The organism is Diaphorobacter sp. B2A2W2 (genome assembly GCF_056730635.1).
Window position 1 is genome coordinate 169,141 of record NZ_JBWZOR010000005.1, and the last position, 55,164, is coordinate 224,304.

The following is a 55,164-nucleotide window of genomic DNA, read 5'->3' on the forward strand; positions in this document are numbered from 1 at the left end:
GGCATGTCGATGCCATAGACATTGGGGTGGCGCACCGGCGGCGCGGCAGAAGCCAGGTAGACCTTCACCGCGCCGGCGTCGCGCGCCATCTGCACGATCTCCTTCGAGGTGGTGCCGCGCACGATGGAGTCGTCTACCAGCAGCACCTTGCGGCCCTTGAACTCGCTGCCGATAGCATTGAGCTTCTGGCGCACCGACTTCTTGCGCACGCCCTGCCCCGGCATGATGAAGGTGCGTCCCACGTAGCGGTTCTTGACGAAGCCCTCGCGGTACGGAATGCCCAGCAGCTGCGCGAGCTGCATGGCGCTGGGGCGGCTGGATTCGGGGATGGGGATGATGGCGTCGATCTCGCTGGGAGGCACGGTGGAGATCACGCGCTTGGCCAGCGTCTCGCCCATGTTCAGTCGCGCCTGGTAGACCGAGATGCCGTCCATCACCGAGTCGGGACGCGCCAAATACACGTACTCGAACACGCAGGGGTTGAGGTGCGGGTTCTCGGCACACTGCTGGGTTTCCACGCGGCCGTCGGCGTGCACGAACACGGCCTCGCCGGGCGCGACGTCACGGTCCAGCACCTGGGTCGTGCCCTCCAGCGCCACGGATTCGCTCGCCAGCATCACGGTGCCGTCCGCGCCGCGGCCCATGCACAGCGGGCGGATGCCGAACGGGTCGCGGAACGCCAGCAGGCCATAGCCGGCGATCAGCGCGATCACGGCGTAGGAGCCCTTGACGCGCTTGTGCACCGCGCGCACGGCCTTGAATACGTCCTCGGACTGCAGCGGCGCGCCGCTGGTGGCGCGCGCCAGCTCATGCGCCAGCACATTGAGCAGCACTTCGGAGTCGCTCTCGGTGTTGGTGTGGCGGTGGTCGGTGTCGGCCAGTTCGCCGCGCAGCTGCTTGGCGTTGGTGAGGTTGCCGTTGTGCACCATCACGATGCCGAACGGCGCGTTCACGTAGAACGGCTGGGCCTCCTCCTCGCTGGAGGCATTGCCCGCCGTGGGATAGCGCACCTGCCCCAGGCCGATGGTGCCGGGCAGTGCGCGCATGTTGCGCGTGCGAAACACGTCGCGCACCATGCCCTTGGCCTTGTGCATGAAGAATTTGCGCCCTTCCTGCGTGACGATGCCCGCGGCGTCCTGTCCCCGGTGCTGCAGCAGCAGCAAGGCGTCATAGATCAGCTGATTCACGGGGGCCGTGCTGACCACGCCGACAATTCCACACATAGTTTCGTTCCAGTTTTGGCGGCGGGGTTTCCCGCCGATCACACACATCACTCACCGCGGCCGCGCCGCCAGGCCCGCTAGGAAGGCAGATGGCGGCCCAGTTCATCCGGCAGCGCGGGCCTCAACCCCTTGAGCGCTCCCTGCAACAGGGGGGCGGCCTGCGATTCCTTCCACCACGGCGCATCCTGCATCGGCGTCCAGCCGGCCACCAGCACCACGGCCAGCAGCAGCACCAGGCCGCGCAGCACGCCAAACAGTGCCCCTAGCGCCCGGTCCGCGGGCCGCAGGCCCACCGCCTCGACCAGTTTCTTGAGCAGCCACGCCACCAGCCCACACGCAAACACCGCACCGACGAACACCACCGCGAAGCCCGCCACATGGCGCCAGGTGGCATCCGCCTGTCCCATGGGCAGCAGCGCGCCCATATCGTCCGCAAACCATTGCGCGGCAAAGAACGCCACCACCCAGCCGGCCAGCGACAGCAACTCGAACACCAGTCCGCGCCATGCACCGATCAGCAGCGACGCGCACAGCACCACCAGGAAGATCCAGTCCAGCGCCGCCATGCGCAACCTTTGAAACGCCGTCCCGGGCCGCCAGCCGGCCTACAGCGCCAACACCGACGCGGACAGCCCCGCGCCCTTGACGCGGCTGGCCGCCTTGTCGGCCTCTGCCCGGCTGGTGAACGGCCCCACTCGCACGCGAGTGCGCTTGCCATCCTTCGTGTCCACCACCTGGGTATAGGTCTTGAGGCCGGAGCGCTCCAACCGATCGCGCACCTCGCGCGCCTTGTCGGCGTCCGCGAAGGCGCCTACCTGCACGATGAAGCGGCCCTGCTCCTCGCGCGCAGCGGCGGGCGCGGCGCTGGGTTGCGGGTTGCGGCCTTCGAGCAGTGCGCGGGCGCGCGCAGCATCGTCCTGGCGCGCAGGCTTGGGATCGGGCCGGGGTTCTGGTTTGGATTCCGGTTTGGCCTCTGCCTTGGGCGCGGGCTTGGGTTCCGGTTTGGGCTCGGGCTTGGATTCCGCCGGGGTTTCCGCCTTAGCCGGCACTTTGGGTTCCACACGCGCAGCGGGCTGCGAGGCCGCTGGCGCACTGCGTGGGCGGGACGCCACCACTTCCTCGCCCGCATCCAGGCCGGAAGTCGCCGGCTCCGCGGCGCGGGGGGTGTTGGCCTCTTGCTGCGGCACCACCAGCGGAGCCACCTTGTGGCGATCGGGAATGTCCATCGCCACATTCACCGGGACCGGCCGCGGCTGGGTGTCGAACAGCAGGGGGAAGCCCACCACGCCCACCAGCACCAGCACTGCCGCGCCCAGCAGGCGGTGGCGCGCGCGTCGGCGCATTTCCTCGATGCTCTCGGCCTGCGGAGTGCGTGAGCGCTTGGCGGGTTTGTTGGTGTCGCCCGACGGCTCCTGCCGGCCAGGCCAACGAAACTTGAAAAATGCCATGGAGTGCGGACTCGTTATGCGCCCAGATGCTTGGCCTGCAGGCGCGGCACCCCATGCTGGAGCACGCCACCCACCGTGTAGAACGAGCCAAAGACCACAATTCTATCAGCGGGGTCCGCGGCCTCCACGGCCGCGCGCAGCGCCTCCTCGGGGTTGGCGTGCAGGCTGGTGGCGACCTCACGGCGCCCTCCGGCCACCATCTGCAGCGCATTCCATTTCTGCTGCAGGCTGGCGGCCGTCTCGGCGCGCGGCGTGGGCAGGTCGGTGAAATACCAGCGGTCGATCACCGGCCCCACCTTGGCCAGCATGGGCGCCAGATCCTTGTCGGCCATGGCGCCAAACACCGCGTGCGTGGTCGGGAAGTAGCCCATGGCGTCCAGATTGGCCGTGAGCGCCGCCACCGAGTGCGGGTTGTGCGCCACGTCCAGCACCAGCGTGGGCTGGCCCGGCACGATCTGGAAACGCCCCGGCAGTTCCACCAGCGCCAGGCCGGCGCGCACCGCCTGCGCGGTGATGGGCAGGCGTTCGCGCACTGCCTCCAGCGCAGCGAGTGCGCCCGAGGCATTGACCAGTTGGTTGGCGCCCCGCAGCGCCGGATACGCCAGGCCCGCGTAGCGGCGCCCGCGCCCGGCCCACGCCCACTGCTGCTTGTCGCCCGAGAAGTTGAAGTCCTGCCCGAAGCGCCACAGGTCGGCGCCGATCTCGCGCGCATGGTCGATCACGCTCTGCGGCGGCATGGGGTCGCTCACCACCACGGGGCGGCCGGTGCGCATGATGCCGGCCTTCTCGCGGCCGATGGTTTCGCGGTCAGACCCGAGGAACTCCACATGGTCGATGTCCACGCTGGTGATCACCGCGCAGTCGGCGTCGATGATGTTGGTGGCATCCAGCCGCCCGCCCAACCCCACCTCCAGGATGGCCACGTCCAGCAGCGACAGGCTCATGTGCCGCAGGATGGCGAGCGTGGTGAATTCGAAGTAGGTCAGCGTGACCTCGTTGCCGTTCTGCGTGCGCGCCCGCTCCACCGCCTCGAAGCTGGCCACCAACGACGCGGCATCGACGATCTCGCCACGGATGCGGCAACGCTCTTCAAAATGCACCAGATGGGGCGATGTATAGACCCCCGTACGGTAGCCAGCCTGCAGGGCCACGGCCTCCAGCATGGCGCAGGTCGAGCCCTTGCCGTTGGTGCCCGCCACGGTGATCACGGGGCAGTTGAAGCGCAGCCCCAGGCGGCGCGCCACCTCGCCCACGCGCTCCAGGCCCATGTCGATGTTCTTGGGGTGCAGCTGCTCGCAGTGGCGAAGCCAGCCTTCCAGTGTCTGCGGAGGAATGTGCATAGCCCATGAATTGTCGCCGAGCCGGGCTTGCGCGATGATCCCGGGCCATGAGTACCCCCACGATCATCGTCTACGGCATTCCCAACTGCGACACCGTCAAGAAGGCCCGCGCCTGGCTGCAGGAGCAAGGCTTGGCCTACCAGTTCCACGACTTCAAGAAGCAAGGCGTGCCCGCCGAGCGCCTGCCCGCGTGGATGGCCGCCGTGGGCTGGGAGAAGCTGCTCAACCGCCAGGGCACGACCTGGCGCAAGCTGGACGCGGCCGTGCAGGCCGGCGTGACGGACACCCGCAGCGCGGCCGCGCTGATGTGCGAGCAGCCCTCGGTCATCAAGCGGCCCGTGGTCGAGTGGCAGGGCGGCCCCGCGGGTGACGTGACGGTGGGCTTCAGCCCCGAGGCATGGAACGCACGCGCGGCCAGCCACTCCAAGGCATGAGGCAACACATCTTTACGCAGATTTACGGGTCGGCGCGGGTGTGTTGACGCGCCGGGCTGAAACTTCCTGCAGGTTCGGCGCGTTGTAGGCCGACCGAAAGGAGCTTTTTGCCCATGAACAAGATTTTTGTCCTCGCGGCCCTGGCCACGGCCGCGCTGGCCGCCCAGGCGCAGGAACAGGGCCGCGTGCTGTCGGCCACGCCCATCACCGAGCAGATCGCGATTCCGCAGCAGGTCTGCGGCAACGAGACCATCTACAGCGGCGCCCGCCCCACCTCCGGCGCGGGCGCGGTGCTGGGCGCGATTGCAGGCGGCGCCGCGGGCAACGCCATCGGCGGCGGCAGCGGCCGCGCCGCGGCCACGGCCCTGGGCGTGATTGGTGGCGCGGTGCTGGGCAACCAGATCGAGGGCGGCCGCCCCGGCTACCAGAACGTGCAGCGCTGCACGACCGAAACCTACTACGACAACCAGATCGTCGGCTACGACGTGGTCTACGAATACGCCGGCCGGCACTACAACACGCGCACGCAGACGGACCCAGGCGCGTGGATTCCACTCACCGTGCAGCCAGCGGTGCCGGGAGTGTCGCGCGCTCCCGCCGGATACCCGCCCACCTACGCCCCCACCTACTCTCCTACCTATTCCGGCGGCTATGCGCAGCCGGGCGTGGTGGTGTCCACCCAGCCGGGCCCGCCGGCCTACATCGTGGAGCCGCCCGTCACCGTGATCGAATACCGCGACAACTATGGCCATCCCTACCGCCCGCCCCGCTACCACGACCGTTACTGGCGCTGAGCAGAGCGCCACGGCCTGGCGGCCAGCACGCAGACGGCACATGCCAAAGGGCTCTTCGGAGCCCTTTTTCGTTGCTGCGGGGCAAACGCCGCCCCGCGCCCGCACGGGGCGCGCCGGCACGCGCAGGCTCTAGAATTGATGGTTTGTCCCATCCTCTGCGTCCCCCATCCATGACCACCGAAAAAATCGACGGTGTTTCCGTCACCACCCAGGCCAATGTGTACTTTGACGGCAAGTGCGTGAGCCACAACCTCACGTACCCCGATGGCACGAAGAAGTCGGTGGGTGTGGTGCTGCCGGCCACGTTGACCTTCGGCACGGGCGCACCCGAGATCATGGAATGCGTGGGCGGATCCTGCGAATACCAGCTGGACGGCACCGACGCCTGGGTCAAGGTGGGCGCGGGCGAGAAGTTCAGCGTGCCGGGCAATTCCAAATTCAACATCCGCGTGACCGAGGCCTTCCACTACATCTGTCACTACGGCTGAGCATGTTTTAGGCCTCTAGCGCTTACCAGGCAAGCGCTGGCAGCTATCAATTTTCAAGAGAATCCCATGGCAACCATCCTGCAACACCTCCCCGTCGGCCAGAAGGTCGGCATCGCCTTCTCGGGCGGCCTCGACACCAGCGCCGCGCTGCGCTGGATGAAGAACAAGGGCGCCCTGCCCTACGCCTACACCGCCAACCTAGGCCAGCCTGACGAAGCCGACTACGATGAGATTCCCCGCAAGGCCATGGAATACGGCGCCGAGAAGGCCCGCCTGATCGACTGCCGCACGCAACTGGCGCACGAGGGCATTGCCGCCATCCAGGCCGGAGCGTTCCACATCAGCACCGGTGGCATCACCTACTTCAACACCACGCCGCTGGGCCGCGCCGTGACGGGCACCATGCTGGTGGCCGCGATGAAGGAGGACGACGTCCACATCTGGGGCGACGGCTCCACCTTCAAGGGCAACGACATCGAGCGCTTCTACCGCTACGGCCTGCTCACCAACCCCGCGCTGAAGATCTACAAGCCCTGGCTGGACCAGAAGTTCATTGACGAGCTGGGCGGGCGCGCCGAGATGTCGGCCTTCATGACCAAGGAAGGCTTCGGCTACAAGATGAGCGCCGAAAAGGCGTACAGCACCGACAGCAACATGCTGGGCGCCACGCACGAGGCGAAGGACCTGGAGTTCCTCAGCAGCGGCATCCGCATCGTCAACCCCATCATGGGCGTGGCGTTCTGGAAGCCCGAAGTCGACGTGCCGGCCGAAGAAGTGTCGGTCACCTTCGACGAGGGGCAACCCGTGGCCGTGAACGGCAAGGAGATCGCCGACCCTGTGGATCTGTTCCTGGAATTGAACCGCATCGGCGGCCGCCACGGCTTAGGGATGAGCGACCAGATCGAGAACCGCATCATCGAAGCCAAGAGCCGCGGCATCTACGAAGCCCCCGGCATGGCGCTGCTGCACATCGCCTACGAGCGCCTGGTCACCGGCATCCACAACGAAGACACCATCGAGCAGTACCGCCTGAACGGCCTGAAGCTCGGCCGCCTGCTGTACCAGGGCCGCTGGTTCGACCCCCAGGCCATCATGCTGCGCGAGACCGCCCAGCGCTGGGTGGCGCGCGCCGTGACCGGCACCGTGACGCTCGAGCTGCGTCGCGGCAACGACTACTCCATCCTGAACACCGAGTCGCCCAACCTGACCTACGCGCCCGAGCGCCTGTCGATGGAAAAGGTGGAAGACGCGCCGTTCAGCCCGCTGGACCGCATCGGCCAGTTGACCATGCGCAACCTGGACATCTCCGACACGCGCGGCAAGCTGGGCGTGTATGCGCGCGCCGGCCTGCTGTCGCTGGGCGGCAATGCCGCGCTGGCGCAGCTGGAAGACGGCGGCGCGAAGAAAAAATAAGTATCAAACAGGCATCTAGCGCTTGGTGGACGGGCGCTAGCAGCTATAAAAACAGAAGCAACCACCCGGCAGGCATGCCGGGTGTTTTTTTATGCGCCGTTCAAAGAGCGCTGCGCGGTCCACTGCTCCCACCCCTGTGCGCGCAGTTCGCAAGCGGGGCAGCCGCCGCAGCCGTGGCCCCAGGCGTGCAGGTCGCCGCGCTGGCCCAGGTAGCAGGTGTGTGACTCACACCGGATCAGTTCGACCAGGGCGTCGCCGCCCAGCCGCTGCGCCAGGGCCCAGGTGTCGGCCTTGCTGCGCCACATCAGCGGAGTTTCCAGCGTCAGCGGGCGGTCCACGCCCAGACTCAGCGCCACCTGCAGCGCCTTCAGCGTGCTGTCGCGGCAGTCGGGGTAGCCGGAATAGTCGGTCTCGGACATGCCGCCCACCAGCACATCCAGCCCGCGCCGATAGGCCAGCGCCGCCGCCAGGGTGAAGAACAGCAGGTTGCGCCCCGGCACAAAGGTGTTGGGCAAACCGTCCGCCTGCATGGCGATGGCCACGTCTTCGGTCATGGCGCTGCCGCCCAGCTGCGCGAGCACGTCCACCGTCAGCATGTGGTCCGGCCCCAACTGTCCCGGCCACGGCAGGGCGCGCACACCGTCGATCAGCCGCTGCCGGCAGTCCAGCTCGACGCGGTGGCGCTGCCCGTAGTCAAAGCCCAGGGTTTCCACATGCCCATAGCGCGCCAGCGCCCAGGCCAGGCAGGTCGCGGAGTCCTGCCCGCCCGACAGCAGCACCAGCGCGCGCCGCTGCGGCAGGCGGCTCATGGCGCGGTCGCGAGCGGGGCCGCGCCCTCGCGCATGCTGCGCACGATGGCGGCCAGCGCCACGCCGTAGGCCGGCACGAAGAACAGCAGGCTCACGGCCAGCTTGATGACATAGTCCACCACGGCGATTTCGCCCCAGTGGGCGGCCATGAACGCGTCAGGGCTGCGCCAGAAGGCGATGGAGAAGAACGCCGCCGTATCCAGCGCCTGGCCGAACACCGACGCCGCCGCAGGCGCCAGCCACCACGAGCGGCTGCTCTGGCGGATACGGTCGAATACCTGGATGTCCAGCAGTTGCCCCAGCACGTAGGCGGCAAAGCTGGCAAAGGCGATGCGGAACACGAAGGTGTTGAAGTCACCCAGCGCCGCCCAGCCGTTGAAGCGGCCTTCGTGGAACAGCACGCCCACCACATACGACGCCACCAGCGCCGGCAGCATGGCGCGGGTGATGACGCGGCGCGCCTCGGCCTTGCCGATGAGCCGCACCGTCAGGTCGGTGGCCAGAAAGATGAACGGGAAGCTGAACGCCCCCCAGGTGCTGTGAAAGCCCAGCAAATTGATGGGCAGTTGCACCAGGTAGTTGCTGGCGATGACGATGGCGATATGGAACGCCACCAAGAGGGAGAGGTACAACGGCACGCGCGATGGTGCCTTCAGCGAGGTCATGGCAGTCCTTTTTGGATGGGACCTCTGCAATACCTGTAGGGATCAGCACGCTGCGAATCGGGATGGGACGCGAAGCGCAAACCACAGCGGTGGCAGGGCCACCCCGAGGATTTGCATCGACGCAGGCCGTCAAGCCCACAGATGCGTGCGGCACTACAGGTGTTGCGGAGGTTCCTGGATGGGGGCGAGGGAACCCATGGTGGCAACAGAGCCGGGGCGGGATTGTAGGCACATTTGCGCATCCCACCCGCGCACAGGGTTGCGCCGCGTATTTTTTTCAAGGCACCCGTCACACAATGCATGCGCCGCACGTCTTAGGGGCATGAACGCGACAACCTCACTCGCCATGGACCAGCACCTCGCCGCCTTTCAGCAGCACCGTCCACGCCTGGCGGGCGTGGCCTATCGCATGCTGGGCAGCCGCACCGATGCCGAGGACGTGCTGCAGGACGCCTGGCTGCGTTGGCAGGCGACGGCCCTGGAGCGCGTGCAGACGGCCGAGGCCTGGCTGATCACCACCGTCACCCGGCTGTGCGTGGACCGGCTGCGCGCCGCGCGCATCGAACGCACGGCCTATGACGGCCCCTGGCTGCCGGAACCGTGGATCGCCGGCGACAGCGCCCCGGCCGCCGATGCACGCGCCGAACTGGCCAACGACCTGTCCGTGGCGCTGCTCGTGGTGCTGGAGCGCCTCACGCCCGACGAGCGCGCCGCCTTCCTGCTGCACGACGTGTTCGACAGCGACTACCCCGAGGTGGCGAGCGTGCTGGGCAAGAGCGAGGCCGCCTGCCGCCAGCTGGTGCACCGTGCGCGCACCCAGGTGCGCCAGCGCAGGGCGCGCTTCACGGCCACACCCGAGGCGTCGCGTGCGCTGGTGGAACGCTTCGTGCAGGCCATGCGCACGCAGGACCATGCGGCGCTGCTGGCACTGTTCGCCGAGGATGCGCAGTGGACCGCCGACGGCGGCGGCAAGGTGCGCGCGGCCGCCAAGCTGCTGCACGGACCGCGTGCGATCGCACGCCTGGCCGCGTCGGTGTGGCGCCTCTATCTGAGCCACCAGACCATGGAGGTGGTGGACGTCAACGGCGGCCCCGGGCTGCTGCTGCGCGACGCGGGCGGCGTGCGCGCCGTCATGGCCTTCGAGACCGACGGCGTACACATCCACGCGGTGTATTCCGTCCTCAACCCCGACAAGCTGCGCGGCCTGTAGGCCTGCGCGCTTCGCCCGGCACCGTCTGCGCGGCGGCGCCGCGTTCACCCCTTTTTTCTCACCCCCCTGCAAGGAGCCTTCCATGTCCTCAGCCCCCCGCATCAACCTCCCTCGCCACGCCGCAAGCTATGCCGCCATGTACGGCCTGCAAAAACACGTCGATGCGGGGCAACTGCCCGTCCAGTTGCACGAGCTGGTGAAGATGCGCGCCTCGCAAATCAATGGCTGCGCGTTCTGCATCGACATGCACGCCCGCGAGGCGCGCGAGCATGGCGAAAGCGACCGGCGGCTGCACCTGCTCAGCGCCTGGCGCGAGAGCGGCGTGTTCGATGCGCGCGAATGTGCCGCACTGGCCTGGACCGAGGCCCTCACGCGCCTGGAGCAGTCGCAGGCGTCCGACGCCGTGTACGACGAGGTGCGCGCGCAGTTCAGCGAAGCGGAGATCGTGGAGCTGTCGATGGCCATCGTCACGATCAATGGCTGGAACCGGCTCAATGTAGCGTTCCGCACCCCGCCCGGGCGCTACACGCCGGCGTGAACTGGCGCCGCAGACGGCAACCTTGACCCAGGTCATGCACGCGCGACGGATGCGGCCGCCCTGCCCGCCAGGCATGGGGGCAGCGGCGCACAATGACCGCAAGCCCTGGCCAGGCTGGGGCACTGCAAGGAAAGGAAGCTGCCATGACGTCATCCCCGGCCTCCGCGCTGCCCTCGTCGCCCGCACCCGCGGGCGGCTCCACGCTCACCCAACGTGCCGGCCTGTGGGTGGCCATCGCCGTGCTGCTGCTCATTGCCTTCATGCCTGCGCTGCCGGGCCTGCCGCAGGCCGGGCAGATGATGCTGGCCATCCTCGCGTTCGCGGTGATCCTGTGGATGACGGAAGCTCTCGACTATGCGGTGAGCGCCGTCGTCATCGGCGCGCTGATGATCGTCCTGCTGGCCATCAGCCCCGTGCCAGGCAAGGAGGAGGCGGGGGCCATGATGGGCACACGTGCCGCGCTGCCCTACGCGCTAGGCGGCTTCAGCAACAGCGCCGTGGTGCTGGTGGCGGCGGCGTGCTTCATCGCCGCGGCCATGACGGCGACGCAGCTGGACAAACGCATCGCGCTGCAGGTGCTGTCGTACGTACCCGCGCGCGCCAACCACGTGGCGATGGGCGCGATCCTAGTGGGCTTTCTGCTGTCGTTCATCGTGCCCAGCGCCACGGCGCGCGTGGCCTGCCTGATGCCGATCATGCTGGGCTTCCTGTCGGCCTTCGGGGCGCAGCGGCGCAGCAAGTTCGCGGCGCTGGTGGTGATCACCGCCGCGCAGACCGCCAGCGTGTGGAACATCGGCATCAAGACCGCCGCCGCGCAGAACATGGTGGCCATCGGCTTCATCGAGAAGCAGTTTGGCCAGACGATTACCTGGGGCCAGTGGTTCGTGGCCGGGGCGCCGTACTCCGTCGTGCTGACCATCGCGCTGTACTTCGTCATGACGCGCATGCTCAGGCCCGAGATGGACCACATCGCCGGCGGGCGCGAGGCCATCCATCGCCAACTGGCCGAGCTGGGCCCCATGACCGCCAACCAGTGGAAGCTGCTGGGCATCACGCTGGTGCTGCTGGGCTTCTGGGCGACCGAGGGTGTGCTGCACGACGTGGACACCACCACTTCCACCATCGTGGCCATCGCACTGATGCTGCTGCCGCGCCTGGGCGTGATGGGCTGGAAGGAGTCGCAAAGGGGCTTCCCCTGGGGCACGGTGCTGCTGTTCGCCGTGGGCATCGCCATGGGTGCAGCCCTGCTCAAGACCGAGGCCGCGCCCTGGCTGGCACGCCTGATCGTGGACAGCCTCGGCCTGGCCAACGCCACGGCATTCGCCATCTTCATGCTGCTGGCGCTGTTCCTGATCGTGATCCACCTGGGCTTTGCCAGCGCCACGGGCCTGGCCTCGACCATGATTCCGATCATCATCAGCGTGATGCAGGCGGTGCAGACGCCGGGCATCAACCCCATCGGCATGACCATGCTGCTGCAGTTCGTGGTCAGCATCGGCTTCATCCTGCCGGTGAACTCGCCCCAGGGCATGCTGGCCTACGGCACCGACACCTTCGACATCAAGGACTATGTGCGCACGGGCCTGGTGCTCACCGCCGTGGCCATCGCGCTGCTGGTGGTGTTTGCGCTGACCTACTGGCCCTGGATGGGCTACATGACCCTGCCGGCGCACTGAGGCCCCTTCGCCGGCCGGTGGGCCATGCGAATCCAGGCATTTTTGGCCTGTAGCCCTTTACTGATAAGCGGTAGCAGCTATCAAAAGGTTAGCAGCTACCGGCTGCTAGACCACCACCGGCTCCGGCTCCAGCCGGATGCCGAAGCGCTCGTACACGCTGGTCTGGATGGCGCGCGCCAGCGTCATCACCTCGCCGCCGGTCACGCTGTCGTCGGGCGTGCCGCGGTTGACCAGCACCAGCGCCTGCTTGTCGTACACGCCGGCCTTGCCCACCATCTTGCCCTTCCAACCGCAGGCGTCGATGAGCCAGCCCGCCGCCAGCTTGATGGTGCCGTCGGGCATGGGGTAGTGCACGATCTTCGGGTCGCGCGCGATGATGTCCTGGCACTGCTCGGGCGTGACCGTGGGGTTCTTGAAGAAGCTGCCGGCGTTGCCGATCACGGCCGGGTCGGGCAGCTTGGCACGGCGGATCTCGCACACCCAGTCAAAGATCTGCTGCGCCGTGGGCCGCTCCACGCCCGCCTCCTGGCGCTTGCGCTCCAGGTCCAGGTAGCCCAGCTCAGGCGCCCAATCCTTGCGCAGCAGAAAGCGCACATGCGTGATGACCGCGCGCCCGGCCAGCCCCATGCCGCGGTGCAGCCCCCCACCCTCGTGGGGCGCCTGGGGCGCGGCATGCTTGAACACCGAGTCGCGGTAGCCGAAGGCGCACTGGGCTGCGTCCAGCGTGAAGGGGCGGCCCGTGGCCAGGTCGATGGCCACCAGGGAATGAAAGCGGTCCTGCAGTTCCACGCCGTAGGCGCCGATGTTCTGCACGGGCGCTGCGCCCACGGTGCCGGGAATCAGCGCCAGGTTCTCCAGGCCGGGGTAGCCCTGGGCCAGCGTCCAGGCCACGGCCTCGTGCCAGACCTCGCCCGCGCCGGCCTCCACGATCCAGGCCTTGTCGGTCTCTTCCAGCAGGCGCAGGCCCTTGATCTCCATCTTCAGCACGAGGGGCTTGACGTCGCCGGTCAGCACGATGTTGCTGCCGCCCCCCAGCACGAACACCGGCTGGCGCTCCAAGCGGTGGTCGCCCAGCAGGTCATGCACGTCCTTGGCCGAGCGCACGCGCACCAGGGTGTGCGCACGTGCGGCGATGCCGAAGGTGTTGTAAGTCTGCAGGGGAACATTTTTCTCGACTAACATCGACCGGATTGTCGCACCCGCCCTCAGGCGGGCGCGGGTTTGTACCGAGTTAGCCGCGAGTGATGCCATGCCTTCTTTTGATACCGTCTGTGAAGCCAACTTCGTCGAAGTGAAAAACGCCGTGGAGAACACCGCCAAGGAGATCGGCACGCGCTTCGACTTCAAGGGCACCTCTGCCGCCGTCGAGCTGAAAGACAAGGAAATCACGCTGTTCGGCGACGCCGACTTCCAGCTGCAGCAGGTCGAGGACATCCTGCGCAACAAGCTCACCAAGCGCAACGTGGACGTGCGCTTCCTGGACGTGCAAAAGCCCCAGAAGATCGGCGGCGACAAGCTCAAGCAGGTGGTGAAGGTCAAGAACGGCATTGACAGCGAGCAGGCCAAGAAGATCCAGCGCCTGATCAAGGACAGCAAGCTCAAGCTGCAGGCGGCCATCCAGGAGGACAAGGTGCGCGTCACCGGCGCCAAGCGCGACGACCTGCAGGCCGCCATGGCGCTGATCCGCAAGGACATCGCCGACCTGCCGCTGACGTTCGACAACTTCCGCGACTGATGACCGCCCGCCGCCCATGCACCGCCTGACCCTGCGCCTGGCCGCCGCCCTGCTGGCAGCCACCGGCCTGCCCGCCGCCTACGCGCAAAGCGTGGCGCTGGCCGGCATCCTGGGCGGCAAGGCCCTGCTGGTGGTGGACGGCAGCGCGCCGCGCAGCGTGGCACCGGGCGGCTCCCACATGGGCGTGCACGTGGTGTCGGTGGGCCGCGACGGCGTGGTGCTGGAGGTCGCAGGCGCGCAGCGCGCGATCCAGCTGGGCGAGTCGCCCGTGAGCATTGGCGGCAGCGCGGCCGGCCAGCGTATCGTGCTCAAGGCCGACGCGCGTGGGCATTTCATCAACAGCGGCTTCATCAACGGTCGCGTGATGCAGTACATGGTGGACACGGGCGCCACCACCGTGGCCATCGGCCGGCCCGAAGCGCAGCGCATGGGCCTGAAGTTCGAACAGGGCCAGCCCGTGATGATGAACACCGCCAACGGCACGGCGCAGGGCTGGCGCATGCGGCTGGAGTCCGTGCGGGTGGGCGATGTGGAACTGCGCAGCGTGGACGCCATCGTCACCGCGGAGGCCATGCCCTATGTGCTGCTGGGCAACAGCTTCCTGCGCGAATTCCACATGAACCGCAGCGGCGACGAGATGGTGCTGCAACGCCGCCGCTGACGCGCGTCGCCCTCAGGCCCCCATGTCCGCACAGCCCCAACCCAGTGGCACCGATCCGTCGGGCAGCGACTACGAAGACCTGCTGGGCCAGTGGTCCGACCTGGAGTCCGCCCTGTCGGCGCTGCTCGCGCGGCCACGGCAGGCGCGCGACTTCGTGGCCAAGGTGCGCCAGTGCGACCGCTGGCTTCAGGACCTGGTGGCGCACGACATCGACGCCGCGCTGTACCTCATGTTCCAGCTCGCCGCCACCTCCACCGTGGGCTACAGCGCATCGCATGCGCTGGTGTGCGGCACGCTGTGCCACATCCTGGCGCAGGAGTTGCAGTTGCCGCCGCAGGAGCGCGACAGCCTGGTGCGCGCGGCGTTCACCATGAACATCGGCATGACGGCGCTGCAGGATGCGCTGGCCGTGCAGCGCGAGCCGCTCACGGCCGAGCAGCAGCAGGTCGTGGCCAGCCACCCTCGGCTTGGACTGGACATGCTGCAAGATCTGCAGGTCACCAACGATCTGTGGCTGGAGATCGTGGCGACGCACCATGCGCCCTCGTCCGACGCGGCCGTCCCTCTGGCGAGCCTGCCCGTACGGGAGCGGCTCACGCGCATCCTGAGCACCATCGACCGCTACGCGGCGTTGATCAGCCCGCGCAAGTCCCGCGCCGGCCGCAGCGCCACCGATTCGGTGCGCGCCATCGTGGGCCAGGACAGCGACGCGCGCGACGAAGCCAGCCTCATGCTGGTGCGCACCGTGGGCCTGTGCCCGCCGGGCACGTTCGTGCGCCTGGACAATGGCGAGACGGCTGTCGTGCTGCGCCGCAGCGAACGGGCGAACTTCCCGCTGGTGGCCAGCGTGCTGGATGCCAAGGGCGAGCCGCTGGCCTCGCCCGCGCTCTACCACACGGTGCGCGGACAGCCGCGCATCCAGTCGGCGCTGGCGCGGTCGGCGGTGACGGTGGAACTGCACAACCGCACCATGGTGCGCCTGGGGCTTTATGCGGCCCAGCGCACACAGACCCTGTCCCGCTGAAAAGCCGGGCCTGCAGCATCAGGAAACACACGGCACTGCGTGCCGCCTGCCGGTTACGGCCAGGCGCGTATCCGGCTTTTAGGCTTTCTTCTTGGAGCCCAGGCGCGATTCCTTGCCCTGCAGCAGGCGCTGGATGTTTTCCTTGTGGCGCCAGGCCAGCAGGCCCGACATCACGGCGATGGCCATGCCCACGCGCGCATCGGTGTACCAGGCCACGCCACCGCCCAGCACGTAGAAGAACGGCGCGAACACCGCGGCCACCAGCGAGGCCAGCGACGAGTAGCGGAAGAAGAACGCAATGATCACCCAGGTGAGCAGCGTGGCCAGGCCCAGCCAGCCGCTGATGCCTATGAGCACTCCCAGCGCCGTGGCCACGCCCTTGCCGCCTTCAAAGCGGAAGAACACCGGCCACAGGTGGCCGAGGAACGCCGCCAGGCCGACCAGCGCCATGGTGCCCTCCTCCAGACCGTAGGGCGCGCCGAACCAGCGCACCAGCACCACGGGCAGCCAGCCCTTGAGCGCATCGAACAGCAGCGTGACGGCAGCCGCCGCCTTGGAGCCCGAGCGCAGCACGTTGGTGGCGCCGGGGTTCTTGCTGCCGTAGGTGCGCGGGTCGGACAGCCCCATCACGCGGCTGACGATGACGGCAAACGACAGGGAGCCCAGCAGGTAGGCGGCCACGGCAGCGGCAAGGGGCAGAAGGACAGTGCTCACGACAAGGGGCGCTCAGGGAAGGTGAATGACAAAAGCAAAACCGCCCTATTCTGCCAGCGCGCACTGCACCGGCCGCGCACCCAGCAGCTGCACGCAGACCTGCGGGTCCAACTGCACCAGAAAGCCGCGGCGCCCGCCGTTGATGGCGATGCGCGGCAACTGCAGGATGCTCTCCTCGATGAACACCGGCATCTGCTTGCGCGTGCCGAACGGCGAAGTGCCGCCCACCAGGTAGCCGCTGTGGCGGTTGGCCACCTCGGGCTTGCAGGGCTCCACGCTCTTGGCGCCGATCTGGCGCGCAAGGTTCTTGGTGGACACCTTGCAGTCGCCGTGCATGAGCACGATCAACGGCTTGGCGTCCTGGTCCTGCATCACCAGCGTCTTGACCACCACGTGTTCGTCCAATCCCAGCTGGCGCGCCGACTCCTCGGTGCCGCCATGCTCCACGTAGTCGTACGGGTGCTCCGTGAAGGCGACCTTGTGCGCGCGCAGCAGTTGCGTGGCAGGGGTTTCGCTCACGTGGGCGGTCTTGTCCTTCTTGGCCATAAACTCAAAAACAATAGCTGCCCGCGCTTACCAGTCAAGCGTTACAGGCCGATTCGATCTAAAACTCATTGCGCCGGATCGCGCATCTCCCAGCGCACCGCATCGATGGCGGCCAGCAGTTCGGGCGACAGGCGCGTGTCCCACGCATCCAGGTCTTCGTCCAGTTGCGCAAGGGATGTCACGCCGATGATGGTGCTGCTCACGCGCCATTGGTGGTAGCAGAAGGCCAGCGCCATCTGCGTGGGCGACAGGCCGTGGTCACGCGCCAGTTGGTTGTAGCGGCGCGCCGCAGCCAGCGCCTCGGGACGGCCCCAGCGCTGCTTGCGCACCGACTCATAGCGCGCGATGCGCGCCTGTTGCGGCGCACCCGCGTCGGTGGGCGCGTACTGGTCGAACTTGCCGGTGAGCAGGCCGAACGCCAGCGGCGAATACGCAAGCAGCGACACGCCCAGACGGTGGCACGTCTCGTCCATGGCGTTTTCCCAGCTGCGGTTGAGCAGGCAGTACGGGTTCTGGACCGACGCCACGCGCGGCAGCCCGTGCTGCTCCGCCAGGCGCACGAACTCGTGCACGCCGTAGGGCGTCTCATTGGACAGGCCGACATAGCGCACCTTGCCCGCACGCACCAGGCCGGCCAGTGCCTCCAACTGGTCGTGGATGGGCGTGGTGCTGGCTTCCTTGGAAGGGTCGTAGTACAGCGTGCCGAACGCGGGCACGTGCCGCTCGGGCCAGTGGATCTGGTACAGGTCGATCACGTCGGTCTGCAGCCGGCGCAGGCTGCCCTCACACGAGGCGACGATGTCCGCCGCCGTCATGCCCTGGCCCTTGCGGATCCACGGCATGCCGCGCGACGGGCCCGCCACCTTGGTGGCCAGCACCACCTCGCCGCGCGTGCCCGGGCGGCTGGCGAACCAGCGGCCGATGATGGATTCGGTGGCGCCACAGGTGGCCTCGCGCGCGGGCACGGCATACATCTCGGCCGTGTCGATGAAGTTCACGCCGCGCTCCAGCGCGCGGTCGAGGATGGCGTGCGCCGCCGGCTCCGCCACTTGTTCGCCAAAGGTCATGGTGCCCAGGCAGATCGGCGTGACGTGCAGGTCGCTGTGGCCAAGGGGAAGGGTATGCATGCAGGCTCCGAAAGACAGTTGCGCCCGAGTTTACGGATTCGCGTCACATCGCGCAGGCCGCACCCACTCCGCCGCGTTGTCGCCGCCACGACGCGCCGCGGACGGTTCACCGCGAAATAATCCACCCATGTACCAAGCCCAACGCCCTTGCCGCACCGAGACCGTTCCCGTTCGCACGCTGCACTACCACGTGCGGGTCTGGGGCGAGCGCCCCGCCGATGCGCCGCCCCTCGTGCTGCTGCATGGCTGGATGGACGTGGGCGCGTCCTACCAGTTCGTGGTGGACGCGTTCAGCGCCGCCTTTGCCGCGGGCCGCCAGATCATCGCGCCGGACTGGCGCGGCTTCGGCCACACGCGCACTCCCGCACCGAGCGACGGCTACCACTTCGTGGACTACCTGGCCGACCTGGACCAGTTGCTGGACCACTATGCCGGCGAGCAGCCGGTGGACCTGGTGGGCCACAGCATGGGCGGCAACGTGGCCATGCTGTATGCCGGCGCGCGGCCATCGCGCATCCGCCGCCTGGTGAACCTGGAGGGCTTCGGCCTGCCCGCCACCCAGCCGGCGCAGGCCCCCCAGCGGCTGGCGCAGTGGATGGACGAGATCCGCCAATTCGAGCGCGGCGACCTGGCCCTGAAGCACTACGACAGCGCCGACGGCGTGGCCCTGCGGCTGATGAAAACCAACCCGCGCCTGCCCTCGGACAAGGCCGCATGGCTCGCCCGCCATTGGGCGGCGCAAGATGCCCAGGGCCGCTGGCACATCCAGGGCGATGCGGCGCACAAGATCGTGAACCCGCAGCTGTACCGGGTGGACGAGGTGCTGGCGCTGTACCAGGCCATCACTGCGCCGGTGCTCTCGGTGCATGCCAGCGACGACAGCCTGGGCCAGTGGTGGAAGGGCCGCTACACGCTGCAGGAATACCACCAGCGCCTGACCCAGGTGCGCGACGTGCGGCATGCCGTCGTCGAGGACGCAGGCCACATGCTGCACCACGACCAGCCGCAGGCCGTGGCGGCGCTGATCGAGGCGTTCGTGGCCGGGCCGGCGCCCGCAGCCTGAGTCGACGCCTTGCGCACGCGGCGCTCGCGCTGCGCACGCTCCCCTGTGCGCCGTGCAACGGACGCGGCCGCTGCCCACGCGGCGGCCCCACCGCAGATATCCCCGCCGCGCAGCGCGGTGTCGTGGCAGGCGCTGCCGCCCGTGGCCGACAATCGGGCAACCGCGCTTTGCCGCTTTGTTGTCAACCCTCGAAAGGTAGCCCCACCGCATGGACCAGAACCGCGACGCCCACCCTCCCGCCACCCGCATCGGCATCGTCGGCTACGGCAATCTGGGGCGCGGCGTCGAGGCCGCAATCGCCAAGAACCCCGACATGGCGATCGCCGGCATCTTCACGCGCCGCGACCCCGCGCAGCTCCAGCCGCTGGGCGCAAGCGTTCCGGTGCACGGCATGGACAGCCTGTTGCGCCACAAGGGCGCTATCGATGTGCTGGTGCTGTGCGGCGGGTCCAAGGACGACCTGCCCTGGCAAAGCCCCGAGCTGGCCGCGCATTTCAATCTGGTGGACAGCTTCGACACCCATGCGCGCATCCCCGGGCATTTCGCCGCCGTGGACGCCGCGGCCCAGGCCGGCCAGACCACCGCACTGATCTCGGCCGGCTGGGACCCGGGCCTGTTCTCCATCAACCGCGTGATGGGCGAGGTCCTGCTGCCCGACGGGGCCACCTACACTTTTTGGGGCAAGGGCCTGAGCCAGGGCCACTCCGACGCGGTGCGCCGCATGCCCGGCGTGGCGGGTGGCGTGCAGTACACCATCCCCGTGCCCGAGGCAGTGGACAAGGTGCGCAGCGGCGTGCGGCCTGAGCTGTCCACGCGCGAGAAGCACCGGCGCGAGTGCTTCGTGGTGCTGCAGGACGGTGCCGACGCTGACGCGGTGCGCCGGGCCATCGTCGGCATGCCGCACTACTTTGACCAGTACGACACCACGGTGCAGTTCATCAGCGCCGAGGAACTGGCGCGCGACCATGGCGCCATGCCACACGGCGGGTTCGTGATCCGCAGCGGCAACACCTCGGCGCCCAGCAAGCAGGTCATCGAATACCGACTGCAGCTGGACAGCAACCCCGAGTTCACCGCCAGCGTGCTGGTGGCCTATGCACGCGCTGTGCACCGCATGCACGCGGCGGGTCAGTTCGGTTGCAAGACCGTGCTGGACGTGGCGCCCGCCCTGCTGTCGGCCAAGAGTGCGGCGGAACTGCGCGAGCAGTTCCTGTAAGCCCCGCGGGCATCAGGCAAAAACAGCCTCTAGCACCCACCCATCAAGCGCAGGTAGCTATCGTAAATATAGCAACCACATATAACCCCGGTCGGTTCCCGGCGCTGCAGGGTGCGTTAGCGGGGGCATCAGCCCGCCATGAGAAAATCGCGCGTTATTCACAAGACACCACCAGGACACCCGCACCATGGAAGCAGAACGCATCAACCTCATCGGCACCACCCTCGAAGACCTGACCGAGCGGACCCAAGAGCTACGGAGGTATCTTTGACTACGATGCCAAGTTCGAACGCCTGCGCACCGTCAACGCATCGCTAGAAGACCCGGCTGTCTGGAACGACCCCAAGAAGGCCCAGGAGCTCGGCAAGGAAAAGAAGTCGCTCGACGCCGTGGTGCTGACGCTGCAAAAGCTCACCACCGAGCTGGCCGACAACGCCGAGCTCTACGAAATGAGCAAGGAAGAAGGCGACGAGGCCGGCCTGACGACCATCGAAGCCGAGGCCGAGAAGCTGCGCCCGCTCATCGAGGAGCTGGAATTCCGCCGCATGTTCAGCAATGAGGCCGACCCGCTGAACTGCTTCGTGGACATCCAGGCCGGCGCCGGCGGCACCGAGGCCTGCGACTGGGCCAGCATGCTGCTGCGCCAGTACCTGAAGTACGCCGAGCGCAAGGGCTTCAAGGCCACGGTGGAAGAAGAAACCCCGGGCGACGTGGCCGGCATCAAGAGCGCCACGATCAAGATCGAGGGCGAGTACGCCTACGGCCTGCTGCGCACCGAGACCGGCGTGCACCGCCTGGTGCGCAAGTCGCCGTTCGACTCGTCGGGCGGGCGCCACACATCGTTCGCCTCGCTGTTCGTCTACCCCGAGATCGATGACTCCATCGAGATCAACATCAACCCATCCGACGTGCGCACCGACACCTACCGTGCCTCGGGCGCGGGCGGCCAGCACATCAACAAGACCGATTCGGCCGTCCGTCTGACACACATTCCCACGGGGATCGTGGTGCAGTGCCAGGATGGCCGCAGCCAGCACAGCAACCGCGACGTGGCCTGGCAGCGCCTGCGCTCGCGCCTGTATGACTTCGAAATGCGCAAGCGCATGGAAGAGCAGCAGAAGCTGGAAGACACCAAGACCGACGTGGGCTGGGGCCACCAGATCCGCAGCTACGTGCTGGACAACAGCCGCATCAAGGACCTGCGCACCAACGTCGAAGTCTCCGCCACGCAGAAGGTGCTGGACGGCGACCTGGACGTGTTCATCGAAGCCTCGCTCAAGCAGGGTGTCTAAACAGGGCGTGCAAACGCGCCCGCACAGATTGGAAAGCCCATCGCCATGATGAGAGAAGGACAAGCCATCGCCATCCACCGTGCCGACTACGCGGCCCCCGCGTACTGGATCGACACGGTGGATCTCACCTTTGACCTGGACCCGGCCAAGACCCGCGTGCTGAGCCGCCTGCGCGTGCGCCGCAATGCCGACGTGCCCGCGCAGCCGCTGCGCCTGGATGGCGACGAGCTGAACCTGGCGCGCGTGATGGTCAACGGCGCCGGCACCTCGTTCAAGCTGGACGGCGGCCAGCTGGTGCTGGAAAACCTGCCGGAGGGCACCCAGCCCTTCGAGCTGGAGATTTTCACCACCTGCGCGCCCGCCAAGAACACCCAGCTGTCGGGCCTGTACGTGAGCCAGGGCACCTTCTTCACGCAGTGCGAGGCCGAGGGCTTTCGGCGCATCACCTACTTCCTGGACCGCCCCGACGTCATGGCCAGCTACAGCGTGCTGCTGCGCGCCAGCAAGGCCGACTACCCCGTGCTGCTGTCCAACGGCAACCTGGTGGACAGCGGCGAGCTGGAAGACGGCCGCCACTTCGCCAAGTGGGTGGACCCGCACAAGAAGCCCAGCTACCTGTTCGCCCTGGTGGCCGGCAAGCTGGTCGCGCGCGAGCAGAAGATCAAGAGCCGCGCGGGGCGCGAGCATCTGCTGCAGGTGTACGTGCGCCCGGGCGACCTGGAGAAGACCGAGCACGCCATGAACTCCCTCATGGCCAGCATCGCGTGGGACGAGGCGCGCTTCGGCCTGAGCCTGGACCTGGACCGCTTCATGATCGTCGCCACCAGCGACTTCAACATGGGCGCCATGGAAAACAAGGGCCTGAACATCTTCAACACGAAGTACGTTCTGGCCAGCCAGGCCACGGCGACGGACGTGGACTTCGCCAACATCGAGTCCGTAGTGGGCCACGAGTACTTCCACAACTGGACAGGCAACCGCGTCACCTGCCGCGACTGGTTCCAGCTGTCGCTCAAGGAAGGCCTCACCGTCTTTCGCGACCAGGAATTCAGCATGGACATGGCGGGCAGCCCGTCCGCGCGCGCCGTCAAGCGCATCGAGGACGTGCGCGTGCTGCGCACCGTGCAGTTCCCCGAGGATGCGGGCCCCATGGCGCACCCCGTGCGGCCCGACAGCTATGTCGAGATCAACAACTTCTACACCGTCACGATCTACGAGAAGGGCTCCGAGGTCGTGCGCATGCAGCACAACCTGGTCGGGCGCGACGGCTTTGCCAAGGGGCTGAAGCTGTACTTCGAGCGCCACGACGGCCAGGCCGTGACCTGCGACGACTTCGCCCAGGCCATGGCCGACGCCAACCCCGGCAGCCCGCTGGCCCAGCATCTGGAGCAATTCAAACGCTGGTACTCCCAGGCAGGCACGCCGCGCGTGAAGGCCGTTGGCCAGTACGACGCCGACGCACGCCGCTACACGCTCACGCTGTCCCAAAGCTGCCCCGCCACGCCGGGCCAGCCCGACAAGCTGCCCTTTGTGATCCCCGTGACGCTGGGCCTGGTGGGCACCGACGGCCGCGCCCTGGCACTGCAGCTGGACGGCGAAGCCGCGGCGGGCGCTCCGGAGCGCACCGTGGTGCTGACCGAGGGCGAGATGACGCTCACCTTCACGGGGGTGGACGTGCCGCCCGTGCCCTCGCTGCTGCGCTCCTTCAGCGCACCGGTGGTCCTGGACTGCGAATACAGCGACGCCGAGCTGCTCACCCTGCTGGCGCACGACAGCGATGCCTTCAACCGCTGGGAAGCCGGCCAGCGCCTGATGCTGCGCATCGCTATCAATGCGATAGCTGATGGCGCTTTGCTGGCGGGCGTAAACGGCCAAACCGGCCAGAACCTCCTGCCCCAGCCGCTGGTGCAGGCCATGCGCGACGTACTGCGTCATCCCGCGCTGGACGCAGCCTTCAAGGAACTGGTGCTGACCCTGCCGTCCGAAGGCTACATCGCCGAGCAGCTGGACACGGTGGACCCGCAGCGCGTGCATGCCGTGCGCGAGGCGCTGCGCGAGCAGCTGGCCCTGGCGCTGCGTGACGACTGGGTCTGGGCCTGGGAGGAGCACCACGCCACGGGCGGCTACCGCCCGGATGCCGTGTCGGCGGGCCGCCGCGCCCTGGCCGGCCTGGCCCTGGGCATGCTGTGCCTGGCCGCGCGTTCCAGCGGCGACGTCGTGTGGCCCGGCAAGACCTACCAGCGCTTCAAGGACGCTGGCAACATGACCGACCGCTTCAACGCGCTGGCGGCGCTGGTCGGCAGCGGCCACGAGTTGGCAGCGCCCGCGCTGGCGCGCTTTCATGCGCTGTTCAAGGACGACGCCTTGGTGCTGGACAAGTGGTTCGCGCTGCAGGCGGGCGCGCCCGACCGCGGCGGCCAGGTGCTGCCGGCCGTGCGCCAGCTCATGAAGCACCCGGACTTCCACATCAAGAACCCCAACCGCGCGCGCAGCGTGATCTTCAGTTACTGCAACGGCAACCCCGGGGGCTTTCACCGCACCGACGCCGCCGGCTACGTCTTCTGGGCCGACCGCGTGCTGGAGCTGGACAGTCTCAACCCCCAGGTGGCCGCCCGCCTGGCGCGTGCGCTGGACCGCTGGAAGAAGCTGGCCGAGCCTTACCGCACGGCCGCCCACGAAGCCATCTCCCGCGTGGCCGCCAAGTCCGACCTCTCCAACGACGTGCGCGAAGTCGTCACCCGCGCCCTTGCCGATTAAGAAAGGCCTCCATGACCGAACGTATCAGCCTCACCCGCTACCTTGTCGAGCAGCAGCGCGTCCATGGCCGCATCCCCCCGCAGCTGCGCCTGCTGGTGGAGGTGGTTGCGCGCGCCTGCAAGCGCATCAGCTTCGCCGTGAACAAGGGCGATCTCGGCGACGTGATGGGCACCGCCGGAACCGAGAACGTTCAGGGTGAGGTGCAGAAGAAGCTGGACATCATTGCGAACGAGGTGTTGATCGAAGCCAACGAATGGGGCGGGCATCTGGCTGCGATGGCGTCTGAGGAAATGGATGGGATCTATGTGGTGCCCAACCGCTTTCCCCAGGGCGAGTACCTGCTGATGTTCGACCCCCTGGACGGTTCGTCCAACATCGACGTCAACGTGAGCATTGGCACCATTTTCTCGGTGCTGCACAAGCACCATGACGATCCCACCACCGACGAACCCGTCACCGAAGCCGACTTCTTGCAACCCGGCCACCAGCAGGTCGCCGCGGGCTACTGCATCTATGGTCCGCAGACCACGCTGGTACTCACCGTGGGCGACGGCGTGGCCATGTTCACGCTGGACCGCGAACAGGGCTCCTTCGTGCTCACGCGCGAGAACATTCGTATTCCCGAGGACACCAAGGAATTCGCGATCAACATGAGCAATATGCGCCACTGGGATGCGCCTGTGCGCCGCTACATCGACGAATGCCTGCAGGGCAAGGAAGGCCCGCGCGGCAAGGACTTCAACATGCGCTGGATCGCCAGCATGGTCGCCGACGTGCACCGCATCCTGATGCGCGGCGGCATCTTCATGTACCCCTGGGACAAGCGCGAGCCAAACAAGCCCGGCAAGCTGCGCCTGATGTATGAGGCGAATCCCATGGGCTGGCTGGTTGAGCAGGCCGGCGGCGCCGCCACCAACGGCCGCCAGCGCCTCCTGGACATCCAGCCCGCCCAGTTGCACGAACGCGTGAGCGTGATCCTGGGCTCAAAGAATGAGGTCGATCGCGTGACAAGTTACCACTCCGGTATATAATGTGAGTCTTCGCCGGTGTAGCTCAGTCGGTAGAGCAGCTCATTCGTAATGAGAAGGTCGCGTGTTCGATTCATGTCTCCGGCACCACAATGAAAGCCCCTGATTCGCAAGAGTCAGGGGCTTTTGCTTTGGCGGAATGCATGGGAAGTCCGGCGCTCTCGGGAGCTTTGAACCATGCGTTGCGGCTTCTCTGCCATCCACCCGCCGCACCGCAAAGCCGACGTAAAGACCCCTTCGACCTCTAGCGAGCATCCAGCAAGCGCTGACCGCTATATTTTTTGCATATTGCTTCCAGCACCGACAATCCAGAGTCCCTGAGCCCGGACCCTGCCATGCTCCCTGCAACGCACTTCGCACTGTTGGCCCTCCGACGCTGGGCCTGGCTACTAGCCGTAGCTGCTTGTGTAGGAGCATCAAACGCGCAGCCGGCTGCTGCCCTGGAGTCGCCCTCCTCCGCGGACCCGGCGGCGCCCTCGCCCACGCTGGCGCAGCATTACCACCCGGGCGTGGCGGTCGCGGACTATTGGGTGAGCGAAAAATACGACGGTGTACGCGCCCTCTGGACCGGTGAACAACTGATCAGCCGGCAGGGCCTGCCCATCCGGGCGCCAGCGTGGTTCACCGCCGGCTGGCCGCCGGTACCGATGGATGGCGAACTGTGGGCCGGCCGCGGCCAGTTTGCCGCCGCGCAGGCGGCCGTGGCGCAGGCCACGCCCGACGATGCCCGGTGGCGCGCGCTGCGGTACATGGTGTTCGACCTGCCGCGCGCGCCGGGCGGTTTCGGCGAGCGCCTGCCCCTGCTGCGCCGCACCGTGGCCCATCTGGGCCAGCCGTGGGTCCAGCCTGCCGCGCAGTGGCGGGTGTCCAGCCACACGGAACTGGTGGGGCAGCTGCACCGGCTGGAGAAGGCTGGCGCCGAGGGACTGATGCTGCGCCGGGACGACGCGCCCTACCGTGGCGGGCGCAGCGACGATCTGCTCAAGCTCAAGACCTTCGAGGATGCGGAGGCCGTGGTGGTAGGGCACGTGCCCGGACGCGGCAAATACGCGGGCCAGACCGGCGCGCTGCTGGTGGCGCTGCCCGACGGCCGGCGCCTGCGCTTGGGCAGCGGCCTGCCGGATGCGGTGCGGCGCAATCCACCGCCGGTGGGCACCGTGGTGACCTACCGCTTCAACGGCACCCATGCAAGCGGCTTGCCGCGGTTTGCGCGCTTCTGGCGAGTGCGCGCCGACGCGCCCTCTGCGGCCAACGCAGCCGCTGCCGGCGGGCAGGCCAATCTGGAGCCCGCCCCAGCAAGAAACAGAGGTAAATGAGGCCCTAGTGCACGCCCAGCAAGCGCTGCCAGCTACTAAAACAGAAGCAAAAGGGGCGGTCGTCCGCCCCTTTTCAGCCCGCCCCTCTTGCGAGAGGAGCTGCCGGCACTTCAGATAGTGCGGCCAAACGGGCCGTCGCTGCCCACCTGCACCAGCGACTCAGGGTCGTTGGCGCGGGGCTTGCGGCTGCCGCCCGTGCCCTGCGCCACGCAGTCGGCGTAATAACGCACGTTGCCGTTGTCGTCCTCGATCTCCACAAGGCCGTGGATGTCGGTCTCGAAGCCCGGGCAGAGCTTGGAGAACTCGCGCGAGAACTTGAGGTAGTCCACGATCTTCTTGTTGAACACCTCGCCGGGAATCAGCAGCGGAATGCCCGGCGGGTACGGCGTGATCAGGCTGGTGGTGATACGGCCTTCCAGGTGGTCGATCTCCACGCGCTCGGTCTTGCGCTGCGCGATGTGGGCATAGGCGTCGCTGGGCTTCATGGCCGGCGTGAGGTCCGAGAGGTACATCTCGGTCGTCAGGCGGGCGATGTCGTACTTGGCGTACAGCTGGTGCACATGCTGGCAGAGATCCTTCAGGCCCATGCGCTCGTAGCGCTTGTGCTGCTGGCAGAACTCGGGAAGGATCCGCCACATGGGCTGGTTCTTCTCGTAGTCGTCCTTGAACTGCTGCAGCGCGGCCAGCAGCGTATTCCAGCGGCCCTTGGTGATGCCGATGGTGAACATGATGAAAAACGAGTACAGGCCCGTCTTCTCCACCACCACGCCGTGCTCGGACAGGTATTTCGTGACGATGCTGGCCGGAATGCCGGTCTTGTCGAACTTGCCGTCCAGGTTCAGGCCGGGCGTGACGATAGTGGACTTGATCGGGTCCAGCATGTTGAAGCCGTCGGCCAGCGCGCCGAAGCCATGCCACTTGCTCGGGCCGTTCTTCTTGCCCTTGGCGTCGCCGCGGATGATCCAGTCGTCTGCACGGCCCACGCCCTCGTCGGCGAGCTTGTCGGGGCCCCAGACCTTGAACCACCAGTCGTCCTTGCCGAACTCGTCCTCCACCTTGCGCATGGCGCGGCGAAAGTCCAGGGCTTCGACCAGGCTTTCCTCCACCAGGGCGGTGCCGCCGGGCGGCTCCATCATGGCCGCGGCCACGTCACAGCTGGCGATGATGCTGTACTGCGGGCTGGTCGAGGTGTGCATCAGGTACGCCTCGTTGAACAGGTGGCGGTCCAGCTTAGTGGTCTGGCTGTCCTGCACCAGCACGTGCGATGCCTGGCTGATACCGGCCAGCAGCTTATGGATGGACTGCGTGGCGTACACCACCGACTGCTTGGGCCGCGCGCGTTTTTTGCCCATGGCGTGGTAGCTGCCGTAGAACGGGTGGAAGGCCGCGTGCGGCAGCCAGGCCTCGTCGAAGTGCAGGTTCTCGACGTAGCCGTCGAGCATGCCCTTGATGGTCTCGGTGTTGTAGAGCACGCCGTCGTAGGTCGACTGCGTGAGGGTCAGCACGCGCGGCTTGACCTTCTTGGCGTCCACGCCCTTGAGCAGCGGGTTGGCCTTGATCTTCGCCTGGATGGTCGCGGGCTCGAATTCGCTTTGCGGAATGGGCCCGATGATGCCGAAGTGGTTGCGCGTGGGTTTCAGGAACACGGGGATCGCCCCGGTCATGATGATGCTGTGCAGGATGGACTTGTGGCAGTTGCGGTCCACCACCACCACGTCGCCCGGTGCCACGGTGTGGTGCCACACCATCTTGTTGGAGGTGGACGTGCCGTTGGTCACGAAGAAGCAGTGGTCGGCGTTGAAGATGCGCGCGGCGTTGCGCTCGCTCTCGCCGATGGCGCCGTTGTGGTCCAGCAGCTGGCCCAGTTCTTCCACGGCATTACAGACGTCCGCGCGCAGCATGTTCTCACCATAGAACTGGTGGTACATCTGGCCCACGGGGCTCTTGAGGAACGCCACGCCGCCCGAATGGCCCGGGCAGTGCCAGCTGTAGGAGCCGTCTTCCGCGTAGTCCAGCAGCGCCTTGAAAAATGGCGGCTGCACGCCCTCCAGGTAGCTCTTGGCTTCGCGGATGATGTGCTTGGCCACGAACTCGGGCGTGTCCTCGAACATGTGGATGAAGCCGTGCAGCTCGCGCAGGATGTCGTTGGGCAGGTGGCGCGCGGTCTTGGTCTCGCCGTGCACGTAGATCGGCACGTCGGCGTTCTTGCGGCGCACCTCTTCGATGAAGGTGCGCAGGCTGTGCACGATGGGATCCTGGCCCGTGCCCAGCGTGAATTCCTCGTCGTCGATCGACAAGATGAACGCGCTGGCGCGGCTTTGCTGCTGGGCGAACTGCGACAGGTCGCCGTAGCTGGTCACGCCCAGGACCTCGAACCCTTCCGCCTCGATGGCCTGCGCCAGCGCCCGAATCCCCAGGCCGGAGGTGTTCTCTGAACGATAGTCCTCGTCGATGATGACGATGGGAAAGCGAAATTTCATGCGCTGCCTCCGATGACCGGGCCAAAAAAACGAAAGAGGCGCGCAGTGTAAGGAATATGCGTGCTATCCCTATGAACACCGCAGCATTTCGCCCAGAATCCATCGACCTGGAAACAACACCGCGCCGCCCGCCAGCGCGCACCCGACAGAGAGGGAAGGAGAAAACACATGAATCTGGACGCATCCACGCTCTGGTGGCTCATGGCCGGGGCGGCCGTGGTGGCCGAGCTGCTCACCGGCACCTTTTACCTGCTGATGCTGGCCGTGGGCCTGGCGGCCGGCGCACTCGCGGCCCACGCGGGCCTGGGCAACACGGCGCAGATCCTGGTGAGCGCACTGGTCGGGGCCGGCACCGTGTTGGGGGCCTACGTCAAGCGCCGCAGCCGGCCGGGCGAGCCGTCCGCGCGGGCCGACCGCAGCGTGAACCTGGACGTGGGCGAGACGGTGCTCATCGACGCCTGGCAGCCCGACGGCACGGCCGTCGTGAAGTACCGCGGCGCGAGCTGGACCGCCATCCACCGCCCGGGCATCACGCCCGCCACTGGCCCGCACCGCGTGGCCGAACTGGTGGGCAACCGCCTGCTGGTGGATCCGCTGTAGTCATCCGGAACCGAGGGCGGCCTCGCTACCATCCGCCCTGCCCTTCACCGCCGCACGCGGCACAGAAAGAAAAAACCTCATGGAAATCGCCATCATCCTCTTCGTCATCGCGGTGATCTTCATCGCGCGCGCCGTCAAGATCGTGCCGCAGCAGCATGCCTGGGTGAAGGAGCGCCTGGGCAAGTACGCCGGCACGCTCACGCCGGGGCCGAAGTTCATCATCCCCTTCGTCGACCGCATCGCCTACAAGCACAGCCTGAAGGAAATCCCCCTGGACGTGCCCAGCCAGGTCTGCATCACCAAGGACAACACCCAGCTGCAGGTGGACGGCATCCTGTACTTCCAGGTGACCGACCCCATGCGCGCCAGCTACGGTTCGTCCAACTACATCACCGCCATCTCGCAGCTGGCCCAGACCACGCTGCGCAGCGTGATCGGCAAGCTGGAGCTGGACAAGACGTTCGAAGAGCGCGACATGATCAACGCCCAGGTGGTGCAGGCCATCGACGAGGCGGCGCTGAACTGGGGCGTGAAAGTGCTGCGCTACGAGATCAAGGACCTGACGCCGCCCGCCGAGATCCTGCGCGCCATGCAGGCCCAGATCACCGCCGAGCGTGAAAAGCGCGCGCTGATTGCCGCTTCGGAAGGCCGCCGCCAGGAACAGATCAACATCGCCACCGGCGAGCGTGAGGCCTTCATCGCTCGCTCCGAGGGTGAAAAGCAAGCCGCCATCAACAACGCCCAGGGCGAGGCCGCCGCCATCACCGCCGTGGCCGACGCCACCGCCCAGGCCATCGAGCGCATTGCCGCCGCCATCCGCCAGCCGGGCGGCGAGCAGGCCGTGCAGCTCAAGGTCGCCGAAAAGGCCGTGGAGGCGTATGGCAAGGTGGCCGCGGACGCCACCACCACGCTCATCGTGCCCAGCAACATGACCGAGGTATCCGCACTCGTCAGCTCGGCCATGAAGATGATCCAGACGCAGCAGCGCAGCTGACCCAACGTTTTCACTCTTCTTTTTATAGCTACCAGCGCTCACTCCACAAGCGCTGGAGCCACTTTTTGCTTAGAACTTCGCATGAACTCCCCCGTAGCCCCCTTCTTCACGGCCCGCGTGGGCGACGACGGCACCCAGTGCGATGCCTGGCCCGAGCAGCCGCTGCTGCTGTCGCTGGAGCAAGGCGGTATCGACTGGCCTAGCTCCTGCCGCAACGGCACCTGCCGCACCTGCATCGGCGTGCTGGCGGAGGGCGAGGTGCGCTACGCCATCGACTGGCCGGGCCTGACGGCAGAAGAAAAGGCCGAGGGCTGCGTTCTGCCCTGCGTGGCCTATCCCGTGAGCGACGTGAAGCTGGAGGCCCCCGCCATCTGAGCCCCTGTGCCGCGCTCCGCGCACCGGTACGGTTGAGGCAGCGCAACCTGCGGCCCGCTTGCCCCCACCTGCGGCAGACTTACCGCGGCGGCGCGCGGACAACGGCCCGGCGGCGCGACTAGAATTGGCCGCTTCGGGACCGCGCGTCCCTCCTCCGTGCGGCAGGGGCCGCATCGCCGTTCTTTGGGGGCACGCCCGTTGCCCGCCCGCCGGGGAACGCACACCGCCCCGGCCCGCATGGCCCATCCGAAAGCCCTGCATGACCACCCCCCTCACGCCCGCGCCCATCTCGCCCGTCCAGGACATCGTGGCCGAGTTGCGCGCCGGCCGCATCGTGATCCTCGTCGATGAAGAAGACCGCGAGAACGAAGGCGACCTCGTGATCGCCGCGGACCATGTCACGCCCGAGGCCATCAACTTCATGGCGCGCTTCGGCCGCGGCCTGATCTGCCTGACCCTCACGCGCGAACGCTGCGAGCGCCTGCGCCTGCCGCCCATGGTGGCGCGCAACGGCACCAAGATGGGCACCGCCTTCACCGTCTCCATCGAGGCGGCCGAGGGCGTTACCACCGGCATCAGCGCCGCCGACCGCGCGCGCACTGTGCAGGCCGCCGTGGCCGCCAACGCCCAGGCTGCCGACCTGGTGCAGCCCGGCCACATCTTCCCGCTGCAGGCGGTGGATGGCGGCGTGCTCATGCGCGCCGGCCACACCGAGGCCGGCTGCGACCTGGCCGCCATGGCCGGCTGCAGCCCCTCCGCCGTGATCTGCGAGGTGATGAAGGACGACGGCACCATGGCCCGCCTGCCCGACCTGCAGCTGTTTGCGGCCGAGCACGGCATCAAGATCGGCACGATCGCCGACCTGATCGAATACCGCAGCCGCACCGAGTCGCTGGTGCACAAGGTGGCTTCGCGCCAGATCACCACGGCGTTCGGCGAGTTCACCATGCACGCCTTCCGCGACGAGCCGAGCCAGGCCGTGCACCTGGCCCTGGTCAAGGGCCAGTGGGACGCCGCAGAGAGCGTGCCCGTGCGCGTGCATGAGCCCTTGTCGGTGCTGGACCTGCTGGAAGTGGGCCGCAGCATGCACTCGTGGAGCCTGGACGCCAGCCTGCAATACATCCACCACCACGGCCAGGGCGTGGCCGTGCTGCTGAACTGCGGCGAGAGTGCCGAGCAACTGCTGGAGCAGTTCGAAGGCACGGCCCGCGCCGCCCAGGCGCCCGAGCGCGGTCGCATGGACCTGCGCACCTACGGCGTGGGCGCGCAGATCCTGCGCGAGGTGGGCGTGGCCAAGATGCAGCTCATGGGCCAGCCGCGCCGCATGCCCAGCATGGTGGGCTATGGACTCGAAATCACCGGCTACATCCCCAAGGAATAAGACATGTTTGGCGCAGACAAAGGAACCGCGGACAAGCTCGATGGCAAGAAGCTGCACATCGGCATCGTGCAGGCCCGCTTCAACGAGAACATCACCAACACCCTCGCCGCGGCCTGCCGTGCAGAGCTGCTGCGCCTGGGCGTGCAGGAAAAGCACATCCGCCACGTGCTGGTGCCCGGCGCGCTGGAAGTGCCCGTGGCGCTGCAGGCCCTGGCCGAGCGCGACGAGTACGATGCGCTGATCGCGCTGGGCTGCATCATCCGCGGCGAGACCTACCACTTCGAGCTGGTGGCCAACGAATCCGGTGCGGGCGTGACCCGCCTGGCCCTGGACTACCAGGTACCGATCGCCAACGCCATCATCACCACCGAGAACCTGGAACAGGCCCTCGCCCGCCAGACAGAAAAGGGCGTGGACGCGGCCCGCGTGGCCGTGGAAATGGCCAACCTGCTGGAGGAGCTGTCGTGACCGATTCCGCCAACCCCACGCCTTCCGCCCGGCCGCCGCGCCAGCCGCGCACCGGCACCACCGGCACCGGCGCGCGCAAGGCCGGCTCCAAGTCGGGCCGCAGCCGCGCGCGCGAATTCGCCCTGCAGGCGCTCTACCAGCACCTGGTGGGAGGCAACGACGCCACCGCCATCGACGTGTTCACGCGCGACCTGTCGGGCTTTCACAAGGCCGACGCGGCGCACTACGACGCGCTCCTGCACGGCTGCATCACCACCGCCCAGTACATGGACGAGCTGATCGCGCCCCAGCTGGACCGCAAGATGAGCGAGATCTCGCCCATCGAGCATGCGGTGATGTGGATCGGCGTATACGAATTCCAGCACTGCCAGGACGTGCCCTGGCGCGTGGTCATCAACGAATGCATCGAGCTGGCCAAGGAGTTCGGCGGCACCGACGGCCACAAGTACGTCAACGGCGTGCTCAACGGCCTGGCGCCGCAATTGCGCGCCACCGAGGTCGCGGCCGACAAGGCCGCCGCCCGCGGCTAAAGGCCCCGCCCTCTTGCGCCGCTTCGCATTGTTCGTTCCCTCAGCGCACCCGCCACTGGCCTCAGCCGGCGGGTGCCTGCATGCTGCACCGCCATGAAGTTTTCCACCCGCGCCGAGCGCATCGAACCCTTTTACGTGATGGAAGTGGCCAAGGCCGCCCAGGCCCTGGCGCGCGAGGTCGCCGGCACCCGCGAGCCGATGATCTTCCTGAACATCGGCGAGCCCGACTTCACCGCGCCCCCGCTGGTGGTGGAGGCGGCCGACCGCGCGGTGCGCAGCGGGGCCACGCAGTACACCAACGCCCTGGGCCTGGAGGCGCTGCGCGAGCGCATCAGCGGCTGGTATGCCGAGCGCTTTGGCGTGGATGTGCCGGCGCGGCGCATCGTGGTCACGGCCGGCGCATCGGCCGCGCTGCAGCTGGCCTGCCTGGCGCTGATCGACGCGGGCGACGAGGTCCTGATGCCCGACCCCAGCTACCCCTGCAACCGCCACTTCGTGAGCGCGGCGGAAGGCAAAGCGGTGCTGATCCCCACCACGGCCGAGGAGCGCTTCCAGCTCAGCGCCCCCAAGGTCGAGGCCGCATGGGGTACCAAGACACGCGGCGTGCTGCTGGCATCGCCCTCCAACCCCACGGGCACCTCGATTGCGCCGGACGAACTGCGCCGCATCCACGATGTGGTGCGCGGCAAGGGTGGGCTCACGATCATCGACGAGATCTACCTCGGCCTGTCCTATGACGACGCCTTCGGCCAGACGGCGCTGGCGCTGGGCGAGGACATCATCAGCATCAACAGCTTCAGCAAGTACTTCAACATGACCGGCTGGCGCCTGGGCTGGATGGTGGTGCCCGAAGCCATGGTGCCCGTGGTGGAGCGTCTGGCGCAGAACCTGTTCATCTGCGCCAGCACGGTGTCGCAACATGCGGCGCTGGCCTGCTTCGAGCCGGACAGCATCGCCGAGTACGAACGCCGCCGCGCAGAGTTCAAGGCGCGGCGAGACTACTTCATCCCCGCACTCGATGCACTGGGCCTCACGGTGCCGGTGCAGCCCGATGGCGCCTTCTACGCCTGGGCCGACTGCACGCAGGCCGCCGAGCGCCTGGGCGTCGCCGGCAGCTGGGACTTCGCCTACGAGCTGATGCGCCGTGCCCACCTGGCCATCACGCCGGGGCGCGACTTCGGCACGGCCGACACCCAACGCTTCGTGCGCTTTTCCACGGCCAACTCCATGGCGCAGTTGCAGGAAGCGGTGGCGCGCCTGCAGCGCCTGATCGGCTGACCCCTCCAGGCGTGCCAGCATGGCTTTCGAGTGGCCCGTTCGCATTTACTGGGAAGACACCGATGCCGGCGGCATCGTGTTCTATGCCAACTATCTCAAGTTCTTCGAGCGCGCGCGCACCGAGTGGCTGCGCTCGCGGGACCTGGGCCAGCAACGATTACGGGAACTCACGGGCGGCATGTTTGTCGTAACCGACGCACGCCTGCGCTACCTGCGCCCCGCCCGCCTGGACGATGAACTGATTGTTACCGCCAGCCTGCGCGAAGGGGGCCGCGCTTCGCTCACAATCGAGCAGCAGGCGCTCTTGAAACCAGAGCAGATGATCCCCGACTCTCCCCCCGCACTGCTGTGCGAAGGCACCATCCGCATTGGCTGGGTGGATGCCGCCACCATGCGCCCTGCACGCATTCCGGGGTCCCTTTTGGAACGACTCTCCTCATCATGAATTCCCAAGACATGTCCATCTTGAGCCTGGTGCTCAATGCCAGCTGGGTGGTGCAGCTGGTGATGCTGCTGCTGCTCGCGGTTTCCGTGGCCAGCTGGGCCGCCATCTTCCGCAAGCTGTTCGCACTCAAGCGCGTGAAGGCCCTGAACGAAGACTTCGAGCGCGACTTCTGGTCGGGCACCAGCCTGAATGACCTGTACGCCAGCGCCACGCACAACGCCAAGAGCGCGGGCCCGATGGAGCGCATTTTCGCCAGCGGCATGCGCGAATACCAAAAGCTGCGGGAACGCCGCATCAGCGACCTCGGCACACTGCTGGACGGCGCGCGCCGCGCCATGCGCGCGAGCTTCCAGCGCGAGATGGACGTGATCGAGTCCAGCCTCTCGTTCCTTGGCTCGGTGGCCTCGGTGTCGCCCTATGTGGGCCTGTTCGGCACCGTCTGGGGGATCATGCACGCCTTCACCGGCTTCGCTGGCATGGAGCAGGTAACGCTCGCCACGGTGGCGCCCGGCATCGCCGAAGCGCTGGTGGCCACCGCCATCGGCCTGTTCGCCGCCATTCCCGCCGTGATTGCGTACAACCGCTTCGCACGCGACATCGACCGCGTGGCGACGCACCAGGAGACCTTCATCGAGGAGTTTTCCAACATCCTGCAGCGCAACCTGGGCGCCCAGCCTGGATCGCCCTCGGGCCACTAAAGGAAGCCTGATATGCCTGCCATGGCCTCACGCAGCGGCACCCGCCGCCGCTCCATGAACGAGATCAACATGGTGCCGTTCATCGACGTGATGCTGGTGCTGCTCATCATCTTCATGGTGACCGCGCCCATGCTCACACCCAGTTCGGTGAACGTGCCTTCCGTGGGCAAAGGCGCCAAGGTGCCCAAGACGCGCGCGGACGTCATCGTCGACAAGGATGGCAGCATCCGCTTCAAGGCCGACGGCAACGAACGCACCGTGCCGCTGCAGAACCTGGGCGCCACCGCCAAGAACTGGCTCAAGGACCAGCCAGAGGACACACCCGTGCTCATCAGCGCCGACAAGAACGTGTCGTACGACGCGGTGATGAAGGCCATGTCTGCGCTGCAACAGGCGGGCGTGGCACGCGTCGCCCTGGCCGTAAAGAGCGGCGGCTGACGAGAACTTTCACACGATCTAATGCACGCCACGAACGACCGCGACCAGTTTGCCCCGCCCCGCCCGCCCGGACGCATGCGGGCCATCGCCCTGGCGGTACTCGCCCATGCCGCGCTGATCGGCGCGCTGACCTGGGGCGTGAACTGGAAGAGCAGTTCCGACCAACCGGCGGTGGAGGCCGAACTCTGGTCCGCCGTCCCCCAGCAAGCGGCGCCGCGCGCCGTGGAGCCGCCCCCACCCCCTGCACCGGCCCCTACCCCCGCACCTGAGCCCGCGCCCGCACCGCCGCCTCCACCGCCACCACCGCGTCCGGAGCAAGCCGACACGCGCGAGGCCGACATCGCCCTGCAGCAGCAGAAGAAGCGCCTGGAAGAAGAAAAGAAAAAGCGCGAACAGCAACTGGAGCGCGAGAAGCGCGAACGCGAGCGCAAGGAAGAAGAGCGCCGCGAGCGGCTGGAGCAGGAAAAGAAGGAACGCCTGCTGGCGCAGCAAAAGGCCGAGCGCGAGAAAGCCGAGCGCGAAAAGGCCGAGAAGGAGAAGGCCGCCAAGGCCGAGCAGGACAAACAGAAGAAGCTGGCCGAGGACAAGCGCCGCAAGGCCGAGGAAGCCCGTGAAGCCAAAGAGGCCGAGGCGCGCCGCCAGGAGAACCTGCGCCGCATGCAGGGGCTGGCAGGCGCCACGGGCGGCGAGACCGCCACGGGCACCGCGCAGCGCAGCTCCGGCCCCTCGGGCAGCTACGGTGGCAAGGTGGCCGCCAAGGTACGCCCCAACATCGTCTATCCCGACACCATCTCGGGCAACCCGCGCGCCGAGGTCGAGGTGCGCGCCGCTCCGGACGGCACCATCGTCGGCGCGCGCATCACCCAGTCCAGCGGCAACAAGGCGTGGGACGACGCGGTGATTCGTGCGCTGCACCGCACGGAAACCCTGCCACGCGACGTGGACGGCCGCGTGCCGTCGTCCCTGGTGATCGGCTTCCGCCCGCGCGACTGAAGCAAAAAAGAGAGCTGCCTGCGCTTGTCCCTCAACGGTTTCACATTGAAAACACTGTGAAACCTATTTGAGACAAGCGCCGGCAGCTATCATTTTCGAGAACAACCGACAGCCAGTGGAACTCAGCTGCGCTGCTCGATGAGGCGATTGATACGCAACGCGCCGAGTGTGCAGACCACGCCCGACAGCAGATACAGCGTCACCGCCCCCAGCCCGAAACGTGCCGACAACCCCAGAGCCACCAACGGCGCGAAGGCCGCGCCGATCAGCCAGGCCAGGTCGGACGACAGTGCCGCCCCGGTGTAGCGGTGCAGGGTGGAGAAGTTGGCCGTCACCGTGCCCGATGCCTGGCCGTACGACAGGCCCAGCAGCACGAAGCCCAGCAGCAGGAACACCGTGCCGCCCACCGCGCCACCGCCCAGCAGCCAGGGCGTGGCCAGGCTGAACAGGCCAATCAGCACGGCCATGGAGCCCAGCAGGTTGCGCCGGCCCATGCGGTCGGCCAACCGCCCCGACACCACCACCGCGCCGATGGCCAGGAATGCGCCGGCGATCTGCACGCACAGCACCTCGGCCATGGAGCGCTCGGAGAACAGGGCGAACCACGACAGCGGGAACACCGTCACCACGTGAAAGAGTGCGAAGCTGGCCAGTGCCGCAAAGGCGCCCAGCACCACATTGCTCCCCTCTTCGCGCATCACGCGGGCCACGCCCACGGGCTCCAGTTCCTTCTCTTGCAGCAATTCGGCATAGGACTGCCCCACCACCAGGCGCAGCCGCGCAAACAGCGCCACTACGTTGATCGCAAAGGCCACGCAGAACGGGTAGCGCCAGCCCCAGGCCAGGAATTCTTCGCTGGAGAGGCTACCGTACAGGTAGGCGAACAACCCGGCGGCCAATGCAAACCCCACGGGCGCGCCCAGTTGCCCCACCATGGAATACCAACCCCGGCGCTCCGGCGGTGCCGCCATCGCCAGCAGCGACGGTAGCCCGTCCCAGGAGCCGCCCAGCGCCAGCCCCTGGCCGAAGCGCAGCACCGCCAGCGCCCCGGCGGCTGCCAGCCCCGCCACGTGGTAGCTGGGCAGGAAGGCCATGCTCACCGTACAGCCGCCCAGCAGGAACAGCGCCAGCGTCAGCTTGGTGCCGCGCCCCCAGCGCCGCTGCACGGCCATGGAGATGGCGGTGCCCAGCGGCCGGGCGATGAAGGCGATGGCAAAGATGGCAAAGGCCATGAGCGTGCCGTCCAGCCGCGACATGAAGGGGAACAACAGCGACGGGAAGACCAGCACGCAGGCGATCCCGAATACGAAGAAGTCGAAATACTCCGACGCGCGCCCGATGATCACGCCCACGGCGATCTCGCCCGGGGTGACGTCTTCGTCGGTGTGCGCGCGCGACAGCGATGCCGCGCTCTCGGGGCCGTAAACGGGGTATGCGACGGAACCGCTACTCATGACCGTACTCCTTGGCTTTGCAGACACAGCTCCGTTCTACACGCAAGCCCCGCGGTCAACAAGTACGCTTACACTGACGTCCCGCGCGGGAAAACCCTCACGCCCAGTCAGCCATCCGCGCCGCCATGGTCGCGCCTGCAGGCCGCATCCGGCCTGCCATCACGCCATAAATTTGACCCTGGACAAAATGTCCAATCGACAAATGCGCTAGGCGTATTACATTCGTCTCCGTCCAGTAATTCGCGTTTACACCTAGCGCCGCGCCCGCGCCCGCGCGCGCGACGCAAGGCCGTGCACGCTTTTTGACACGCCTAGCAATGCTCCAACTGAAGAAACTCCGCGGGCCCACCTGGCTCGCCGCGGCTTTGGCCGCAGCCAGCCTGGCTGGTTGCAGCAAGGCCGTCGTATTGAACCCGGCGGGTGATATCGCTGCCCAGCAGGGCAACCTGGTGGTGACTGCCACGGTGCTGATGCTGATCGTCATCGTGCCGGTGATCCTGCTGACGCTGCTGTTCGCCTGGAAGTACCGCCAGGGCAACACCGACGCCGAGTACGACCCCGACTGGCACCACTCCACCTCGCTGGAGCTGGTGATCTGGAGCGTGCCGCTGATGATCATCATTGCCCTGGGCGCGCTGACCTGGATCGCTACCCACAAGCTGGACCCCTACCGCCCCCTGGACCGCATCGACGCCCAGCGCGCGCTGGCCGCCGACGTCAAACCGCTGGAAGTGCAGGTGGTGGCCATGGACTGGAAGTGGCTGTTCTTCTACCCCGAGCAGGGCATTGCCACGGTGAACGAGGTGGCCGCGCCTGTGGACCGCCCGATCCTGTTCAAGCTCACCGCCACGTCGACCATGAACGCGTTCTACGTGCCCGACCTGGCCGGCATGATCTACGCCATGCCTGGCATGCAGACCGAGCTGAACGCCATCATCAACAAGCCCGGCGTGTTCCATGGCCTTGCCTCGCACTACAGCGGCCCCGGCTTCTCCGGCATGACCTTCAAGTTCCACGGCCTGAGCGATGCCGAGTTCGCCCAGTGGGTGGACAAGGCCAAGACCGAAGGCAAGCCCCTGGACAAGACCACCTACCTGCAACTGGCCAAGCCCAGCCAGCGCGACCCCGTGCAGCGCTTTTCCACCGTGGAAGACGGCCTGTACGGCAAGGTGCTCAACCGCTGCGTGGAAGACGGGCAGATGTGCATGCACGACATGATGGCCATCGACGCGCTCGGCGGCGAAGCCTTCGTCAAAGCCAACGGTCTGACGCTGCCGCAGGACGTATGCACCGCCGGCAACGCGCCACAGATCCTGGCCGCGCTGCAGCCCGCAGCCGCCCTCCCCGAGGCCACCACCCAACAGTGAATTTGACGGACCCGACGCGGGCGCCAAGCCGGCGCCGGGCCCATTAGCCAAGAGATTCGATATGTTGTCTGAACAAACTACCCCAGCCCACTGGCTGTTGGGCCGCATCACCTGGGACTCGATCCCGATGGCGCACGAGCCCATCGTGCTGTGGACCTTCATCGCGGTGGTCCTGGGTGGCATCGTGATGCTGGCCGGCCTCACCAAGTTCCGTCTGTGGGGCCCGCTGTGGCGCGACTGGATCTGCTCCATCGACCACAAGAAGATCGGCATCATGTACATGATCCTGGGCCTGGTCATGTTCCTGCGCGGCTTCGCCGACGCGGTGATGATGCGCTTGCAGCAGGCCATGGCCGTGGGCGAGAGCATGGGCTACCTGCCGCCGCACCACTACGACCAGATCTTCACGGCCCACGGCGTGATCATGATCTTCTTCGTGGCCATGCCCTTCGTCACGGGCCTGATGAACTACCTCGTGCCGCTGCAGATCGGCGCGCGCGACGTGTCGTTCCCCTTCCTGAACAACTTCAGCTTCTGGATGACCACCGGCGGCGCCGTGCTGGTGATGATCTCGCTGTTCCTGGGCGAGTTCTCCACCTCCGGCTGGCTGGCGCTGTCCAACCTCGGGGCGCAGGACCCTGGCGTGGGTCTCGACTATTACATCTGGGGCCTGCAGATTGCGGGGGTGGGCACCACCTTGTCGGGCATCAACCTGATCGTCACCATCATCAAGATGCGCGCGCCGGGCATGAATCTGATGAAGATGCCCGTGTTCACCTGGACCGCGCTGTGCACCAACGCGCTGATCGTCGCCTCGTTCCCCGTGCTGACGGCAGCGCTGGTGCTGATGTCGCTGGACCGCTACATCGGCACCAACTTCTTCACGAACGACCTGGGGGGCAACTCCATGCTGTACGTGAACCTGATCTGGATCTGGGGCCACCCCGAGGTCTACATCCTGGTGCTGCCGGCCTTCGGCGTGTTCTCCGAGGTCGTCGCCACGTTCTCGCGCAAGCGCCTGTTCGGCTACACCTCCATGGTGTACGCCACGGTGTGTATCACCATCCTGTCGTACCTGGTGTGGCTGCACCACTTCTTCACCATGGGCTCGGGCGCCACGGTGAACACCTTCTTCGGCATCACGACGATGATCATCTCGATCCCGACGGGCGCCAAGATCTTCAACTGGCTGTTCACCATGTACAAGGGCCGCATCCGCTTCAGCGTGCCCATGCTGTGGACGGTGGGCTTCATGTGCACCTTCGCCATCGGCGGCATGACTGGCGTGCTGCTGGCCGTTCCCCCGGCCGACTTCGTGCTGCACAACAGCCTGTTCCTGGTCGCGCACTTCCACAACGTGATCATCGGCGGCGTGGTGTTCGCCGTGTTCGCTGCCATCAACTTCTGGTTCCCCAAGGCCTTCGGTTTCCGCCTGATCGAGTCCTGGGGCAAGGCATCGTTCTGGTTCTGGCTGACTGGCTTCTGGGTCACGTTCACGCCGCTGTACATCCTGGGCCTGATGGGCATCACGCGCCGCGTCAACCATGTGGAAGACGCTTCGCTGCACATCTGGTTCATCATCTCCGCGGTGGGCGTATGCCTGATCGCGGCGGGCATCGCCTGCTTCTTCATCCAATTGTTCGTGAGCTACCTCAAGCGCGACCAGCTGCGCGACGTGACCGGCGACCCCTGGGACGGCCGCACGCTGGAATGGGCCACCTCCTCGCCCCCGCCGCAGTACAACTTCGCCTTCACGCCCGTGGCGCACGAGATCGACGCCTGGTGGGACATGAAGAAGCACGGCTACAAGCGCCCGCTGACCGGCTTCCAGCCCGTCCACATGCCCGCCAACACTGGCGCCGGCGTGGTGATCGCCGCGCTGTCCACCGTGTTCGGTTTCGCCATGATCTGGCACATGTGGCCGCTGGCGATCGCCTCGTTCGCCGCGACCGTGCTGGCCTCGATCATCCACACCTTCAACTACAAGCGTGACTACTACATTCCGGCAGCCGAAGTGGCCGCCACGGAAGACGCACGCACCAAGCAGCTTGCCGCAGCCCATGTCTAATACGCACACCCTCCAAGCGGGCGGCACCGCCGCCCTGGCACCGCGCGAGTATCACCTCGCGCATGAGCCCCACCCCGAGAACGGCACGTCCCTGGGCTTCTGGCTCTACCTGATGAGCGACTGTCTCATCTTCGCAGCGCTGTTCGCCACGTACGGCGTGCTGGGCCGCAGCTACGCCGCGGGCCCCACGGGCGCGCAGCTGTTCGACTTGTCTCTGGTAGCCATCAACACGGCCTTCCTGCTGACGTCGTCCATCACCTTCGGCTTTGCCATGCTGCAAAAGCAGGCGGGCAACGCACGCGGCACGCTGGCTTGGCTGGCCGTCACCGGCCTGCTGGGCCTGGCCTTCCTGGGCGTGGAGCTGTACGAGTTCGCACACCTGATCCACCAGGGCGCGACACCCCAGCGCAGCGCGTTCCTGTCGGCCTTCTTCACGCTGGTGGGCACGCACGGACTGCACGTGACCTTCGGCCTGATCTGGCTGGTGACATTGATGATTCAGATCAGCAAGCACGGCCTGATCCATGAAAACAAGCGCCGCCTGAACTGCCTGTCCATGTTCTGGCACTTCCTGGACGTGGTCTGGATCGGCGTCTTCACCTTTGTGTACCTGATGGGGGTGCTGTAAATGAGCGCACACGAAATTCACGCCGGCCACGACGACCATGGCCACGACCATGACGACCTGCACGTCACCAAGGGGGACTACGTCAAGGGCTTCATCCTCGCAGTGATCCTCACCGTGATCCCGTTCTGGCTGGTCATGGCCGACGTGATCCAGAACCGCACCACCGCCGTGCTGGTGCTGGGCGTCTTCGCCATGGTCCAGGTAGTGGTGCACATGGTGTACTTCCTGCACATGAACGGCAAGATCCAGGGCGGCTGGACGATGCTGTCCACCATCTTCACCATCGTGTTCCTGGCAGTGACCATCATCGGCACGTTGTGGGTCATGTTCCACATGAACGCCAACATGATGCCCGCGCACGCCAACCCCATGGCCGCACAGCACCAGGGCAGCGAGGCACACCAACCGAAGGCGCCTTGACCGATCCGACCATGCACGCCCCGGAGCCGCAGCGCACCCGCGCGCACTCCAACCTGACGATGGCGGTGCTCGCTCTGGCGGGCATCGCCTTGTTCGTTGTGTTCTGTGCCCTCGGCTGGTGGCAGGTGGAGAGGCGCACCTGGAAGCTGGCCCTGATGGAACGCGTAGAGCAGCGTCTGCATGCCGCGCCCGTGCCGCTGCCCGCGCGCGCGCAGTGGCCTGGCGTGGATGCGGCTGGCTTTGAATACCAGCCTGTGCAGGCTGAGGGTCACTGGCTGGCCAGCAAAACCGTACTGACCCAGGCCACCACGGCGCTCGGCGCGGGTTTCTGGGTCATGACCCCGCTGCAGCTGGACGGCGGCGGCCAGGTGCTCGTCAACCGCGGCTTCATCCCCCAGGCGCAGCGCGCCCAGTGGGCCGCTGGCGGCCCCGGCATGCAGGAAGGCGAAGCCGTACAGCTGCAGGGCCTGTTGCGCATGAGCGAGCCCGGAGGCGGCTTCCTGCGCCGCAACGACCCCGGGGCGCAGCGCTGGCATTCGCGCGACGTGGCGGCCATCGCCCAGGCGCAGGGCCTGGACGCCGCGGCCCCGTTTTTCATCGACGCGGGCATTCCCGACGCGAACGCCCCAGCGCCGATGGATGCCGAGACTTCCACCACCGCCGGTCCCTGGCCCCGCCCGGGACTGACGGTGGTTCGCTTCCACAACAGCCACCTGGTGTATGCCATCACCTGGTTCGGGCTGGCCGTCATGGTGGCGGCAGCGGCTGCGTATGTGGCACGCTACGAGCTTCGCCTGCGTGCCACCTCGCGCTCCCGATGACCGCATCCGCAAACTCCACCCCCTCCTCCTCCCCGCCCGCCCTGAAGGCGCGCTCGGCCGATGCCGCGGCCGGGCTGAAAAACCTGCACCAGCTCATCCAGTTGCGCTGGATCGCCGTGGTGGGCCAGGTGTTCACCATCGAGGTGGCGCACTACGTGCTGCAGCTTCCCCTGCCCCTGCGCGAGATGCTCATGGTCGTGGGCTGCCTGGTGCTCTACAACGCGGTGAGCTTCGTGCGCTGGCGCACCGGCCGCGGCGTGCGCAATGTGGAGCTGTTCCTGGCGCTGCTGGTGGACGTGGCCGTGCTCACCGTGCAGCTGTATCTGAGCGGGGGCATCCGCAACCCATTCGTCTTTCTGTACCTGCTGCAGGTGGCGCTGGGCGCGGCGCTGCTGCGCAGCGCCTACATCTGGACCATGGTGCTCGTCACCGCAGCCTGCTTTGCGCTGCTGGCGCATTACAGCGTGCCATTGCAACTGGCGCCCGACTTCGCGCGCGGGCTGGGCAGCCCCTACGTGCTGGGCCTGCTGGTGTGCTTCATGCTCAACGCGGCGCTGGTGGTGATCTTCATCAGCCGTATCGGCCAGAACCTGCGCCAGCGGGACGCGCGTCTGGCCGCCATACGCCAACGCGCCGCCGAGGAAGAGCACGTGGTGCGCATGGGGCTGCTGGCTTCAGGCGCTGCCCATGAGCTGGGCACGCCGCTGGCCACCATGGCGGTGATCTTGGGGGACTGGAAGCGTGATCCTGCATTGGCCGCCAACACCGCGCTGCAGGAAGACGTGGCCGAGATGCAGGCGCAGGTGCAGCGCTGCAAGACCATCGTCAGCGGCATCCTGATGTCCGCCGGCGAGACGCGCGGCGAGGCATCGGCGCAGACCACCGTGTGCCAGTTCCTGGACTCACTCGCCAGCGAGTGGCAGGCCACGCGCTCGGTTGACGAATTCACTTATGACAACCGCTTCGGCCAGGACACCCCTATGGTGTCCGATGTCACGCTGCAGCAAATGGTTTTCAATGTGTTGGACAATGCCCGCGACGCATCGCCCCACCGGGTCGGCCTGGTGGCCGAGCGTGATCAAGACCTGCTGCGCATTACCGTCACAGACAATGGCCCCGGCTTCGCGCCGGCCATGCTGTCGCAGTTCGGCAAGCCCTACCAGTCCAGCAAGGGCCGCCCCGGCGGCGGGCTGGGCCTGTTCCTGGCAATGAACGTGGCGCGCACCCTGGGGGGCACCGTGCAGGCACGCAACCTTCCGGGCGGCGGCGCCCAGGTCACGATCACGCTGCCGCTGGCCGCGATTGCGTTGCAGGAGACACCCACGCACCATGGACGCTGAACGCTTGCTGCTCATCGTGGAAGACGACGAGGCCTTCGCGCGCACGCTGGGCCGTTCGTTCGAGCGGCGCGGCTACCGCGTGCTGCACGCCGACAGCCTGGCACAGGCCGAAGCACTGCTGGCCGGGCACACACCCGACTATGCCGTCGTGGACCTCAAGCTCAAGGGCGAGGCCACAGGCCTGGCCTGCGTTCGGGCATTGCACGCGGCCAACCCGGACATGCTCATCGTCGTGCTCACGGGCTACGCCAGCATTGCCACCGCCGTCGAGGCCGTAAAGCTGGGTGCCTGCCACTACCTGGCCAAGCCATCGAACACCGACGATATCGAGGCCGCCTTCGGCCTTACCGAAGGCAATGCCGACGTCGAACTGACCAACCGCGCCAGCTCCATCAAGACGCTGGAATGGGAGCGCATCCACGAAGTGCTGGCCGAGACCGGCTTCAACATCTCCGAGGCCGCGCGCCGCCTGGGCATGCACCGCCGTACACTCACGCGCAAGCTGGACAAGCGGCGGGTTTAGCGCATTGAGCGCGCATGGGCTGTCATCGGCCAGAGCCTGCCTTTACGAAGGGCAGCTGATGGGGAGGCTGTCGCCGTATACATTCAGGATCCTCTAACCGCGTTGTTTGAGATGGAAGACCTGCCCATGATCCTCGTCGGCCAATATGACAGCCCCGTCACGCGCCGCGTCGCCATCGCGCTGCATCACTACGGCATCCCCTTCACCCGCGATACGCGATCCATCTTTGGCGATGCGGCAGCAATCGGGAGGATCAGCCCGCTGACCCGCATCCCGGCCCTCGTCCTCGACGATGGCGAAGTGCTGATCGACAGCGCATCCATCCTGGATCATCTCGATGAGCAGGCAGGCGACGCGGCGCTGATCCCCCGCTCCGGCACCCAACGCCGGCGCGTTCTCCAGATGACGGCACTGGCGCAAGGCACCCTCGAAAAGGTCGCGGCTGTGGTGTACGAGAGGCACTTTCACCCCCCCGAACACCGCAGCGCCGTCTGGCTGGATCGCTGCCTTGGCCAGGCACGCGCTGGTCTCGACGAACTGACCAAACGCCTTGCCACACCGTATGCCTGCGGGGCGGCACTCACCCATGCCGATGTGATGATCACCACGCTGATCTGGTACATGCAGGACCGGATGGATGAAGTGCTGTCACCGTCCGCCCACGCCGCGCTGATCTCACTGGCCGAACACTGTGAAGCGCTGCCCGCCTTCCGCGCCGCCGCCCCGAGCGATTTCGAGGCGATGCCACGAAGCTAGGGCCTGTTGGCATGGAATGTGAACAGGCCCTCGTCTTGGATATACCTGTTCATGGCATCCAAGGGAAGGCCGCACGCGGCGTTGAGCCACGGTTCGTGGCGTCGGATTCGCGTCCGGCACAAGCTGCTGGGGGCCAAACTCCGCCACCGGCGAGCAGTCCGCTCTCGCCCCAGCCTCTCAACCCTACGTCACACACCCCTCCTAATCCTCCCAACTGCCACCCACCGACAACGCAAAGCAACCGCCCCAAAGACCCCAACCCGGTCATTACCCACGCGCCCCACCCTCACCCCGCACATCAGCGAAAATTGCAGGCTATGACCCTCAAAGCCCCCGAACTGCTGCTGCCCGCCGGCTCGCTCGACAAGATGCGTGCGGCGTACGACTTCGGCGCCGACGCCATCTACGCCGGCCAGCCGCGCTACAGCCTGCGTGCGCGCAACAACGAGTTCCGCCTGGAGCAGATCGCCCAGGGCATCCAGGAGGCGCACGCGCGGGGCAAGAAGTTTTTCGTCACCAGCAACCTGATCGCGCACAACGACAAGGTGCGCACCTACCTGCGCGACATCGAGCCTGTCATCGAGTGCAAGCCCGACGCCTTCATCATGGCCGACCCCGGCCTGATCATGATGGTGAAGGAAAAGTGGCCCGAGACCGAGATCCACCTCTCGGTGCAGGCCAATACCACCAACTACGCCACGGTGAAGTTCTGGCAGAAAGCCGGCGTGTCGCGCATCATCCTCTCGCGCGAACTGAGCCTGGACGAGATCGAGAAGATCCGCCAGGAATGCCCTGACATGGAGATCGAGGTCTTCGTGCACGGCGCGCTGTGCATTGCCTACTCGGGCCGCTGCCTGCTCAGCGGCTACTTCAACCGGCGCGACCCCAACCAGGGCACCTGCACCAACGCCTGCCGCTGGGAATACAAGACCCACGACGCGGCGGTGGACCCCAACACCGGCGAAGCGCTGGCCACGTCCATGGAGCAGGGTTTCAACTTCGAACAGGCGCGCGAGGAAGCCGACAGCCAGTTCACCAGCACCTGCGGTAGCGGCCAGCGCCACCCCAAGGCCGACCAGGTCTACCTGATCGAGGAGATCGGCCGCCCCGGCGAGCTCATGCCCATCATGGAAGATGAGCACGGCACCTACATCATGAACTCCAAGGACCTGCGCGCCGTGGAGCATGTGGAGCGCCTAGTGAAGATCGGCGTGGATTCGCTCAAGATCGAGGGCCGCACCAAGAGCCTGTACTACGTGGCGCGTACCGCCCAGGTGTACCGCCGCGCGATCGACGACGCGGTGGCGGGCCGCCCGTTCAACCCGCACCTGATCACCGAGCTGGAAGGCCTGGCCAACCGCGGCTACACCGGCGGCCTGCTGGAGCGCCGCCCGGCCAACGACTACCAGAACTACGAGACCGGCAACAGCGTGCTGCAGCGCGCCCACTTTGTCGGCCAGGTGCGCGGCTACGCCGACGGCATGGCCGAGGTCGAGACCATGAACCGCTTCGCCGTGGGCGACACGCTGGAGGTGATCCACCCCAGCGGCAACCGCACGGTGCAGCTCACGCAGATGTTCAACCTGGACGGCGAAAGCGTGCAGGTGGCGCCGGGCAATCCGCTGCGTGTGCGCATTCCGATCGACGGCCCGGTGGAAGGCGCGCTCATCGCGCGATTGCTGCAACCTTCCTGAAACCATAGCTGGCAGCGCCCGTCCACAGGGCGTTTCAGGTAGATTTGATACTGAAACGCCCAGCCATCAAGCGTGAGCAGCTCCTCTTTTTGCAAAGGCCCCGGCGGGGCCTTTGCCCATTTCTTGCCCCGCCCCATACCAAGAACCCATGAATCCTGAAGACATCGTCGTCCTGCCCGAACTCAAGGCCTACATCGACCCGCTCACGCCCGAAGAGCACGACGCGCTGGAGCGCAGCATCCTCGCAGAGGGCTGCCGCGACGCGCTGGTGCTGTGGGGCAACATCCTCGTGGACGGCCACAACCGCTTCGGCATCTGCCACAAGCACGGCCTGCCCTTCCAGACGGTGCAGAACACCCGCTTTCAGAACATGGAGGACGTGCACCTGTGGATGATCGACCAGCACCTGGGGCGGCGCAGCGTATCGGAGTTCCAGCGCGGCGTGCTGGCACTGCGCAAGCGCGAGATCATTGCCGAGCGCCGCGCCGCAGCCGCTGCCGCCGTGGTGGCTGCCAAGGCCGAGGCCGCCCAGGCACCCGAGCAGGCCCCCTGGGAGGGTGACACCGACCCGGTCGTCGCCCAGGCGCTGGCCAGCGTGCCCAAGGTGCCCGAAGACGCGCTGGACACGCGCGAGGCCCTGGCCCGCGCCGCCCGCCTGACGGCCGCCCAGGTCAAGGCCATCGAGACCATCCACCAGAACGCAGCGCCGGAAGTGGTGGCCGCCGTCAAGTCGGGCGAACTGTCCTTGAACGCCGCAGCCGTGGTGGCCACCCTGCCGGTGGACGAGCAAAAGAGCGCCGCGGCCGGCGGTGCGCAGGAACTCAAGCAGGCCGCCAAGCGCGTGCGCGACGGCAAGAAGAAACCAAAGGCCGATGCCACTGCAACGGAGGCCGACGGCACCGCCGGGCCGGAATCGACGGCCGCCCCCGACACCGCAAAGCTGCAGCAGCGCGTGGCGGAACTCGAGGCCGAAAACGAGCGCCTGCGCCAACAGGTCAAGGCCCTGCAAGACCTGCTGGCCGAGCAGGGCTGAGCGCCCGTCAGGAGACCGCCGCGCGCACGCCCTGCACCGCCACGCGTGCGCGGCGCAGCGCCATCCACTGCAGTTCCGCCAGGGCCAGCACAGCCACCGCCTGCACGGCCACATAGGCCTGGCCCCAGCCGCCGGTCACCCACGTCGTGCCCCACAGCACCACTGCGCTGGCCAGCACCCACAGGAAATTGCCCGCCACCAGCAGCGCCAGCGCGCCGCCGGCTGCCTCGCGCCGCAGGGCCAGCGACCCGGCCAGCAGCACGAAAGGCAGCAGCAGCCAGCCGCTGGCCAACAGCAACCGGGGCGACATGCCCAGCCATTCAGCCAGCGGCGCTGCCGCCGCCAGGTGCAGCGCCGCCATGCCGGCGCCTGCGGCGGCATCGGCCCAGAGCACGCGGCGCAGGCCGCCGGGGGACGTGAAAGCATCGATGAAGGCCATGGTGTGATCTCCTGAGGGGTTGAACATGGCCTGCATCGTCGGCACGCGGCGGCTGCGCGTCCATGACCTGACAGGTCATGCCCACGCCGCGCAGCCGGCCCTACCATGCAGGCCATGCACCACGCTCCCGCCCTATCGACACCCGCACCTTTTGGAGAACGCCTGCGCCACTGGCGCCAGCGCCGGCGCTTGAGCCAACTGGACCTGGCACACGCAGCCGAGGTGTCTACGCGCCACCTGAGCTGCGTGGAAACGGGCCGCGCCAGCCCCAGCCGCGACATGGTGCTGCGCCTGGCCCATCGCCTGGACGTGCCCCTGCGCGAGCGCAACGCGCTGCTGGTGGCCGCGGGCTATGCCCCGATGTATCGCGAACGCCCGCTCGATGCGCCCGAGATGGCCGATGCGCGCGCGGCGGTGCAGCGCATCCTGGACTGCCACGAACCCTGGCCGGCGCTGGCGATGGACCGGCACTGGAACCTGCTCATGGCCAACCGCATCGTACCCCTGCTGCTGTCCGGCGTGGACGCCGAGCTGCTGCAGCCGCCCGTGAACGTGCTGCGCCTCAGCCTGCACCCGGGGGGCCTGGCACCGCGCATCGCCAACCTGGAGCAATGGCGCGCGCACCTGCTGGAGCGGTTGCGCCAGCAGATCCACGAGAGCAGCGACCCGGTGCTGGCCGCCCTGCTGCAGGAACTGCAGGCCTACCCTTTGCCGCCTGCCAGCCCGCCGCTGCCGGGCGAGCACCTGGGCGTGCTCATGCCGTTCGAGTTCCGCACGCCGGCCGGCACGCTCCAGCTGGTGAGCACCACCACGGTGTTCGGCTCGCCCGTCGACGTGACGCTGCAGGAGCTGGCGCTGGAAACGTTCTTCCCCGCCGACGACGCCAGCGCCGCCGCACTGCGCGCGCTGGCCGCGGCCTGAACGGCACCGTCTCCCGGGTCGTGACCACGGTCTCGGCGTGCGACATCCCCCGACGCGCGGCACGCGCGGCGCGAGTATTTAAGTGAAATTGGCCGCTAGCGCAGCACCAACAAGCGCCAGCAGCTATTAATTAATGAGCAAAAGAAAACCCCCGCCAGGCATGCGCCCTGCGGGGGTTGACGGGAGGGGCCGCGCCGCGGCCCGGGCCTCAGCCGGCGATCAGGCCGTCACGCCCTTGGCGACCTCTGCATATTCCTCAATCTGGTCGAAGTTCATGTAGCGGTACACGCTGGCCTTGTCGGCATCGATCACGCCCATTTCCTGGAGGTATTCCTCCTTCGTGGGCAGCTTGCCCAGGCGCGAGGCGATGGCGGCCAGCTCGGCCGAGCCCAGGAACACGTTGGTGTTCTTGCCCAGGCGGTTAGGGAAGTTGCGGGTGGAGGTGGAAATCACCGTCGCACCTTCACGCACCTGCGCCTGGTTGCCCATGCACAGCGAGCAGCCGGGCATTTCGGTGCGCGCGCCGGCCGTGCCGAAGGCAGCGTAGTGGCCTTCCTTGATCAGCTCGTTCTGGTCCATCTTGGTAGGCGGAGCCACCCACAGCTTGACCGGAATGTCGCGCTGGCCGCCCAGCAGCTTGGCCGCTGCGCGGAAGTGGCCGATGTTGGTCATGCACGAGCCGATGAAGGCCTCGTCAATCTTGGTGCCGGCCACTTCGGACAGGAACTTGGCATCGTCCGGATCGTTCGGGCAGCAGACGATGGGTTCCTTGATGTCGGCCAGGTCGATCTCGATCACGGCGGCGTATTCGGCGTCCTTGTCGGCTTCGAGCAGGTCGGGCTTGGCGAGCCAGGCTTCCACCTTCTCGATGCGGCGCTGCAGCGTCTTCGCGTCCTGGTAACCGTCGGCGATCATGTTCTTCATCAGCACGATGTTGGAGCGCAGGTACTCCTTGATCGGCTCGGGGTTGAGCTTGATCGTGCAGCCGGCGGCGGAACGCTCGGCTGAGGCGTCGGACAGCTCGAAGGCTTGCTCCACCTTCAGGTCCGGCAGGCCCTCGATTTCGAGGATCTTGCCCGAGAAGATGTTCTTCTTGCCGGCCTTGGCCACGGTCAGCAGGCCCGCCTTGATGGCGTACAGCGGGATCGCGTGCACCAGGTCGCGCAGCGTCACGCCGGGCTGCATCTCACCCTTGAAGCGCACCAGCACCGACTCGGGCATGTCCAGCGGCATCACGCCGGTGGCAGCGCCGAAAGCCACGAGGCCCGAGCCTGCGGGGAAGGAAATGCCGATGGGGAAGCGGGTGTGCGAGTCACCGCCGGTGCCCACGGTGTCAGGCAGCAGCAGGCGGTTGAGCCAGCTGTGGATCACGCCGTCGCCGGGGCGCAGAGCCACGCCGCCGCGGTTGCTGATGAAGGCCGGCAGTTCGCGGTGCGTCTTCACGTCCACGGGCTTGGGGTAGGCAGCGGTGTGGCAGAAGGACTGCATCACCAGATCGGCCGAGAAGCCCAGGCAGGCCAGGTCCTTCAGTTCGTCACGCGTCATGGGGCCAGTGGTGTCCTGGCTGCCCACGGTGGTCATCTTGGGCTCACAGTACGTGCCCGGGCGGATGCCCTGGCCTTCGGGCAGGCCGCAGGCGCGGCCGACCATCTTCTGGGCCAGTGTGAAACCGGCATTGGACGCCGCCGGTGCCTGGGGCAGGCGGAACGCGGTCGAAGCGGGCAGGCCCAGGAACTCACGCGCCTTGGCGGTGAGCGAGCGGCCGATGATCAGGTTGATGCGGCCGCCGGCCTGCACCTCGTCCAGCAGCACGTCGGACTTGAGCGCGAACTCGGCCACGGTCTCGCCGTTCTTCACGATCTTGCCGTCGTAGGGCAGCACATCGATCACGTCGCCCATCTCCAGCTTGGAAACGTCCACTTCGATCGGCAGAGCGCCCGAGTCTTCCTGCGTGTTGAAGAAGATGGGAGCGATCTTGCCGCCCAGCGTCACGCCACCAAAGCGCTTGTTGGGCACGAAGGGAATGTCCACGCCCGTGCCCCAGATGATGGAGTTGGTGGCGGACTTGCGCGACGAGCCGGTACCCACCACGTCACCCACGTAGGCGACCAGATGGCCCTTCTTCTTCAGGTCCTCGATGAACTGCATCGGGCCGCGCTTGCCGTCTTCCTCGGGCTTGAAGGCTGCGTCGGGGCGCGTGTTCTTCAGCATCGCCAGGTAGTGCAGCGGGATGTCGGGGCGGCTCCAGGCGTCAGGCGCGGGCGACAGGTCGTCGGTGTTGGTCTCGCCGGGCACCTTGAACACGGTGACGGTGATCTTTTGCTCGACCTTGGGGCGGCTGGTGAACCACTCGGCATTGGCCCAGCTCTGCATGACCTCCTGGGCCTTGGCGTTGCCGGCCTTGGCCTTGGCGGCCACGTCGTTGAAGAAGTCGAACATCAGCAGCGTCTTCTTCAGCGCTTCGGCAGCCACGGAAGCGACTTCGGCGTCGTCCAGCAGCTCGATCAGCGGGTGCACGTTGTAGCCACCCACCATGGTGCCCAGCAGCTCGGTGGCCTTGGCCTTGGAAATCAGGCCGACCGTGATGTCGCCATGGGCGACGGCCGCGAGGAAGGACGCCTTGACCTTGGCAGCGTCGTCCACCCCCGGCGGCACGCGGTGGGTCAGCAGGTCCACCAGGAAAGCCTCCTCGCCAGCGGGCGGGTTCTTGATCAGCTCGATCAGTTCGGCCGTCTGCTTGGCATCGAGCGGCAGCGGCGGGATGCCCAATGCAGCGCGCTCGGCCACATGGTCGCGGTAGGCTTTCAACATGTCTTCTTTCTCCGGGATAGTCTAGGTTTTCAAAGTGGGGCGACAACCGGCCGGCCACAGTAGCGCACACGGCAGGCGTGCACTGCGTGGCCCCGCCGGCAGGCGGCTTTAGGTTTACTTGGCGGCCGGGTTGTCCAGCAGGCTTTGCGGCGGGTTCTTCTTGATGGCCTCGGCCACCACCACCTGCTGCGGGCTCATGCATTCGTCAGCCATGCGCTGGCCCAGCTTCTGGTTCATGAGCATGGATTTGTTGGCGATCTGCACCCACACGGCGCCCGCGCGCTGGTCTTCCAGGCGCACCGCGCCGGTGGTGGTGGCCACCGGGGCCATGTGGTACTTGAAGCCCTTGCCTTCCACATGGAAGCGGCCGGGCGACTGCGTATCGGCCTCGATGCTCACGAACGCGCCCAGTTCGCACGCCATGCGGCCCGTGTACACGCGCTCGGCGATCTGCAGTTCTTCGGGAGTGAGCGCCGCCTCGGCCGCGGCCAGGCCCGACGCCACCTGCACGGCACCGCTGTGCAGGCGCGTGCGGCTGCTGGTGGGCGACGCCTTGGCGACGGTGTCGCTCTTCTTCTCGGCCTTGGGCTTGGTCGCCTTGGCGGAGGTACTCTTCGCCGCAGGCTTGGCGCTGCTCTTCTTGGCCTCGGCGGGGGCGGCGGGCTTGGTCGCCGTCTGCGCCATGGTGAGGGCGGGCGCCAACAGTATCAATGCGGAAGCGATGAGGGTCTTCATGGTGACTCCTGCGGGGAAAGAATGAATGGAAGGCAGATGGGGCGACAAGAATACCCGTATCAGGTGAACGTGGTCTCAGCCTTGGCAAACCAGCCCTGCGCCTCGGCGGGCAGCATGCGGCCGGTCTGGTGTGCACGCTCGAGCACCTGCCAGAAATAGCGGTAGCTTGCGCGGTCGTGCAGTACGCCCTCCTCGCTGATGGGAGCCCAGTCAGCCTGGATGGCGGCAGAGATGATGCGGCTGGCCCGCGCGATTTCCGCACCTTCCGGTGCGAAAGCCGCCAGGATGGGCCGGATCTGCGCGGGGTGGATGCTCCACATGCGCGTGTAGCCGAACTGGCGCGCGGCCCTGCCGGCCGCGGCCTGCATGGCGTCGGGATCGCTGAATTCGGTGACCACGCAGTGCGACGGCACCTTGCCATTGGCATGGCAGGCGGCGGAGATCTCCAGCTTGGCACGCACGACGAGCGGATGCTCGAACTGCCCGGTGGACGTCATGCCCGAGGCGGGAATCGCACCGCCATGGGCGGAAACGAAGTCCATCAGGCCGAAGCTCAGGCTCTGGATGCGCGGGTGCGCGGCGATCTCGAAGGCCCGGTGCACGGCAGCGGGGGACTCGATAAGGGCGTGCAGCGGCAGATGGCTGGCGCCTGCGGCCTCCAGCGCTCGCTCTGCCGCGAGCACGTCGTCCACGGTTTCCACCTTGGGCAGCATGATGTGGCACAGGCGCTGCCCCGCCTCACCGGCGATGATGGCCATGTCCTGCGCGAAGGCGGGGTGGTCAACCGTGTGCACACGTGCCGCCACACGCGCGCCGGCCCCGGCTTCGCGCGCCAGGCGTGCCACCAGCATGGCGTGCTCGCGCTCTTGCCCCACGGGCGCGCCGTCCTCGCAGTCGAGCGTCACGTCAAACACGCAATGGCCAAACTCGGCAAGCAGCTCCTGCTGCAGTTGCAGG

Annotated in this window: 54 protein-coding genes and 1 tRNA gene (2 of these 55 cut by a window edge); 39 read left to right on the plus strand and 16 right to left on the minus strand. The window is 67.1% G+C overall.

Annotated elements, in window-relative coordinates; translation table 11 throughout:
- The 4 genes from purF to folC form a co-directional block, all read right to left on the minus strand.
- Window positions 1-1,223 carry the 5' portion of an amidophosphoribosyltransferase gene (gene purF, locus AC1PPL_RS11175; protein ID WP_011805892.1) on the minus strand. Its footprint begins 286 nt before the window's first position, so only the first 1,223 of its 1,509 coding nucleotides appear in the window; its start codon is at window positions 1,221-1,223; its stop codon lies off the left edge, out of view.
- Between the two features lie 77 nt (window positions 1,224-1,300).
- Window positions 1,301-1,789: a CvpA family protein gene (locus tag AC1PPL_RS11180; protein ID WP_011805893.1), complete on the minus strand. Its 489-nt coding sequence runs from the start codon at window positions 1,787-1,789 to the stop codon at window positions 1,301-1,303.
- 39 nt (window positions 1,790-1,828) lie between these two features.
- The gene (locus AC1PPL_RS11185) at window positions 1,829-2,671 is read right to left on the minus strand and encodes an SPOR domain-containing protein (RefSeq protein WP_479973280.1); all 843 of its coding nucleotides are present in this window, start codon (window positions 2,669-2,671) and stop codon (window positions 1,829-1,831) included.
- Window positions 2,672-2,685: 14 nt separating this feature from the next.
- The gene (gene folC / locus AC1PPL_RS11190) at window positions 2,686-4,011 is read right to left on the minus strand and encodes a bifunctional tetrahydrofolate synthase/dihydrofolate synthase (RefSeq protein WP_088886463.1); all 1,326 of its coding nucleotides are present in this window, start codon (window positions 4,009-4,011) and stop codon (window positions 2,686-2,688) included.
- Between the two features lie 47 nt (window positions 4,012-4,058).
- Between folC and AC1PPL_RS11195 the strand changes: the two genes are divergently transcribed.
- The 4 genes from AC1PPL_RS11195 (at window position 4,059) to argG (ending at window position 7,140) form a co-directional block, all read left to right on the plus strand.
- Window positions 4,059-4,445 carry an ArsC family reductase gene (locus AC1PPL_RS11195; RefSeq protein ID WP_287802740.1) on the plus strand — a complete coding sequence of 129 codons (387 nt, stop codon included), beginning with the start codon at window positions 4,059-4,061 and terminating at the stop codon, window positions 4,443-4,445.
- A 113-nt stretch (window positions 4,446-4,558) separates the two neighbouring features.
- Window positions 4,559-5,239 (plus strand): glycine zipper 2TM domain-containing protein, encoded by a 681-nt coding sequence (locus AC1PPL_RS11200; protein ID WP_088886461.1) that lies wholly within the window; start codon window positions 4,559-4,561, stop codon window positions 5,237-5,239.
- Window positions 5,240-5,409: 170 nt separating this feature from the next.
- Complete coding sequence (ppnP, locus tag AC1PPL_RS11205; protein WP_011805898.1) at window positions 5,410-5,727, plus strand: pyrimidine/purine nucleoside phosphorylase; 318 nt, start codon at window positions 5,410-5,412, stop codon at window positions 5,725-5,727.
- 66 nt (window positions 5,728-5,793) lie between these two features.
- Complete coding sequence (argG, locus tag AC1PPL_RS11210; RefSeq protein WP_479973281.1) at window positions 5,794-7,140, plus strand: argininosuccinate synthase; 1,347 nt, start codon at window positions 5,794-5,796, stop codon at window positions 7,138-7,140.
- Between the two features lie 89 nt (window positions 7,141-7,229).
- On the opposite strand, the gene queC is transcribed toward argG, so the two are convergent.
- Window positions 7,230-7,949 carry a 7-cyano-7-deazaguanine synthase QueC gene (gene queC, locus AC1PPL_RS11215; protein WP_088886460.1) on the minus strand — a complete coding sequence of 240 codons (720 nt, stop codon included), beginning with the start codon at window positions 7,947-7,949 and terminating at the stop codon, window positions 7,230-7,232.
- Complete coding sequence (locus AC1PPL_RS11220; protein ID WP_015913664.1) at window positions 7,946-8,614, minus strand: 7-cyano-7-deazaguanine/7-aminomethyl-7-deazaguanine transporter; 669 nt, start codon at window positions 8,612-8,614, stop codon at window positions 7,946-7,948. Before AC1PPL_RS11220 ends, queC begins: the two co-directional genes overlap by 4 nt.
- Window positions 8,615-8,960: 346 nt before the next feature.
- Here AC1PPL_RS11220 and AC1PPL_RS11225 point away from each other — a divergent pair, with 346 nt between their 5' ends.
- From AC1PPL_RS11225 to AC1PPL_RS11235, 3 genes are all read left to right on the plus strand, one after another.
- Window positions 8,961-9,824 (plus strand): RNA polymerase sigma-70 factor, encoded by an 864-nt coding sequence (locus AC1PPL_RS11225; RefSeq protein ID WP_479973282.1) that lies wholly within the window; start codon window positions 8,961-8,963, stop codon window positions 9,822-9,824.
- Window positions 9,825-9,906: 82 nt separating this feature from the next.
- Window positions 9,907-10,362 (plus strand): carboxymuconolactone decarboxylase family protein, encoded by a 456-nt coding sequence (locus tag AC1PPL_RS11230; RefSeq protein ID WP_015913666.1) that lies wholly within the window; start codon window positions 9,907-9,909, stop codon window positions 10,360-10,362.
- A gap of 143 nt (window positions 10,363-10,505) precedes the next feature.
- The gene (locus AC1PPL_RS11235; RefSeq protein ID WP_479973283.1) at window positions 10,506-12,038 is read left to right on the plus strand and encodes a DASS family sodium-coupled anion symporter; all 1,533 of its coding nucleotides are present in this window, start codon (window positions 10,506-10,508) and stop codon (window positions 12,036-12,038) included.
- A 105-nt stretch (window positions 12,039-12,143) separates the two neighbouring features.
- Here AC1PPL_RS11235 and murB read toward each other — a convergent pair whose 3' ends face one another.
- Window positions 12,144-13,220: a UDP-N-acetylmuramate dehydrogenase gene (gene murB / locus AC1PPL_RS11240; protein ID WP_287924197.1), complete on the minus strand. Its 1,077-nt coding sequence runs from the start codon at window positions 13,218-13,220 to the stop codon at window positions 12,144-12,146.
- Between the two features lie 67 nt (window positions 13,221-13,287).
- Here murB and AC1PPL_RS11245 point away from each other — a divergent pair, with 67 nt between their 5' ends.
- The 3 genes from AC1PPL_RS11245 to AC1PPL_RS11255 are packed head-to-tail and all read left to right on the plus strand — an operon-like array spanning window position 13,288 to window position 15,458.
- Window positions 13,288-13,773, plus strand: a complete 486-nt coding sequence (locus AC1PPL_RS11245) for a YajQ family cyclic di-GMP-binding protein (RefSeq protein ID WP_015913669.1) — start codon at window positions 13,288-13,290, stop codon at window positions 13,771-13,773.
- 16 nt (window positions 13,774-13,789) lie between these two features.
- Entirely contained in the window at window positions 13,790-14,434 is a 645-nt protein-coding gene (locus AC1PPL_RS11250) for a retropepsin-like aspartic protease family protein (RefSeq protein WP_479973284.1), read from the plus strand.
- Window positions 14,435-14,456: 22 nt separating this feature from the next.
- Window positions 14,457-15,458 (plus strand): HD-GYP domain-containing protein, encoded by a 1,002-nt coding sequence (locus AC1PPL_RS11255; protein ID WP_479973285.1) that lies wholly within the window; start codon window positions 14,457-14,459, stop codon window positions 15,456-15,458.
- A gap of 78 nt (window positions 15,459-15,536) precedes the next feature.
- Here the strand turns inward: AC1PPL_RS11255 and plsY are convergent, their stop codons facing one another.
- From plsY to AC1PPL_RS11270, 3 genes are all read right to left on the minus strand, one after another.
- Entirely contained in the window at window positions 15,537-16,172 is a 636-nt protein-coding gene (gene plsY, locus AC1PPL_RS11260) for a glycerol-3-phosphate 1-O-acyltransferase PlsY (protein ID WP_312131141.1), read from the minus strand.
- Between the two features lie 45 nt (window positions 16,173-16,217).
- Window positions 16,218-16,718, minus strand: coding sequence for a Cys-tRNA(Pro) deacylase (ybaK, locus tag AC1PPL_RS11265; protein ID WP_047350456.1), 501 nt, complete (start codon window positions 16,716-16,718; stop codon window positions 16,218-16,220).
- Window positions 16,719-16,783: 65 nt separating this feature from the next.
- The gene (locus tag AC1PPL_RS11270; protein WP_479973286.1) at window positions 16,784-17,845 is read right to left on the minus strand and encodes an aldo/keto reductase; all 1,062 of its coding nucleotides are present in this window, start codon (window positions 17,843-17,845) and stop codon (window positions 16,784-16,786) included.
- Between the two features lie 127 nt (window positions 17,846-17,972).
- Here AC1PPL_RS11270 and AC1PPL_RS11275 point away from each other — a divergent pair, with 127 nt between their 5' ends.
- From AC1PPL_RS11275 to AC1PPL_RS11305, 7 genes are all read left to right on the plus strand, one after another.
- A complete protein-coding gene (locus tag AC1PPL_RS11275) occupies window positions 17,973-18,908 on the plus strand; it encodes an alpha/beta fold hydrolase (protein ID WP_479973287.1) in 936 nt (311 codons plus the stop codon).
- A gap of 208 nt (window positions 18,909-19,116) precedes the next feature.
- Window positions 19,117-20,124, plus strand: a complete 1,008-nt coding sequence (locus tag AC1PPL_RS11280; RefSeq protein ID WP_479973288.1) for a diaminopimelate dehydrogenase — start codon at window positions 19,117-19,119, stop codon at window positions 20,122-20,124.
- A gap of 187 nt (window positions 20,125-20,311) precedes the next feature.
- Window positions 20,312-21,416, plus strand: a protein-coding gene (prfB, locus tag AC1PPL_RS11285) for a peptide chain release factor 2 (RefSeq protein ID WP_011805914.1) whose coding sequence is annotated in 2 segments (ribosomal slippage) — window positions 20,312-20,392 and window positions 20,394-21,416 — 1,104 coding nt in all. Because the reading frame shifts where the segments join, the coding sequence is not laid out codon by codon here.
- Between the two features lie 48 nt (window positions 21,417-21,464).
- Window positions 21,465-24,173 (plus strand): aminopeptidase N, encoded by a 2,709-nt coding sequence (gene pepN, locus AC1PPL_RS11290; RefSeq protein WP_479973305.1) that lies wholly within the window; start codon window positions 21,465-21,467, stop codon window positions 24,171-24,173.
- Window positions 24,174-24,184: 11 nt separating this feature from the next.
- Complete coding sequence (locus AC1PPL_RS11295; RefSeq protein ID WP_479973289.1) at window positions 24,185-25,204, plus strand: class 1 fructose-bisphosphatase; 1,020 nt, start codon at window positions 24,185-24,187, stop codon at window positions 25,202-25,204.
- An 11-nt stretch (window positions 25,205-25,215) separates the two neighbouring features.
- Window positions 25,216-25,291: transfer RNA gene (locus AC1PPL_RS11300), tRNA-Thr, on the plus strand.
- A gap of 245 nt (window positions 25,292-25,536) precedes the next feature.
- Entirely contained in the window at window positions 25,537-26,517 is a 981-nt protein-coding gene (locus AC1PPL_RS11305; protein WP_479973290.1) for a DNA ligase, read from the plus strand.
- Between the two features lie 110 nt (window positions 26,518-26,627).
- Here the strand turns inward: AC1PPL_RS11305 and AC1PPL_RS11310 are convergent, their stop codons facing one another.
- Window positions 26,628-28,997: an Orn/Lys/Arg family decarboxylase gene (locus AC1PPL_RS11310; RefSeq protein ID WP_313562050.1), complete on the minus strand. Its 2,370-nt coding sequence runs from the start codon at window positions 28,995-28,997 to the stop codon at window positions 26,628-26,630.
- Between the two features lie 168 nt (window positions 28,998-29,165).
- Between AC1PPL_RS11310 and AC1PPL_RS11315 the strand changes: the two genes are divergently transcribed.
- From AC1PPL_RS11315 to tolA, 11 genes are all read left to right on the plus strand, one after another.
- Window positions 29,166-29,597 carry an NfeD family protein gene (locus AC1PPL_RS11315; protein ID WP_479973291.1) on the plus strand — a complete coding sequence of 144 codons (432 nt, stop codon included), beginning with the start codon at window positions 29,166-29,168 and terminating at the stop codon, window positions 29,595-29,597.
- 79 nt (window positions 29,598-29,676) lie between these two features.
- The gene (locus tag AC1PPL_RS11320; RefSeq protein WP_011805920.1) at window positions 29,677-30,591 is read left to right on the plus strand and encodes an SPFH domain-containing protein; all 915 of its coding nucleotides are present in this window, start codon (window positions 29,677-29,679) and stop codon (window positions 30,589-30,591) included.
- A gap of 81 nt (window positions 30,592-30,672) precedes the next feature.
- Window positions 30,673-30,966: a 2Fe-2S iron-sulfur cluster-binding protein gene (locus tag AC1PPL_RS11325; protein WP_011805921.1), complete on the plus strand. Its 294-nt coding sequence runs from the start codon at window positions 30,673-30,675 to the stop codon at window positions 30,964-30,966.
- Between the two features lie 259 nt (window positions 30,967-31,225).
- Window positions 31,226-32,347: a bifunctional 3,4-dihydroxy-2-butanone-4-phosphate synthase/GTP cyclohydrolase II gene (gene ribBA / locus AC1PPL_RS11330; protein ID WP_123675603.1), complete on the plus strand. Its 1,122-nt coding sequence runs from the start codon at window positions 31,226-31,228 to the stop codon at window positions 32,345-32,347.
- A gap of 3 nt (window positions 32,348-32,350) precedes the next feature.
- Window positions 32,351-32,815 (plus strand): 6,7-dimethyl-8-ribityllumazine synthase, encoded by a 465-nt coding sequence (ribH, locus tag AC1PPL_RS11335; protein ID WP_047350450.1) that lies wholly within the window; start codon window positions 32,351-32,353, stop codon window positions 32,813-32,815.
- Window positions 32,812-33,345, plus strand: coding sequence for a transcription antitermination factor NusB (gene nusB / locus AC1PPL_RS11340; protein ID WP_015913682.1), 534 nt, complete (start codon window positions 32,812-32,814; stop codon window positions 33,343-33,345). The genes ribH and nusB overlap by 4 nt, the downstream gene beginning before the upstream one ends.
- 93 nt (window positions 33,346-33,438) lie before the next feature.
- Entirely contained in the window at window positions 33,439-34,623 is a 1,185-nt protein-coding gene (locus AC1PPL_RS11345; RefSeq protein ID WP_479973292.1) for a pyridoxal phosphate-dependent aminotransferase, read from the plus strand.
- A 19-nt stretch (window positions 34,624-34,642) separates the two neighbouring features.
- Entirely contained in the window at window positions 34,643-35,068 is a 426-nt protein-coding gene (locus AC1PPL_RS11350; protein WP_011805926.1) for a YbgC/FadM family acyl-CoA thioesterase, read from the plus strand.
- Complete coding sequence (gene tolQ / locus AC1PPL_RS11355) at window positions 35,065-35,766, plus strand: protein TolQ (RefSeq protein ID WP_479973293.1); 702 nt, start codon at window positions 35,065-35,067, stop codon at window positions 35,764-35,766. The genes AC1PPL_RS11350 and tolQ overlap by 4 nt, the downstream gene beginning before the upstream one ends.
- A gap of 12 nt (window positions 35,767-35,778) precedes the next feature.
- Window positions 35,779-36,204 (plus strand): ExbD/TolR family protein, encoded by a 426-nt coding sequence (locus tag AC1PPL_RS11360; protein WP_011805928.1) that lies wholly within the window; start codon window positions 35,779-35,781, stop codon window positions 36,202-36,204.
- A 21-nt stretch (window positions 36,205-36,225) separates the two neighbouring features.
- A complete protein-coding gene (gene tolA, locus AC1PPL_RS11365) occupies window positions 36,226-37,197 on the plus strand; it encodes a cell envelope integrity protein TolA (RefSeq protein WP_011805929.1) in 972 nt (323 codons plus the stop codon).
- Between the two features lie 122 nt (window positions 37,198-37,319).
- Here tolA and AC1PPL_RS11370 read toward each other — a convergent pair whose 3' ends face one another.
- Window positions 37,320-38,651: an MFS transporter gene (locus tag AC1PPL_RS11370; protein ID WP_479973294.1), complete on the minus strand. Its 1,332-nt coding sequence runs from the start codon at window positions 38,649-38,651 to the stop codon at window positions 37,320-37,322.
- Between the two features lie 317 nt (window positions 38,652-38,968).
- Between AC1PPL_RS11370 and cyoA the strand changes: the two genes are divergently transcribed.
- The 10 genes from cyoA (at window position 38,969) to AC1PPL_RS11420 (ending at window position 49,301) form a co-directional block, all read left to right on the plus strand.
- Window positions 38,969-40,018: a ubiquinol oxidase subunit II gene (gene cyoA, locus AC1PPL_RS11375; protein WP_015913686.1), complete on the plus strand. Its 1,050-nt coding sequence runs from the start codon at window positions 38,969-38,971 to the stop codon at window positions 40,016-40,018.
- A 61-nt stretch (window positions 40,019-40,079) separates the two neighbouring features.
- The gene (gene cyoB / locus AC1PPL_RS11380) at window positions 40,080-42,086 is read left to right on the plus strand and encodes a cytochrome o ubiquinol oxidase subunit I (RefSeq protein ID WP_088886442.1); all 2,007 of its coding nucleotides are present in this window, start codon (window positions 40,080-40,082) and stop codon (window positions 42,084-42,086) included.
- Complete coding sequence (gene cyoC, locus AC1PPL_RS11385) at window positions 42,079-42,714, plus strand: cytochrome o ubiquinol oxidase subunit III (protein WP_015913688.1); 636 nt, start codon at window positions 42,079-42,081, stop codon at window positions 42,712-42,714. The genes cyoB and cyoC overlap by 8 nt, the downstream gene beginning before the upstream one ends.
- Window positions 42,715-43,134, plus strand: coding sequence for a cytochrome o ubiquinol oxidase subunit IV (cyoD, locus tag AC1PPL_RS11390; RefSeq protein WP_287741611.1), 420 nt, complete (start codon window positions 42,715-42,717; stop codon window positions 43,132-43,134). It begins immediately after the preceding gene.
- Window positions 43,135-43,145: 11 nt separating this feature from the next.
- Window positions 43,146-43,955: an SURF1 family protein gene (locus AC1PPL_RS11395; protein ID WP_479973306.1), complete on the plus strand. Its 810-nt coding sequence runs from the start codon at window positions 43,146-43,148 to the stop codon at window positions 43,953-43,955.
- Window positions 43,952-45,295, plus strand: coding sequence for an ATP-binding protein (locus tag AC1PPL_RS11400; RefSeq protein ID WP_479973295.1), 1,344 nt, complete (start codon window positions 43,952-43,954; stop codon window positions 45,293-45,295). Before AC1PPL_RS11395 ends, AC1PPL_RS11400 begins: the two co-directional genes overlap by 4 nt.
- Window positions 45,285-45,818 (plus strand): response regulator transcription factor, encoded by a 534-nt coding sequence (locus tag AC1PPL_RS11405; protein ID WP_312129303.1) that lies wholly within the window; start codon window positions 45,285-45,287, stop codon window positions 45,816-45,818. Before AC1PPL_RS11400 ends, AC1PPL_RS11405 begins: the two co-directional genes overlap by 11 nt.
- A 111-nt stretch (window positions 45,819-45,929) precedes the next feature.
- Window positions 45,930-46,574 carry a glutathione S-transferase family protein gene (locus tag AC1PPL_RS11410; protein WP_479973296.1) on the plus strand — a complete coding sequence of 215 codons (645 nt, stop codon included), beginning with the start codon at window positions 45,930-45,932 and terminating at the stop codon, window positions 46,572-46,574.
- 317 nt (window positions 46,575-46,891) lie between these two features.
- Window positions 46,892-48,268 (plus strand): prephenate-dependent tRNA uridine(34) hydroxylase TrhP, encoded by a 1,377-nt coding sequence (trhP, locus tag AC1PPL_RS11415; RefSeq protein WP_015913693.1) that lies wholly within the window; start codon window positions 46,892-46,894, stop codon window positions 48,266-48,268.
- A gap of 148 nt (window positions 48,269-48,416) precedes the next feature.
- Window positions 48,417-49,301 (plus strand): plasmid replication/partition related protein, encoded by an 885-nt coding sequence (locus tag AC1PPL_RS11420; RefSeq protein ID WP_479973297.1) that lies wholly within the window; start codon window positions 48,417-48,419, stop codon window positions 49,299-49,301.
- Window positions 49,302-49,308: 7 nt separating this feature from the next.
- On the opposite strand, the gene AC1PPL_RS11425 is transcribed toward AC1PPL_RS11420, so the two are convergent.
- Window positions 49,309-49,740: a hypothetical protein gene (locus AC1PPL_RS11425; protein ID WP_011805941.1), complete on the minus strand. Its 432-nt coding sequence runs from the start codon at window positions 49,738-49,740 to the stop codon at window positions 49,309-49,311.
- Between the two features lie 105 nt (window positions 49,741-49,845).
- Here AC1PPL_RS11425 and AC1PPL_RS11430 point away from each other — a divergent pair, with 105 nt between their 5' ends.
- Window positions 49,846-50,661 (plus strand): MmyB family transcriptional regulator, encoded by an 816-nt coding sequence (locus AC1PPL_RS11430; RefSeq protein WP_287951761.1) that lies wholly within the window; start codon window positions 49,846-49,848, stop codon window positions 50,659-50,661.
- Window positions 50,662-50,880: 219 nt separating this feature from the next.
- Here the strand turns inward: AC1PPL_RS11430 and acnB are convergent, their stop codons facing one another.
- The 3 genes from acnB to AC1PPL_RS11445 form a co-directional block, all read right to left on the minus strand.
- Window positions 50,881-53,472 carry a bifunctional aconitate hydratase 2/2-methylisocitrate dehydratase gene (acnB, locus tag AC1PPL_RS11435; protein WP_015913697.1) on the minus strand — a complete coding sequence of 864 codons (2,592 nt, stop codon included), beginning with the start codon at window positions 53,470-53,472 and terminating at the stop codon, window positions 50,881-50,883.
- A gap of 114 nt (window positions 53,473-53,586) precedes the next feature.
- On the minus strand, window positions 53,587-54,207 hold the full coding sequence (locus AC1PPL_RS11440; RefSeq protein WP_287966030.1) for a hypothetical protein: 621 nt from the start codon (window positions 54,205-54,207) through the stop codon (window positions 53,587-53,589).
- 59 nt (window positions 54,208-54,266) lie between these two features.
- Window positions 54,267-55,164: the 3' portion of an HpcH/HpaI aldolase/citrate lyase family protein gene (locus AC1PPL_RS11445; protein ID WP_135149777.1), read on the minus strand. It continues 113 nt past the right edge of the window; 898 of the gene's 1,011 nt are visible here — the last part of the coding sequence; its start codon lies beyond the right edge, outside the window; it ends in the stop codon at window positions 54,267-54,269.

What these genes read in the sequence shown, in the direction of transcription:
- AC1PPL_RS11180 (WP_011805893.1), bottom strand. Translation starts at nt 1,789, where the DNA reads ATGGCGGCGCTGGACTGGATCTTCCTGGTGGTGCTGTGCGCGTCGCTG.
- AC1PPL_RS11185 (WP_479973280.1), bottom strand. Translation starts at nt 2,671, where the DNA reads ATGGCATTTTTCAAGTTTCGTTGGCCTGGCCGGCAGGAGCCGTCGGGC.
- folC (WP_088886463.1), bottom strand. Translation starts at nt 4,011, where the DNA reads ATGCACATTCCTCCGCAGACACTGGAAGGCTGGCTTCGCCACTGCGAG.
- AC1PPL_RS11195 (WP_287802740.1), top strand. Translation starts at nt 4,059, where the DNA reads ATGAGTACCCCCACGATCATCGTCTACGGCATTCCCAACTGCGACACC.
- AC1PPL_RS11200 (WP_088886461.1), top strand. Translation starts at nt 4,559, where the DNA reads ATGAACAAGATTTTTGTCCTCGCGGCCCTGGCCACGGCCGCGCTGGCC.
- ppnP (WP_011805898.1), top strand. Translation starts at nt 5,410, where the DNA reads ATGACCACCGAAAAAATCGACGGTGTTTCCGTCACCACCCAGGCCAAT.
- argG (WP_479973281.1), top strand. Translation starts at nt 5,794, where the DNA reads ATGGCAACCATCCTGCAACACCTCCCCGTCGGCCAGAAGGTCGGCATC.
- queC (WP_088886460.1), bottom strand. Translation starts at nt 7,949, where the DNA reads ATGAGCCGCCTGCCGCAGCGGCGCGCGCTGGTGCTGCTGTCGGGCGGG.
- AC1PPL_RS11220 (WP_015913664.1), bottom strand. Translation starts at nt 8,614, where the DNA reads ATGACCTCGCTGAAGGCACCATCGCGCGTGCCGTTGTACCTCTCCCTC.
- AC1PPL_RS11225 (WP_479973282.1), top strand. Translation starts at nt 8,961, where the DNA reads ATGGACCAGCACCTCGCCGCCTTTCAGCAGCACCGTCCACGCCTGGCG.
- AC1PPL_RS11230 (WP_015913666.1), top strand. Translation starts at nt 9,907, where the DNA reads ATGTCCTCAGCCCCCCGCATCAACCTCCCTCGCCACGCCGCAAGCTAT.
- AC1PPL_RS11235 (WP_479973283.1), top strand. Translation starts at nt 10,506, where the DNA reads ATGACGTCATCCCCGGCCTCCGCGCTGCCCTCGTCGCCCGCACCCGCG.
- murB (WP_287924197.1), bottom strand. Translation starts at nt 13,220, where the DNA reads ATGTTAGTCGAGAAAAATGTTCCCCTGCAGACTTACAACACCTTCGGC.
- AC1PPL_RS11245 (WP_015913669.1), top strand. Translation starts at nt 13,288, where the DNA reads ATGCCTTCTTTTGATACCGTCTGTGAAGCCAACTTCGTCGAAGTGAAA.
- AC1PPL_RS11250 (WP_479973284.1), top strand. Translation starts at nt 13,790, where the DNA reads ATGCACCGCCTGACCCTGCGCCTGGCCGCCGCCCTGCTGGCAGCCACC.
- AC1PPL_RS11255 (WP_479973285.1), top strand. Translation starts at nt 14,457, where the DNA reads ATGTCCGCACAGCCCCAACCCAGTGGCACCGATCCGTCGGGCAGCGAC.
- ybaK (WP_047350456.1), bottom strand. Translation starts at nt 16,718, where the DNA reads ATGGCCAAGAAGGACAAGACCGCCCACGTGAGCGAAACCCCTGCCACG.
- AC1PPL_RS11270 (WP_479973286.1), bottom strand. Translation starts at nt 17,845, where the DNA reads ATGCATACCCTTCCCCTTGGCCACAGCGACCTGCACGTCACGCCGATC.
- AC1PPL_RS11275 (WP_479973287.1), top strand. Translation starts at nt 17,973, where the DNA reads ATGTACCAAGCCCAACGCCCTTGCCGCACCGAGACCGTTCCCGTTCGC.
- AC1PPL_RS11280 (WP_479973288.1), top strand. Translation starts at nt 19,117, where the DNA reads ATGGACCAGAACCGCGACGCCCACCCTCCCGCCACCCGCATCGGCATC.
- pepN (WP_479973305.1), top strand. Translation starts at nt 21,465, where the DNA reads ATGAGAGAAGGACAAGCCATCGCCATCCACCGTGCCGACTACGCGGCC.
- AC1PPL_RS11295 (WP_479973289.1), top strand. Translation starts at nt 24,185, where the DNA reads ATGACCGAACGTATCAGCCTCACCCGCTACCTTGTCGAGCAGCAGCGC.
- AC1PPL_RS11305 (WP_479973290.1), top strand. Translation starts at nt 25,537, where the DNA reads ATGCTCCCTGCAACGCACTTCGCACTGTTGGCCCTCCGACGCTGGGCC.
- AC1PPL_RS11310 (WP_313562050.1), bottom strand. Translation starts at nt 28,997, where the DNA reads ATGAAATTTCGCTTTCCCATCGTCATCATCGACGAGGACTATCGTTCA.
- AC1PPL_RS11315 (WP_479973291.1), top strand. Translation starts at nt 29,166, where the DNA reads ATGAATCTGGACGCATCCACGCTCTGGTGGCTCATGGCCGGGGCGGCC.
- AC1PPL_RS11320 (WP_011805920.1), top strand. Translation starts at nt 29,677, where the DNA reads ATGGAAATCGCCATCATCCTCTTCGTCATCGCGGTGATCTTCATCGCG.
- AC1PPL_RS11325 (WP_011805921.1), top strand. Translation starts at nt 30,673, where the DNA reads ATGAACTCCCCCGTAGCCCCCTTCTTCACGGCCCGCGTGGGCGACGAC.
- ribBA (WP_123675603.1), top strand. Translation starts at nt 31,226, where the DNA reads ATGACCACCCCCCTCACGCCCGCGCCCATCTCGCCCGTCCAGGACATC.
- ribH (WP_047350450.1), top strand. Translation starts at nt 32,351, where the DNA reads ATGTTTGGCGCAGACAAAGGAACCGCGGACAAGCTCGATGGCAAGAAG.
- AC1PPL_RS11345 (WP_479973292.1), top strand. Translation starts at nt 33,439, where the DNA reads ATGAAGTTTTCCACCCGCGCCGAGCGCATCGAACCCTTTTACGTGATG.
- AC1PPL_RS11350 (WP_011805926.1), top strand. Translation starts at nt 34,643, where the DNA reads ATGGCTTTCGAGTGGCCCGTTCGCATTTACTGGGAAGACACCGATGCC.
- tolQ (WP_479973293.1), top strand. Translation starts at nt 35,065, where the DNA reads ATGAATTCCCAAGACATGTCCATCTTGAGCCTGGTGCTCAATGCCAGC.
- AC1PPL_RS11360 (WP_011805928.1), top strand. Translation starts at nt 35,779, where the DNA reads ATGCCTGCCATGGCCTCACGCAGCGGCACCCGCCGCCGCTCCATGAAC.
- tolA (WP_011805929.1), top strand. Translation starts at nt 36,226, where the DNA reads ATGCACGCCACGAACGACCGCGACCAGTTTGCCCCGCCCCGCCCGCCC.
- AC1PPL_RS11370 (WP_479973294.1), bottom strand. Translation starts at nt 38,651, where the DNA reads ATGAGTAGCGGTTCCGTCGCATACCCCGTTTACGGCCCCGAGAGCGCG.
- cyoA (WP_015913686.1), top strand. Translation starts at nt 38,969, where the DNA reads ATGCTCCAACTGAAGAAACTCCGCGGGCCCACCTGGCTCGCCGCGGCT.
- cyoB (WP_088886442.1), top strand. Translation starts at nt 40,080, where the DNA reads ATGTTGTCTGAACAAACTACCCCAGCCCACTGGCTGTTGGGCCGCATC.
- cyoC (WP_015913688.1), top strand. Translation starts at nt 42,079, where the DNA reads ATGTCTAATACGCACACCCTCCAAGCGGGCGGCACCGCCGCCCTGGCA.
- cyoD (WP_287741611.1), top strand. Translation starts at nt 42,715, where the DNA reads ATGAGCGCACACGAAATTCACGCCGGCCACGACGACCATGGCCACGAC.
- AC1PPL_RS11395 (WP_479973306.1), top strand. Translation starts at nt 43,146, where the DNA reads ATGCACGCCCCGGAGCCGCAGCGCACCCGCGCGCACTCCAACCTGACG.
- AC1PPL_RS11400 (WP_479973295.1), top strand. Translation starts at nt 43,952, where the DNA reads ATGACCGCATCCGCAAACTCCACCCCCTCCTCCTCCCCGCCCGCCCTG.
- AC1PPL_RS11405 (WP_312129303.1), top strand. Translation starts at nt 45,285, where the DNA reads ATGGACGCTGAACGCTTGCTGCTCATCGTGGAAGACGACGAGGCCTTC.
- AC1PPL_RS11410 (WP_479973296.1), top strand. Translation starts at nt 45,930, where the DNA reads ATGGAAGACCTGCCCATGATCCTCGTCGGCCAATATGACAGCCCCGTC.
- trhP (WP_015913693.1), top strand. Translation starts at nt 46,892, where the DNA reads ATGACCCTCAAAGCCCCCGAACTGCTGCTGCCCGCCGGCTCGCTCGAC.
- AC1PPL_RS11420 (WP_479973297.1), top strand. Translation starts at nt 48,417, where the DNA reads ATGAATCCTGAAGACATCGTCGTCCTGCCCGAACTCAAGGCCTACATC.
- AC1PPL_RS11425 (WP_011805941.1), bottom strand. Translation starts at nt 49,740, where the DNA reads ATGGCCTTCATCGATGCTTTCACGTCCCCCGGCGGCCTGCGCCGCGTG.
- AC1PPL_RS11430 (WP_287951761.1), top strand. Translation starts at nt 49,846, where the DNA reads ATGCAGGCCATGCACCACGCTCCCGCCCTATCGACACCCGCACCTTTT.
- acnB (WP_015913697.1), bottom strand. Translation starts at nt 53,472, where the DNA reads ATGTTGAAAGCCTACCGCGACCATGTGGCCGAGCGCGCTGCATTGGGC.
- AC1PPL_RS11440 (WP_287966030.1), bottom strand. Translation starts at nt 54,207, where the DNA reads ATGAAGACCCTCATCGCTTCCGCATTGATACTGTTGGCGCCCGCCCTC.